Consider the following 57,671-nt stretch of genomic DNA (forward strand, 5'->3'; position numbering starts at 1 on the left):
ACCGCCGGGACCGGCGCCGGACGGGCGGCCGCCGCCGCCAGGGACCGCTGGGCCTCCGTCACCCGCCGCAGCTCCCGCAGCCTCGCCTCGGCCATCAGCCGCCACACCGCCCGCGCCACCGCCGTGAACGGCGTCCCCGGCCCGACCTCCACCAGCGGAAGCCCCTGCCGGGCGCACGCCTCGACGAGCCCCTCAGGGACGGTGTCGTAGACCGGGGTCACCCCGAAGGCGAGCGCGGCGGCCCCCGCCGCCACCACCCGCTCCACATAGCGCGCCGGATCGGCGAGCTGCACCCCCGCCGTCATCAGCAGCTCCCCGCCGAGCAGGTACGGGTACGGGTCGGCCATCTCCGAGGTGTGCACCCAGTGCAGGGGTACGTCCCCGGGCCCGGCGAGCAGCCGCAAGCCCAGCTCCGGCCGGGCGAGCAGCGCGGCGAGCGGCACCGGCGGCGTCGGAGGAAGGGGAGGGGAAGGGGACGGGGGAGGAGGGGGAGAGGGAGGGGTGGGGGCGGAGGTGGGGGGAGGGGAGTCGGGTTCCGGAACGTTCGCGGTCATGGTCTCTTCGTACACCCGAAGCCCGCTGTATGGAGGAATCATCCACTTCACCGTGCCTCCCCGGGCGTCCTACGGTCGAGCCGGACCCACGACAGCCCAGGAGGACCCGGCCATGAGCAGCGACCAGCAGACCCCGCGCGGCCCGATCGACTCGTCCCGCGTCCCGCGTTACGCCGGGCCCGCGACCTTCGCCCGGCTCCCCCGGCTCGACGAGGTCGGCGCCACCGACATCGCCGTGGTCGGCGTCCCCTTCGACACCGGCGTCTCCTACCGCCCCGGCGCCCGCTTCGGCGGCAACGCGATCCGCGAGGCCTCCCGGCTGCTCCGCCCGTACAACCCCGCGCAGGACGCCTCCCCGTTCGCCCTCGCCCAGGTCGCGGACGCCGGGGACATCGCCGCCAACCCCTTCGACATCAACGAGGCCGTCGACACCATCGAGGCGGCCGCCGACGACCTGCTCGCGGGCGGCGCCCGGCTGATGACCCTGGGCGGCGACCACACCATCGCCCTGCCGCTGCTCCGCTCGGTCGCGAAGAAGCACGGCCCGGTGGCCCTGCTCCACTTCGACGCCCACCTCGACACCTGGGACACGTACTTCGGCGCCGAGTACACCCACGGCACCCCGTTCCGCCGGGCCGTCGAGGAAGGCATCCTCGACACCGAGGCCCTCTCCCACGTCGGCACCCGGGGCCCGCTCTACGGCAAGCAGGACCTCACCGACGACGAGAAGATGGGCTTCGGCATCGTCACCTCCGCCGACGTCTACCGCCGGGGCGCCGACGAGGTCGCCGACCAGCTGCGGCAGCGCATCGGCGACCGCCCGCTGTACATCTCCATCGACATCGACTGCCTGGACCCGGCCCACGCCCCCGGCACGGGCACCCCCGAGGCCGGCGGCATGACCTCCCGCGAACTCCTGGAGATCCTCCGCGGCCTCTCCTCCTGCAACCTGGTCTCCGCCGACGTCGTCGAGGTCGCCCCCGCCTACGACCACGCCGAGATCACCGCGGTCGCGGCCTCGCACACGGCGTACGAACTGACGACGATCATGTCCCGGCAGATCGCGGCGGGGCGCGCGGCGGAGCGCGCGGAGGGGTAGGGGGGTAGGGGGAGGGGGTAGGCGGTAGGGGGCCTGGCTGGGCCCCGCCCCGTCCGTTGCCTCCTCGGCTGCGGTACGAGGTGTGGTGCCGGGGGCCAGGGGCCGGGGCCGGGGGCCGGGGCCGGGGCGAGGCCGAGGGCGGTACAGCGGAGCCGCCGGGTGCGGATCGCCCGTGGCGGGCCCGTCCGGGGACAATCGACCGGGGCACGACCACGCCGGACCCGATCCGGACCCGATCCGGACCCGATCCGGACCCGATCCGGACCCGATCCGGACCCGATCCGGACCCGATCCGGACCCGATCCGGACCCGATTCGGTCCGGACCGAGTGCGGACCTGACCCGGACGGGATCCGGACGGGGATCCGGATTGGCCTGGGCTCGGTCCGGACCAGTCCGGTCCGAGTCCGGACCAGTCCGGTCCGAGTCCGGACCAGTCCGGTCCGAGTCCGGACCAGTCCGGTCCGAGTCCGGACCAGTCCGGTCCGAGTCCGGACCAGTCCGGTCCGAGTCCGGACCAGTCCGGTCCGAGTCCGGACCAGTCCGGTCCGAGTCCGGACCAGTCCGGTCCGAGTCCGGACCAGTCCGGTCCGAGTCCGGACCAGTCCGGATCGGGCCAGGACCAGGTCCGCATCCGGTCCGGACCGGTCTGCACCCCGTCCGGATCGGGCCAGGATCGGGCCCGGGTCCGTATCCGGTCCGGGGCACCCCACGTCCAGCCCGGTCCAGCCCGGTCCAGCCCGGTCCAGCCCGGTCCAGCCCGGTCCAGCCCGGTCCAGCCCGGACCGGTCCGGTCCAGCCCGGTCCAGCCCGGTCCAGCCCGGTCCAGCCCGGACCGGTCCGGAATCCGGATCCCGTCCGGACCGCACTCCGGACCGTCACCGCCCCGCCCGCCCCCGCTCACCCCGCCGACCGCCCCGAGGGACCCCCATGACCCACGACCACGACCTGGTTCTGCGCCCCACCGATGCTCAGATCGAGGCGGCGTTGAATCCGCCCGCCGGGCGGACCGGTGGGGATCTCGTCGTCGAGACGCTCTCCGGGCTCGGTGCCACGACCGTCTTCGGGCTGCCCGGTCAGCACGCCCTCGGCATGTTCGACGCGCTCCGCCGTTCCTCCCTCCGGTACGTCGGGCTGCGCGCCGAGAACAACGCCGGTTTCGCCGCCGACGCCTACGGGCGGATCACCGGCGAGGCCGCCCCGCTGCTGCTCTCCACCGGGCCCGGCGCCCTGATGTCGCTCGCCGCGCTCCAGGAGGCCGCCGCCGCCTCCGCGCCCGTGCTCGCCATCGGCAGCCAGGTCCCGGCCGCCGGGCTCGGCGGCGGACGCCACGGCTACCTCCACGAGCTGCGCGACCAGCAGGCCTCGTTCCGGGACGTGGTCAAGTCCGTCCACACCGTCCGTACGCAGTCCCAGATCCCCTCGGCCCTCGCGGCGGCCTGGGAATCGGCGCTCACCGCCCCGCACGGCCCGGTGTGGATCGAGATACCGCAGGACGTCCTCCTCGCGCCGACCGCGCTGCCCGTGGTCACGGCGATGGACGCGGGCCCCGAGGACCTCGCCCCGCGCCCCGAGCTGACCGCGCTCGCCGCGCATCTCCTGGCGACGGCCGAGCGCCCGGTGATCGTCGCGGGCGGCGGCGTCGTCCGCTCGGACGCCTCCGGCAAGCTCCGCGCGCTCGCGGAACGCCTCGACGCACCCGTGGTCACCACCTTCGGCGGCAAGGGCGCCTTCCCCTGGGAGCACCCGCTCTCGCTGCGGTCCTGGCTGGAGGACCGGCACACCACCGACTTCCTGGAGGACGCCGACGTCCTCCTCGTCGTCGGCTCGGGCCTCGGCGAGCTGTCCTCGAACTACCACACCTTCGCCCCGCGCGGCCGGATCGTGCAGATCGAGGCCGACGCGGGAAAGCTGGAGTCCAACCACCCGGCGCTCGGCATCCACGCCGATGCCCGCCTCGCCCTCCAGGCGCTCCTGGAGACCGTCCCCGAGCGGCGCGACCCGACCGCGCCCGAGCGGGTCGCCGCCGTCCTCGCCAAGGTCGGGGAGCGGATCGAGGCGCAGGGCCTCGGTCTGGAGGAGGGGCTGGTCGCGGCCGTCCGGGAGGCGCTGCCCGACCGGGCGCCGAGCTTCTGGGACATGACGATCCTGGCGTACTGGGCCTGGTCGGCCTTCGACGCCCGGCACCCGAACACCATGCACTCCGCGCAGGGCGCGGGCGGTCTGGGCTACGCCTTCCCCGCCGCCCTCGGCGCGGCCGTCGCCGAGGGCGGCCCGGTCCTCGCGGTCTCCGGCGACGGCGGCGCGATGTACTCGATCGCGGAGCTGGCCACGGCCCGGCAGTACGACCTCGACGTGACCTGGCTGATCGTCGACGACGGCGGCTACGGCATCCTGCGCGAGTACATGACGGACGCGTTCGGCGAGGCCACCGGCACCGAGCTGGCCCGCCCGGACTTCGTCGCCCTGGCGGAGTCGTTCGGCGTCCCGGGCGTCCTGACGAGCCCCGAGACCCTCGCCGCCGACCTCGCGAAGTCCCTCGCCGCCCCCGGCCCCTCGGTCGTCGTCCTCCCGGCCCGGCTGCGGATGTTCGCCCCGACCCACCTGTGAGGCCCACCCACCTGTGAGGCCCACCCGCCGGTGAGGCCCGCCCACCTGTGAGGCCCACCCCCCCGGTGAGGCCCACCCGCCCCCCCCGAAGCCCGTCCGTCCGGAAACGTCCGCGTCCCCGCCCCTCCCGTCCCACCCTCCCGAATTGTTTCAGCGGGATGAAATCGCACGTCGGGGGTGTTGGGGGTGGCGGTAGCGCAGGACGGACGGGAGGCCTTCGTGGCGACGGTCGGGGAGAAACAACAGGGCTGGGCGCGCAGGCTGGCCGGATACGCCTGGCGTTACAGGACCAATGTGGTGCTCGCGCTCGGGTCCTCGCTGCTCGGCATGGCCGTGCTGGCGCTGGTCCCGCTGATCACCAAGGTGATCATCGACGATGTCATCGGGGCGAAGAGCCGGGGGCTCGGCTTCTGGACCGGGCTGCTGCTCGTCGCAGCCGTCCTCGTCTACGCCACCACCTACGTCCGCCGCTACTACGGCGGACGGCTCGCGCTCGACGTACAGCACGATCTGCGTACCGACATGTACGCGACCATCACCCGGCTCGACGGGCGCCGGCAGGACGAGCTGTCCACCGGGCAGGTCGTGGGCCGGGCCACCAGTGACCTCCAGCTGATCCAGGGCCTGCTCTTCATGCTCCCGATGACCATCGGGAACATACTGCTCTTCCTCATATCCCTGGCCGTGATGGCCTGGCTCTCCCCGCCGCTGACCCTCGTGGCCCTCGCCGTCGCCCCCGCCCTGTGGTGGATCGCCCGGCGCAGCCGCTCCCGGCTCCACCCGGCCACCTGGTTCGCCCAGCAGCAGGCGGCGATCGTCGCCGGGGTCGTCGACGGCGCCGTGACCGGCGTCCGGGTCGTCAAGGGCTTCGGCCAGGAGGACCAGGAGACCGGCAAGATACGCGAGGCCGGACGGAAGCTCTTCGCGGGACGGCTCCGTACGATCCGGCTGAACGCCCGCTACACCCCCGCCCTCCAGGCGGTCCCCGCCCTCGGCCAGGTCGCCGTCCTCGCCCTCGGCGGCTGGCTCGCCTACCGGGGCCAGATCACCCTCGGCACCTTCGTGGCCTTCTCCGCCTATCTGGCCTCCCTCGTCGGCCCGGTCCGGATGCTCGCCATGGTCCTCACCGTCGGCCAGCAGGCCCGTGCGGGCGTCGAGCGGGTCCTCGACCTGATCGACACCGAGCCGGTCATCCAGGACGGCACCAGGGAACTGCCGTCGGACGCGCCCGCCACCGTCGAGTTCGACGACGTGAGCTTCGCCTACCGGGACGGCCACCCCGTCCTCGACGGCTTCTCCCTGGAGATCAGGCCCGGCGAGACCGTCGCCGTCGTCGGCGCCTCCGGCTCCGGCAAGTCCACCGTCTCCCTCCTCCTGCCCCGTTTCTACGACGTCTCCCGGGGCGCCGTCCTCGTCGGCGGCCACGACGTCCGGACGCTCACCCTCGACTCGCTGCGCGCCGCGATCGGCATGGTCCCCGAGGACTCCTTCCTCTTCTCCGACACCGTCCGCGCCAACATCGCCTACGGCCTCCCGGACGCCACCGGGGAGCAGATCGAGGCCGCCGCCCGCGCCGCCCAGGCGGACCGTTTCATCGCCGAACTGCCCGAGGGGTACGACACCAAGGTGGGCGAGCACGGGCTCACCCTCTCCGGCGGCCAGCGCCAGCGCGTCGCGCTCGCCCGCGCGATCCTCACCGACCCCCGGCTCCTCCTCCTGGACGACGCGACCTCCGCCGTCGACGCCAAGGTCGAGCACGAGATCCACGAGGCCCTGAAGTCGGTCATGGCGGGCCGGACGACCCTCCTGATCGCCCACCGCCGCTCCACCCTCGGCCTCGCCGACCGGATCGCCGTCCTGGAGGACGGCAGGCTCGCCGACATCGGCACCCACGCCGAGCTGGAGGCCCGCTCCCCGCTCTTCCGCCGTCTCCTCACCGACCCCGACGAGCTGGGCGGCGTCTCGCCCGGCCACCCCGTCCCCGTGGAGGTCCCCGAGGACCACACCCTGCGGGCCGAGCTGGACGCCGAGTTCGACGCCGAGCGGGGCATCACCCCCACCCTGTGGGTACGGGAGGAGACGCCCGAGCGGGAGGACAGCGCCCCCGGGGCCACCCCCGAGCTGCTCGCCGCCGTGGCCGCCCTGCCGCCCGCCGACGACGTCCCCGACGTCGACGAGGCCCGCGCGGTCGCCCCCGAGGAGTCGTACGGGCTGCGCAGGCTGCTCCGGGGCTTCGGCCTTCCGCTCCTGATCAGCCTGGGTCTGGTCGCCGTCGACGCGGGCGCCGGGCTGCTGCTGCCGATCCTGATCCGGCACGGCATCGACCAGGGCGTGAACCAGCTCGCCATCGGGGCCGTCTGGGCGGCCTCCGCGCTCGCCCTGGTGACCGTGTTCGTGCAGTGGGTGGCGCAGACGGCGGAGACCCGGATGACCGGCCGCACCGGCGAGCGGGTCCTCTACTCGCTGCGGCTGAAGATCTTCGCCCAGCTCCAGCGGCTGGGGCTCGACTACTACGAGCGCGAGCTGACCGGCCGGATCATGACCCGGATGACCACGGACGTGGACGCCCTGTCGTCGTTCCTCCAGACGGGTCTGGTCACCGCCTTCGTCTCCGTGGTGACCTTCTTCGGGATCATGGCGGCGCTGCTCGTCCTCGACCTCCAGCTGGCCCTGGTGGTCTTCCTGACCCTGCCGGTCCTGGCGATCGCCACGTACTACTTCCGCCGCTCCAGCGTGAAGGCGTACGAGCTGGCGCGCGAGCGGATCAGCGTGGTCAACGCCGACCTCCAGGAGTCCGTCTCGGGGCTGCGGATCGTGCAGGCGTTCCGCCGCGAGGCCGACGGCGCGGCCCGGTTCGCCGAGCGCAGCGACTCCTACCGCGAGGCCCGGGTGCGGGGCCAGTGGCTGATCTCGGTGTACTTCCCGTTCGTCACCCTGCTCTCCTCGGTGGCCGCCGCCGCCGTCATGATCGTCGGCGCGCACCGGATCGAGGGCGGCACGCTCACCACCGGCGCGCTCGTCGCCTACCTCCTCTACATCGATCTGTTCTTCGCCCCGGTGCAGCAGCTCTCGCAGGTCTTCGACGGCTACCAGCAGGCCGCCGTCTCGCTGAAGCGGATGCAGGAACTGCTCCAGGAGCCGACGTCGACCGAGGTCGCCGACGCCCCGCTGCCGGTGCCCGCGCTGCGCGGCGAGATCGCCTTCGAGAACGTCTCCTTCGCCTATCAGGGTGAGGACGGCGCCGCGAAGAAGGAGACCGCGCTGACCGGCATCGACCTGCGCATCCCGGCCGGGCAGACCGTCGCCTTCGTCGGCGAGACCGGCGCGGGCAAGTCGACCCTGGTCAAGCTGGTCGCCCGGTTCTACGACCCGACGGGCGGCCGGGTCACCGCCGACGGCATCGACCTGCGGGACCTCGACCTCACGGCGTACCGGCACCGGCTCGGCGTCGTCCCGCAGGAGGCGTACCTCTTCGCCGGGACGATCCGCGACGCCATCGCGTACGGGCGTCCCGGGGCGAGCGACGCCGAGGTGGAGGCGGCGGCCCGCGCGGTCGGCGCCCACGACATGATCGCCACGCTCGACGGCGGCTATCTGCACCAGGTCGCCGAGCGGGGCCGCGACCTCTCCGCCGGGCAGCGCCAGCTCGTCGCCCTGGCCCGCGCCGAGCTGGTCGACCCCGACGTGCTCCTGCTCGACGAGGCCACGGCCGCGCTCGACCTGGCCACCGAGGCGCAGGTCAACCTGGCCACCGACCGGCTCGCGGGCCGCCGCACCACCCTGGTCGTGGCCCACCGGCTGACCACCGCAGCCCGCGCCGACCGGGTGGTCGTGATGGACCACGGCCGGGTGGTGGAGGACGGCAGCCACGAGGAACTCCTGGCCCTGGACGGGCAGTACGCGACGCTGTGGCGGACCTTCGTGGGGGAGGCGGAGCCGGAGCGGGTGTGAGCCGGGGCGCGGGGCGGGACCGGTAACCCTTGGGGCCCCTGCTCCCCCCCTGCTCCCCCCGCCAGGCCCCCGCCGGGCCCCCGCTCCCCAGGGCGGCGCACGCCCCGGCGGGTTGCCGAGGCGGCCGGGCGGACCTTCGGGCGCGGCGTCCGAGGTGACCTGGGCCGGCCGGTGCCAGGTGCTGCGGAGGCAACCGTTCCGGGGCGCGATGCGTCGTACGCCTGTACGGTCCATCATCCGGGGAGGGATCACATGCCCAGCCATCCGGCACCGCCCGGCCGCACGGTGGCGCGGGTCCTGCTGCCCGTGCTCGCCGCCGCCCTGCTGCTCGCCCTGCCCTTTCCCGGTCCCCTTCCCGGCGCCGGGACCGCCGAGGCCGCCTCCGTCTGCCAGGGGCGCCCGACCAGGACCATCGCCTTCGCCACCGGCGAGCTGCGGATCTACCGCAGCCGCCACTACGCCTGCGCCGTCACCGTCGCCAAACGCCCGGGGACCCGCCGCCCGATGACCGTCTCGCTCCAGCCGCGCGGCGGCCGGGCCGCCGTCCGGGCCGGCCGGTTCGACCGGCAGAGCGGGCCCGTGACCGTGCACTCCCTCAACCGCTGCGTCCGCGCCACCGGTTCGGTCGCCGGGCGGGGCACGGCCACCGGCTGGATCCTGTGCTGATCCACAGGAAAGTCACCGGGGCAAGGACCGACAGGGTCTGGCGAGCCGTCCACCGCCCCCGCTAGGTTCACGGCACCGTTGTGAACCAAGGGGAGGACGAATGCGCAAGTCGCTCGGATGGATGCTGTCGCTCTCGGTGCTCATAGGCACCGTCGGCACGGCCGGGGTGGCCACCGCCGCGGACCCGGACACCGGCAGCAAGGCCGTCGCGGACTCGCAGAGCACGGACATCAAGGACCGCATCCTGGCGATCCCCGGGATGAGCCTCATCGAGGAGAAGCCGGTCGCCGGCTACCGCTTCCTCGTCCTCAACTACAAGCAGCCGATCGACCACAAGCGCCCCTGGGCCGGGACGTTCGACCAGCGGATCTCCATCCTCCACAAGGGCACCGACCGCCCCACGGTCTTCCGCACCAGCGGCTACTCGCTGAGCACCACCCCCAGCCGCGCCGAACCGACCCGGATCGTCGACGGCAACCAGGTCTCCATGGAGTACCGCTACTTCACCCCCTCCCGCCCGCAGCCCGCCGACTGGTCGAAGCTCGACATCTGGCAGGCGGCCAGCGACCAGCACCGGATCTACACCGCGCTGAAGAAGATCTACGGCGAGAAGTGGCTCTCCACCGGCGCCTCCAAGGGCGGCATGACCGCCACCTACTTCGAGCGTTTCTACCCGCAGGACATGGACGGCGTCGTCGCCTACGTGGCCCCCAACGACGTGGTGAACAACGAGGACTCGGCGTACGACCGCTTCTTCGAGACCGTCGGCACCAAGCAGTGCCGCGACCGCCTGAACAACATGCAGCGCGAGGCGCTCGTCCGGCGCGGACCGCTGGAGGCCAAGTACAAGGCGTGGGCCGAGTCGGAGGGCGCCACCTTCCGCACGATCGGCTCGCTCGACAAGGCCTACGAGGCCGTCGTCCTCGACTTCGTGTGGGGCTTCTGGCAGTACTACGGCCAGGACGTCTGCGACCAGATCCCGGACGCGAAGACCGCGAGCGACGACACCGTCTACGAGACCATCGACGCCTACTCCGGCTGGTCCGCCTACACCGACCAGGGCCTTGAGCCGTACACCCCCTACTACTACCAGGCGGCCACCCAGCTCGGCTCGCCCTCCATCAAGCAGCCGCACCTCAAGGGCCTCAGCCGCTACGGCTACCAGCCCGCCCGCAACTTCGTGCCGCGCGAGATCCCGATGAAGTTCCAGCCGCAGGCCATGCGCGACGTCGACAAGTGGGTCCGCAACAACGCGGACCGGATGCTCTTCGTCTACGGCGGCAACGACCCCTGGGGCTCGGAGCAGTTCCACCTGGGCAAGGGCGCCCGCGACAGCTACGTGTACGTGGCCCCGGGCGCCAACCACGGCGCCAACGTGGACGGTCTCGTCCCCGCCGAGCGCGCGAACGCCACCGCCCGCATCCTCGCCTGGGCCGGAGTCCCCGCCCCGGCCGTCGCAGCCGCGAAGCCCCTCGCGCGCTTCGACGCCCGCATCGACCAGCTGGTCGACGAGGACACCACCCGCGAGCACGGCCTGCGGCCGTAGCGCTCCGGCGAGCGGAGCCGTAGGGCTCCGGTGAGACGAGGGCGGGGGCGCGTCCGGCGGGACGCGCCCCCGCCCTCCCCTTCGTCAGCGGTACGAGAGCCCGTACCCGACCGGGAACAGCACCCGGCCCGGGTCCTCGGCGCTCTGCACCGGCACCGGCAGCCTGCCCCGGGGCCGCGCCCGCCCGGCCAGCACCCGCACGGCGGCCCGGAGTTCGACATCGGTCCAGGAGTACGCGGCGAGGGTCGCCCGCTGGCCGGTCAGCTGCGCCACGTCGTACGGATTGCGGATCGCGATCGTCACCACCGGCACCCCGGTCGCCACGAGCCGCGCCACCAGGGTCCGCTGGCCGCTGCTCGCGGTGACGTTGTACGTGCCGACCAGCACCACGTCCTTCCCGGCCGCCGCCGCCACCGCCTCCTCGATCCGCGCGGCCGTCGGAGCGGTCCCCGTGGAGAGCGCCGTCGCGGTGAACCCCAGCTCCCGCAGGGCCGTCGCGAGCGTCGTCGTGGGCGGGCCCGTGGTCCCCGAGGGCGAGGCCGGATCGGCGCCCACGACCAGGACCGAACCGTGCCGCGCCGGGCTCAGCGGCAGGAACCCGCCCTCGTTGCGGAGCAGGGTCGTCGTCGCCTCCGCGATCCGGTCGGCCCGTGCCAGATGGCCGGGGCTCCCCACCACCCGCCGCACGCCCGCCAGGCTCGCGTACGGATCGCGGAAGAGGCCCAGCTTGGCCTTCAGACGCAGGATGCGAAGGATCGATTCATCAAGCCTGGCCTCCGTCAGCTCGCCGTCCCGGACCGCCTTCAGGACCGCGTTCCAGGCCACCTCCAGCTTCGGCGGGTTCAGCAGCTGGTCCACGCCCGCCTTCAGGGCGAGCACCGGGACGCGCTCGTCGCCGTACTTGGTCCGGACCCCCTCCATGCCGAGCGAGTCGGTCACCACCACCCCGTCGTAGCCCAGGCGTTCGCGCAGCACACCGGTGAGGATGGGCCGGGAGAGCGTCGCCGGGTCCTCGCTCGGGTCGAGCGCCGGGACCACCAGATGTGCCGTCATGATCGAGTCGATCCCGGCGGCGATCGCGGCCCGGAACGGCGGGGCGTCGAGCGCCTCCCACTGCTCCCGGCTGTGGGTGATGACCGGCAGCCCGTAGTGGCTGTCCACGGCCGTGTCGCCGTGCCCGGGGAAGTGCTTGGAGGTCGCCGCCACCCCGGCCCGCTGATACCCCTCGACCTGCGCGGCGACCATCCCGGACACCGCAGCCGGATCGGAGCCGAAGGAGCGGACGCCGATGACCGGATTGGCCGGGTTGACGTTCACGTCGGCGACCGGGGCGTAGTTCTGCCGGATGCCCATCGCCGCCAGCTCGGCGCCCGCGATCCGCGCCGCGCCCCGGGCCGCCGCCTGCGAACCCCCGGCGCCCAGGGCCATCGCCCCGGGCAGCAGGGTCGCGGGCTTGCCCACCCGGCAGACGATGCCGTGCTCCTGATCGGTCGAGACGAGGACCGGGACCGGGGTGCCCTGGGCGAGCGCCGCCCGCTGGATGCCGTTGGACAGCTCGGCGATCTGCTCCGGGTCGCGGGTGTTGTGGGCCCAGGTGAAGTAGATGACACCGCCCACGTGGTAGCGCTCGACGGCCTCGGCGGCGGTCCGGACGCCGATCTCCTGGAGGTTGGCGTCGACGTCCGCCTGGTCGGGCGCGGTCGCCGAGTGGCCGTACACCCGGGTGACGAAGAGCTGGCCGACCTTCTCGGCCAGGGACATCCGGCCGATGATCCGCCGAAGCCGCCGGTCGTCGGGCCGTTCCGGCCCGGCGTGGGCGGGGGTGCTCACCCCGGTGACGGCGGCCGCCACGGCGGCGGCGGTCACCGTGAGGAGAGTGCGTCGGGAGGGGGCGGGGGCGCGGTGGTGCACAGGTGCTCCTTCCGGCCGTACGGGTTGAAGGAAACTTCCAGAACGTCACGGATAGCCGGAAAGTTACTGCCGGGTCAAGGCTCCGCGCGGAAAACCGGCGCGCAGAGCCCGACTTATTTACTGTGAGACTCATAGGCCACCGCTGACGGCCCCGCCCCCGCGAGCCCGCCCGCACGGCGGCTCAGACCGATGCCGCGATCTCCGGCCAGAGTTCCTGGAGGGTGCGGACCGTCTCGCGGATCGCCGGGCGGCGGGCCGCGCCCGTCCGCCACATGGCGTGCAGCAGGCGCTTCGGCATCGGGTCGAGCCGGATCGGCGCCACCTCGGGCGGCAGCGCCCCGCGCCCCAGCCGGGGGACCAGGGCGATGCCCAGACCGACCGCCACCAGCGCCACCTGCGTGTGGTTCTCCGCCGCCTGATGGGCGATCAGCGGCTCGTAGCCGGTCGCCCGCAGGGTCCGTACGAGCCAGTCGTGGCAGACGGAGCCCGGCGGCTGCGAGATCCACCGCTCGCCCGCGAGATCCTCCCGGCGCACCGACTCCCGGGCCGCCAGCGGATGGTCCCGGGGGACGAGGATGTCGCAGAGGTCGGCGCCGACGACCACCTGCTCGACCCCCGGCGGCGCGGGCAGCGGCGCGATGTCCCAGTCGTGCGCCACGGCCAGGTCGATCACGCCCCGGGCCACCAGGTCGACCGACAGATGCGTGTCCACCTCGGAGAGCCGCACGTCCAGGTCGGGGTGGAGCCGGGTCAGCTCCGCGAGCGCCCGGGGCATCAGACCGCGCGCCGCGCTCGGGAAGCAGCCGATGGCGAGCCGCCCGGAGGGCTTGCCGCGCCGCTCTTCGAGCCGTACCTCCGCCTCCTCCATCAGGGCGAGGAGGCGGCTGGTGGTGGCGGCCAGCTGATGGGCCTCGTCGGTGAGCCGGATGCCCCGGCCCTGCCGTTCGAGCAGGGTCGTGCCGGTCTCCCGTTCCAGCTTGGTGATCTGCTGGGAGATCGCGGACGGGGTGTATCCGAGGGCCTCGGCGGCGCCGCCCACCGTCTTGTGGACGGAGACGGCGTGCAGGGCCCGAAGACGGCCGATGTCCAGCACGGTGACCACCTCGGGGGCTACGGGGGAGGGCGGAGCAGCGGATGAAGTGCTGCTACATCCAACCATGTAGAGATCCGTGCTGGTGCTACACGGTCGCCCCGGGGATCCTCTGACCATGCGCCCCGCACACATCGCCCTGGCAGCGCTGGTAGCCGCTGTCTGGGGAGTCAATTTCGTCGTCATCGAGATCGGCCTCGGCCACTTCCCGCCGTTGCTCTTCTCCGCCCTCCGGTTCCTCGCCGCCGCCTTGCCCGCCGTCTTCCTCGTCGGCCGGCCCAAGGTGGCCTGGAAGTGGATCGTGGGGGTCGGCCTCGCCCTGGGCGTGGCCAAGTTCAGCCTGCTCTTCACCGGCATGGACCTGGGAGCCCCGGCCGGGCTCTCCTCGCTGATCCTCCAGATCCAGGCGGTCTTCACGGCCCTGTTCGCCTTCGTGGCGCTCGGGGAGCGGCCGGGCCGGGTCAAGCTGGCCGGCATGGCGATCGCGCTCGTCGGCATCGCGGTGGCGGCGTTCGACGAGGGCACCTCGGGTCCCCTGGTCGGCTTCGTCCTGGTGATCGCCGCGGCGGTCTGCTGGGGCGTCTCCAACGTCCTGACCCGCAAGGCGTCCCCGCCCGACGCGCTCAACTTCATGGTCTGGGTCAGCACCGTGCCCATCCTGCCGCTGCTGGCCCTCTCGCTCCTCCTCGAAGGCCCCGAGCGGGACCTCGCCGCGCTGCGCGGCCTCGACTGGGCCGGGCTCGGCGTCATCGTCTACGTCGCCTGGGTGACCACGATCTTCGGCTTCGGCGCGTGGGGCTGGCTCCTGCGCCGCTACCCGGCGTCCTCCGTGGCGCCGTTCTCGCTCCTCGTCCCGGTCTTCGGGATGTCGTCGGCGGCGCTGTTCCTGGGGGAGGGGGTCAGCGGACTGCGCTGGTGCGCGGCGGCGCTGCTCGTCGGCGGCGTGGCGCTGACCTCGCTGTGGCGGGGATCGCCGCCGCCCGCCCCGCCGTCACCCGCGCCGGTGGAACGGGTGACGGACGCCCCGGACCCGCTGGTCGGCGGCGGGGTGACCCGGGGGTGACACCCGGGGCACCCCCGGGCCGTGCCCGTCCCGGAAGCCCCCGGGACGGGCACGACCCGCACGGCTTACGCGACCCGCACGGCTTACGCGGCCCACATGGCGCACACGGCCCACGCGGCGCACACGGCCCCCGCCGCCCGCGCGGCCTAGTGGCCGCCGAACGGCTCCTTGCTCAGCAGGTAGCCCGCGTGCAGCCGGTTGCGGGCGCCGATGCTTTTCATGATGTGGGAGATGTGCCGCTGGCAATTCCGCAGCGATATTCCCACGACCTGGGCAATTCTCTTGTCCGACTCCCCCTGGGTGAGCAACGAGATGATCGCGTGCTGGATCTCGGACGTGGCCGCCGCCCGGTCGGACTTGCGCTCCTCCGGCGAAAGGTCGGAAGCCGTCGTCCAGACCCGGTCGAAGGCTTCCGCCACAAAGGCGACGACCTGCGGTTCCCTGACGATCACTGCTCCCTTCGAGTCGCCGAGGAGCGGCAGTATGCCGATCTTCCGGTCGAATATGATGCAGCGCGGAAATCCGCCTGCGAGGGTGCGGACCTGGGCGCCGAGGGGGGTCACCAGGTCCACGTAGGAAAGGGTCGCGGGGCTGAAGCGGGCGGTGTGCTGATAAAGCGTCCGCATGCGCACCCCCCGGTCGAGCAGTCTGACCGTACGGTCCATGCTGTCGGCCAGAACCTCCTCCAGGCGGGCGCCGCCCGGCTGGGAGGAGAGCGCCTCCTCGCCGCACTCGTCGGCGAAGCCGGTGATCAGTCGGCGCACATCGGCCAACTCGTGGACGATCTCCAGCGAGCAGTGGGCGTGCCGGGAAGGGGTTGCCAGCTCCAACTGGTCCAGGTTGCTGCGGAGTTCGTCGGCCAGTGCCTGGGTGCGGTTCAGCTCGCGCTGGAGTGGGTTGAGGACCTTCACACGGGCGAAGTCCACCGGATGTGGAATCAGTGACTCTGATTCCTCGTCCTCGTCGGCGCATCCGCCCCCGATGCTCAGAAGGCCGAATTCCCGCAGGTCGCGGACGGCTTCCCCGGCTTCCTCAAGGTCCATGCCGAGAGCTTCGGCCGCGCCTTCGACCGTACACTTGGGCGTTTCCGTGACGAACCGGTACAGACGGTTCGCCGATTCATGAAGCGATGGAAGGGCAATCGCACCGCTTCTGCCGGTTTCAATCAATGTATCCCCCTGTCATGTTTCCGCCAGGGACAACATGATCCCAGGGGGGACTGGTCTAGAAACGGCTTTCCGCCAGAGGATGAGCAAAGCGCTGACGACCTCAACGCTCATCGAAAGGTAGGGTTTTCCATGGCACGTGCAGCGAGAAACCTTCTCGCCATCACGGCTTCTGCGACTCTGTCCTTCCTTCTCGTCCAGGGAACCGGCACTCAGGAAGAGAGCGCATTCCTCGCCGGATCCAGCCAGAGTAAAGTGATCAACGACCTCGGGTGGGGATGACCATGCCTCGTAGCAAGTCGTACAACACGTACTCCAGCCTCCAGCGTCCCGAGTTCCGCCGGCGCGTGGACGAGCTGCTTCTGAAGTTCGAACGGGACTTCTACGAGAAGAGCAAGGGCGCCGAGGGCATGCTCGACGCGAACAAGTTCGACCTGGACCTCTACAAGCGCCACAACGTGGAGACCATGATCCGGATCGGTCTCAAGCGCGCCGTGGACCCGCTGGTCGCCAACTACTGGGCCACCCGCGACCCGCAGCTCTCCAAGGAGTGGGGTCTGTACGGCGCCGAGGAGGGCCGTCACGACCGCATGTTCGCCGGTGACCTGCACAAGGTCGGCATGACGGACGAGGAGATCTACGCGATCCGTCCGACCTTCGCCACCGAGCTGCTCAACGGCTACTTCTACTACACGCTCGCCACCGAGGGCCCCCTCGCCTCGATGATCAGCGGCTTCTACCTCGAGTACATCGCGGGCAAGACCCAGCCCGACTGGCTCGACATCATGGAGCAGCACGTCGGCGCCAACAACACCAAGGGTGCCCGCGCCCACCTCGCGCTCGACGAGGACGACGACCACGTCGACATGGTCTGGAACATGATCATGCGCGTGATCAAGGACGAGGACGACGAGGAGCGCTTCGTCGAGCACCTCACCAAGATCAACTCCCTCTTCGTCTCGTACTTCGTCGAGGTCTACGCCTCCACGGTGCTCGGCGCCGGTGGCGACCCCTCCCTCCTGACGCAGGCGTCTCCCGCCGCGGCGGTGCAGACCAACCTTCAGTCCCGGGTCGCCGCGGTCTGACGTTCCGGGTCCGCGGCTCCGGGGAGCGACGACGCCCCGGACCGCGCCGGGGACCCGACCGGCACCCGAACACCCCCCCCTGGCGACACCGGACACCGCGTACCCAGGCCCCCGCCCCACACCGCCCCACGCGGTGCCGGGCGGTGCGGGCGGCGGTGTCCGGTGTCCCTGCGGGCTGCCCACCGTCCGGCAAACCCACAGGAAGACCCATGCGATACGAATGGCCGCGCGAACTGTCCGAGAAGGACATGCGCGAAATGATCGAGCTGATGGACGCCGTCGCGGTCAAGGAACAGACCCTCGGCTTCTACGAGCCCGTCGGTCTGGAGAAGGGCCTGCCGCTGATGCGGACCTTCGACGCCGACCTGCGCAAGGGCGCCATCGACCTCCTCGCGGTCCGCGACGAGCAGGACGACCGGATCGTCGGCATGGTGACCCTCGCCCGCGCCCCGCTGCCCGCCCGCCGCCACATCGTCGACATGAAGCGGTGCGTCATCGCCCCCGACCGCCGGGGCGAGTTCCTCCTCGAAGGCTGGGCCGAAGCCCTGCACAAGGCGCGCGACATGGGCTGCGAGGTCATCACCCTCGAAGTCCGCAGCGACGGCCCCGTCGGTCTCTGGGAGCGGCTCGGCTTCCGCGAGTACGGGCGGCTGCCCGACTACGCCCGGGTCGACGGGCGCGAGGCCGTCACCGGCCACTACCTCTGCGCGCGGATCGCCGACGTCCTGGCCCACTTCGAGGCCACCGGATCCTGGCTGCACGAGCCCCAGGCGAGCGTCCTCGCGGGCTGACCCTGTCCCGGGCCCCACCTGGACCAGCCTCCCCACCCGTACGACCGCCCCACCCGCCCCACCCGAACCACTCCCCCCACCAGCCCCCACCCGCACCGCCAGCACCATCCCCCCACCCGTACCACCCGCATCGGAAGCCGCACCCGCACCACCGCTTCCGTACCGCGCCATCGCACCGGTCGCACCGGGCCCATCGGTCCCACCGGCCCGGCCGGTTCTCGCGGGCGCGTACGTTCCCACCTCCTCCCGGACCCGCGCGTTCCTCGCGGGGCGGTCCGGCGTGCCCGCACGGTCCGGCGCGCCGCCACCGCACGTCCCGGAGCGTCCTCCCGCCGGCGCGCCCATCCTCGCGCCAGGCGTCCACCTTCCGCACGGCCACACCGAAGGGCACACCCATGTCCAAGATCGCCGTCCTCACCAACGACCTCCAGTACGAGCTGGTGGAGAAGAACCCCGAGCGCGTCGCCGCGGTCGCCGCCGCCACCCCGCACTTCACCGGCTTCCTCGACGAGATCCGCCGCCGCGGCCACCACGTCTTCCACCTCCAGCTCGTCAACGACCCCGACGACCCGAACGCCGAGCGCTACGACGGTCACCTCCCGGTCCAGCGCGGCACCCGCGGCGCCGAGATCATCGAGGAGTTCGTGGCCGACGAGGACATCGTCATGGAGAAGAGCAAGGACTCCGGCTTCTACGAGACGGACCTCCACGAGCGCCTCCAGGCCCTCGGCGTCGACACCGTCCTCATCACCGGCATGCAGACCCAGATCTGCGTCCAGACCACCGCCGCCGACGCCTTCTTCCGCGGCTACAACATCTGGGTCCCCGCCGACTGCGTCGTCTCCGCCCGCCAGGACGACAAGGACCGGGCCCTGGAGTGGCTGGACGGCTACTGCGCCACCGTCTCCGACTCCGCCGAGGTCATCAGCGTCCTCGACGCCGAGGGCACCCTGCCCCGCAAGGACATCAAGACCCCGTGACCGTCCCCGCCCCGAGGAAGGAGCGGTCATGACCGCGAGCACCACCGCACAGAGCGACGAGATCCTGCTTGACCACGGCACCGGGGCGAAGCTGAGCCAGGACCTGGTGCAGCTGATCGCCGAGACCCTCGGCGACGTCTACGTGGGCATCATGGAGGACAGCGCGATCCTCCCGGTCGAGACCGGACGCATCGCCATGACGACGGACTCCTTCGTCGTCGACCCGCCGTTCTTCGGCAACGGCGACATCGGCAAGATCGCCGTCTGCGGCACCGTCAACGACCTCGCCGTCGCCGGTTCCCGCCCCAAGTACCTCACCCTCGGCATGATCCTGGAGACGGGCCTGCCCATCGAGCGCCTCAAGCAGGTGCTCGTGTCGATCCGCGAGACCGCCCGCGAGGCCGGTGTGCAGATCGTCGGCGGCGACACCAAGGTGGTCCGCAAGGGCGAGGCCGACCAGATCTACCTGAACACCGCGGGTGTCGGCGTCTTCGAACGCGAACCGCTCTCCATGGCCGACGTGCGCCCCGGCGACAAGGTCATCCTCAGCGGCCCGATCGGCAACCACACCGTCCACCTGCTCTCCATCCGCGAGGGCCTCGGCTTCGAGCAGCGCGTCGACAGCGACTGCGCCCCGCTGAACAACCTCATCGACGGGGTCCTCAGCAGGGTGCCGGCCGGCGCCGTCCGCTCGATGCGCGACGTCACCCGCGGCGGACTCACCGCCGTACTCCACGAGTACGCCGGAAAGCTCGGCCGCACCATCCGGGTCGACACCCCCAGCCTGCCGATCCAGCACGAGACCGCCATGGCGGCCGACATGCTCGGCATCAACCCGCTGCACTGCGCCAACGAGGGCTGCCTCGCCGTCTTCGTGGACCCCGCCGCCGAGGCGGACGTCCTCGCGGCGCTGCGCTCGCTCCCGTACGGCGAACACGCCGTGACCGTCGGCGAGATCTCGGAGGACACCGAGACCCTGGTGCTCCTGCGGGACGCCGACGGCCGGGAGACGCAGCTGGAAGAACTCCTCGGGGCCGAACTGCCCCGGCTCTGCTGAGGACCCGACCCAGGAAGCGAGGGGATCACCATGAGCACCGTGACGTCTCCGCCGGACACCGCGAGCACCACACCCGACACCGAAGAGTGGCGGCTGCGGGTCACCGGGGTGGTACAGGGCGTCGGCTACCGGCCGTTCGTCTACAAGCTGGCCCATGAACTGGGCCTCTCCGGCTGGGTCCGCAACGACCCCGAGGGAGTCCTCGTGGAGGCGTCCGGACCGGACGCCGTCCTGGCCGAGTTCGCCGCCGGTCTCACCGACCGCGCGCCCGAACTCGCCCGCGTCGACGGTGTCGTGGTGACCCGGGGGCTCCCCGCGGGCAGTGTGCCCGCGGGCCCCTTCACCATCGTCCACAGCGAACACACCGGAGCCCGCACCGCCCTCCTCCCCGCCGACACCCACGTCTGCGGCGACTGCCAGGGCGAGCTGCGCGACCCCAGGGACCGGCGCTACCGCTACCCCTTCATCAACTGCACCAACTGCGGGCCCCGTTACTCCCTCATCCAGGACCTGCCCTACGACCGGCCGGCCACCACCATGTCCTCCTTCACCATGTGCCCGGCCTGCCAGGCCGAGTACGAGGACCCGCTGGACCGGCGCTACCACGCCCAGCCCAACGCCTGCCCCGACTGCGGGCCCCGGCTGCTCCTCACCGACCGGGAAGGCCGCACCAGCGAGGGCGACGCCGCCCTGCGCGCCGCCGCCCGGGTCCTCGCCGACGGCGGGATCGCCGCCGTCAAGAGCGTCGGCGGCTTCCACCTCGCCGTGGACGCCACCAGGCCGGAGGCCGTGGCCCTGCTGCGCCGCCGCAAGCGCCGCGACTCCAAGCCCTTCGCCGTCATGGTCCGCGACCTGGCCACCGCCCAGCGCCTCGCCGTCCTCTCCGAGGACGAGATCGACGTCCTGCGCTCCCCTGCCCGCCCCATCCTGCTCGCCCGCAAGCAGCCGGACGCCCTTCCCGAGTCGGTCGCCCCCCGCAATCCCAACCTCGGGATCATGCTGCCCTCGGCCCCCCACCACCATCTGCTGCTGGACGAACCGGGCCTGGAAGCACTGGTGATGACCAGCGGCAACATCTCCGGCTACCCCATCGCGTACCGCAACGAGGAAGCCCTCGAACAGCTCTTCGAGATCGCGGACGTCATCCTCTACCACGACCGCGACATCGAGATCCGCGTCGACGACTCCGTCGTCCGGCTCTCCGTCCACGACGCCCTCGACGCGCCCCTGCTCCAGTTCATCCGCCGGGCCCGCGGCTACGCCCCCTACCCGGTCGACGTGGGCCGCGAGGTGGCGCCCGCCGTCGCCCTCGGCGCCGAACTGAAGACCACCGTCGCCCTCTCGCACGGCAGCAAGGTCTTCCTCAGCCAGCACATCGGCGACCTCAAGAACGACGAGACCTTCGCCTCGCACCGGCGCACCGCCCGCCACCTCGCCCGGCTCTACGACCTCAGGCCGGGCCTGACCGCGCACGACCTGCACCCGCAGTTCCGCTCCACCCGGGCGGCGCTCGACGAGGACGGCGACGGCACCGGAGCGCCCAGGACCGTCGTCGAGGTGCAGCACCACCACGCCCACATGGCCTCCTGCATGGCGGAGAACCACGTCACCGGCACCACCCTCGGCGTGATCTTCGACGGCTTCGGCTACGGCGAGGACGGCACCGTCTGGGGCGGCGAGTTCCTGCTCGGCGACTACGCCGCCTTCCGGCGCGTCGGACGCCTGCGCCGGCTCCCCCTCATCGGCGGCGACCAGGCCGTCCGCGAACCCGTCCGCACCGGCTACGCCCTCGCCCTCGACGCCTTCGACGGCGACCGGGAACGGGCCGTGGCCGCCTTCCCCGCCCTCGCCGAACTCGACGAGCAGCAGCGGCACGTCTACGCCACCATGGCCGCCCGGGGCGTCAACTCCCCGGCCACCTCCAGCATGGGACGCCTCTTCGACGGCGCCGCCGCGCTCGCCGGGATCTGCTCCCGCGCCGAGTACGAGGCCCAGGGCCCCATCGAACTGGAGGGGCTGCTCGGCCGCGACCCCGCCCCCGAGGACGCGTACCGCTTCGACGTCCGGACGCCCGAGGGCGACACGGGCACGGACGGCGAGGACGGCCCGGTCGAGGTCGACCCCCGGCCCGTGATCCGGGCCATGGCCGACGACCTCGCCGCGGGGCTGCCCGCCGACCGGATCAGCCGCCGCTTCCACACCGCCGTCGTGGAGATGGTCCGCGACCGCTGCCGGGCCTTCCGCGAGGAGACCGGAGTGAACCAGGTGGTGCTCTCCGGCGGTGTGTTCCTCAACGAGTTCCTGCTGCTCAACTGTCTGACCGGGCTGACCGCCGACGGTTTCGACACCTACGTCCACCGACAGGTCCCGACCAACGACGGAGGCATCGCCCTCGGTCAGGTCATGGTCGCGGACGCCCGTACATCCCCTGGGAAGTGATGACGTGACCAGCCGCACGACCGCCCCCACACCGGACGAGATCTACGAATTCGTCCGGGCCCGGGAATCCGGCGCCCGGACCTATGCCACTGCTTTCGGCCAAGTCCTCCAGGAAGGACACGGCGCCCGCGTCCGCGACGCCCACGGCACCGAGTACATCGACTGCCTGGCCGCCGCGGGCACCCTCGCCCTCGGCCACAACCACCCCCACGTGCTGCGCAGGGTGCGCGAGTACCTGGAATCGGGCCAGGTCCAGCAGGCTCTGGACCTCACCACCCCCGCCAAGTACGCCTTCCTCTCGGCGCTCTACGAGCAGCTGCCCGGCACCATGGCGGACACCTTCCGCACCCAGTTCTGCGGACCCGCGGGAGCCGACGCCACCGAGGCGGCCATCAAGCTCTTCAAGACCGCCACGGGCCGCCGCACCGTCCTCGCCTTCCACGGCGCCTACCACGGCATGACGGCCGGCTCCCTCGCCCTCACCGGCAACCTGGGCGCCAAGGAATCCGTGCCCTCCCTCATGCCCGACGTGCACCACCTGCCCTACCCCTACGACTACCGCTGCCCCTTCGGGCTCGGCGGCGACCAGGGCGTCCGGGTCGGCCTCACCTACATCGAGCGGCTGCTCACCGACCCCGAGAGCGGCATCACCAAGCCCGCCGCCGTCTTCGTGGAGGCCGTCCAGGGCGAGGGCGGCGTGATCCCCGCCCCCGTCGAGTGGCTGCGCGGACTGCGGGAGATCACCGCCCGGCTCGACATCCCCCTCGTCCTCGACGAGATCCAGGCGGGCTGGGGCCGCACCGGCACCATGTGGGCCTTCGAGGAGTCCGGCATCGAACCCGACGCCGTCCTCGTCTCCAAGGCCGTCGGCGGCGGCTTCCCGCTCGCCCTGATGCTCTACCACGGCCGGTACGACACCTGGCGGCCCGGCGCCCACGCGGGCACCTTCCGGGGCAACCAGATCGCCCTCGTCTCGGGCGCCGCCGCCCTTGAGGTCTTGGCCGAAGAAGGACTCGTCCAACAGGCCGCCGTCAAGGGAGAGTTGCTCGGTGGCCTGCTGCGGCGCCTCGCCCTGACCCGTCCGGAGATCGGCGACATCCGCGGCAGGGGCCTGATGTGGGGCATCGAACTCGTCGACCCGGACGCCGAGGCCGACGCCCTCGGGGCCCGGCCCGCCGACGGAGACCGCGCTCGTCGCGTCAAGAAGGCATGCCTGGATCACGGACTGCTCCTGGAGAGCGGCGGTCGGCACGGTGCCGTGCTCCGGCTCCTTCCGCCCCTCACCATCACGGAGGAAGAGATCCACGAAGTGGTCGGCGCACTGGAGAAGGCCCTCATCGACTGCGCCTGAGGGCCCGCCCCCGGGGCGGCACACCACGCGAACAACGCGACGAGTGAAGGAACGAAGCACATGACGACGGCAACCGGTGCCGGGCAGTGGCGGGTCGACTTCGACGCCGAGGTGGTCTTCAGCAACGGCGGCTCCCTGCGGACCGAGGGCTTCCGGCTCGACATCCCCGGCGACCGCATCGACGACGGCGACCTCGGCGAACTCCTCGTACGCCACCTGGGGCTTCTGATGGTCGGCGGTACGGTCATCACCCGCAAGGAGCTGATCCGGGAGCCGCACAAGGGCTCCCGGAACACCGGCGCGGACGGCGAGCCGCCCGCCCGCCGCACGGTCGACCTGACCGGCCCCGGCACCCGTGTCGACCGGCCCGCCGGGGCGCCGGACGGCATCGGGGGCCTGGTCGACCTGCCCGTCGCCCTGGTCCGCCTGGCGGGCACCGCGGAGCCCGTCGCGGACCGGCTCGCGCTCGCCCCCTTCGAACCGGCCGGACACGCCGTCGTCGTCCACACCGGCCGCCCCGACGGCCCCTACCTCACCCCGGACGCCGTCGCCCTCCTCGCCGAGCGCGGCGCCGTCCTCGTCGCCACCGACAGCACCGAACGCGACGGCGCCACCGCCAAGGCCCTCGCCGAGGCCGGAATCCCCGCCGTCACCGGACTGACCGGCCTTGCGGACCTCCCGGCCGTCGGCGCCCGCCTGCACACGGTCCCGCACCCGGCGGGACACGGGGACGGCACCGGCGCCCGGGTCTACGGGGTGGCCGAATGAGCACCCCCGGCATACCCACCGAGGCCGCGCCCGAGGCCGGGACCGGGTCACCCGCCGCGCCCGAAGCCGGGACCGGGGCCGGGTCGCCCGCCCCGGCCGAGGACGCGGCCCCGGCCCGCAGACCCCGGCGCGAACTGCTCGCCGCCAGCGTCGGATCGGTCGTGGAGGCGTACGACTGGACGATCTACGGCATCCTCGCGCCCTACTTCGCCGAGCAGCTGTTCCCCGGCTCCTCGCCCACCGCCCGGCTGATCGCCGCCTACCTCGGCTTCGCCCTCGGCTTCCTGGTGCGGCCCCTGGGCAGCGTCGTCATCGGGCGGCTCACCGACACCCGGGGACGCCGCTTCGGCCTCACCCTCACCGTCGGCCTCATCGCGGCCGGTTCGCTGCTCCTGGCGGTCATTCCCGGCCACGCGTCGATCGGACTCGCGGCCCCGATCCTCGTGGTGGCCGCCCGTCTGGTGCAGGGCCTGTCCGTCGGCGCCGAGAACCCGAGCGCCGCCGCGTACGTCACCGAGACCGCCCCCGGCCGCAGCCGGTACTTCTACAGCGCGGTCTCCTACGGCGGCGTGGTCCTCGGCAGCGCCCTGTCCTTCCTCGTCCTCGCCGTCCTGCTCGGCGTCTTCGGCGAGACCGGCGTCGAGGACGGCGCCTGGCGGCTCGCCTTCGTCTTCGGCGCCCTGCTCGGCCTGACGGCCCTGTGGATCCGGCGCGGCGCCGCCGAGAGCGAGGTCTTCGCCAAGGACGCCCGCGAGCGCGGCGGAGCGAGCCCCTGGCCGGTCCTGCGGGCCTCCCTCCGGCCGCTGCTCGTGGTGTTCGCGATCACCTCGGGCGCCACCACCGTCTTCTACTTCCTCACGGTCGACTTCCCCGCCTACGCCGCGGACGCGGGCGCCGCCACCAAGGAGGAGGCCTCCGGGGCCCTGCTCCTCGGCATGGTGGCGCTGCTCGCCGGAATGCTCGCGGCGGGCAGGGCGGCCGACCGGTTCGGCGCCCTGAAGGTGCTGCGGATCGGCTTCGCCGGGCTCGCGCTCGGCTCCGTACCGCTGCTCGCCGGGATGGTCGCGGGCCGGGTGCCCGTACCGCTCGTCACGGTGGTGCTGCTCCTCCTGCTCGCCCTGCCCCTCTCCGTCAGCAACGTCTTCGCGGGGCAGCTCTTCCCGCCCGCCGTCCGCGCGGTCGCCGTCGGCCTGCCGGGCGCCCTCGCGATCAGCCTCTTCGGCGGCACCTTCCCGGCCCTCGCCGAGTGGCTGCGCTCCACGGGCCACGGCGGCTGGGTGCCGTGGTGGCCGGCGGTCACCTGCGCCGTGGCGCTGCTCGCCTCCTGGGGCGTACGCGAACACCCCCTTCCCGACACCCCCGTCTCCGAGTGAGGACGCCATGGACTCCCTGACCGCAGTGCTCGACGCCCTGGAACCGCTGTTCCCCGCCCTGGAGGCCGACTACAAGGACCTGCACGCCCATCCCGAGCTGGCCTTCCAGGAGAAGCGGACGGCGGCGCTCGTCGCGGAGCGGCTCGCCGCGCAGGGCGGCTGGGAGATCACCAGCGGCGTGGGCCGCACCGGAGTCGTCGCGGTCCTGCGCAACGGCGAGGGCCCCGTGGTCATGCTCCGCGCCGACATGGACGCGCTGCCGGTGAAGGAGGCCACCGGCCTTCCGTACGCGAGCACGGTGACCGCCACCGACGACACCGGCGCCGAGGTGCCGGTCATGCACGCCTGCGGCCACGATCTGCACGTGGCCGCCCTGCTCGGGTCGTGCGCGGTGCTCGCGGCCCGCACCGGGCACTGGAAGGGCACGGTCGTGGCCGTCTTCCAGCCCGGCGAGGAGAGCGGCTACGGCGCCCGCTCGATGGTCGACGACGGCCTGTTCGAGCGCTTCCCGAAGCCGGACGTCATCCTCGGCCAGCACGTGGGCCCCGGCCCCGTCGGGCTCATCGCCACCTGCCCCGGCACCGTCATGGGCGCCACCGACTCGATCACGGTGAAGCTCTTCGGGCGCGGCGGGCACGGCTCCAAGCCGGAGGCGGCCGTCGACCCGGTCCTGATGGCGGCCTCCCTGGTGCTGCGGCTCCAGTCGATCGTCTCGCGCGAGACGGCCGCCCAGGAGCCGGTGGTGGTCACCGTCGGCAAGCTCCAGGCGGGCACGACGGCGGCGGTCATCCCGGACACGGCCGAACTCGGCATCAACGTCCGCACCAGCTCGGCCCCCGTGCGCGAGAAGGTCCTCGCCGCCATCGAGCGCCTGGCCAAGGCCGAGTCGGACGCGGCGGGCGCCACCGCCGAGCCGGAGATCACCCCGGTCTACCACCTGCCGATGACGGTCAACGACACGGCGGCGGCCGAGCGGGTCGCCGACGCGCACCGCGCGGCCTTCGGCGCCGGAGCCGTCATGACCATGGGCCCGACGACGGCCAGCGAGGACTTCGGCATCCTGGCGACGGCGGCGCAGGTGCCGTCCGTGTACTGGTTCTGGGGCGGTCTCGACCCGGAGGAGTTCACCGCCGCGTTCGCCGCCGGGCGTCTCGACGACCTCCCGCAGAACCACGCGCCCACCTTCGCCCCGCAGGCGGGCCCCGCCCTGGACGTCGGCGTCCGCTCGATCGTGGCCGCCGCCCTGTCCTGGCTCTCGGACACCCCGGCGGAGACCGAGGCATGAACGGAACCCGCCCCCATGTGACCGTCCTGCACCGCTGGCGGGACACCCACGCGCTCTACGCCGACTACGTCGACCACGATGCCCACCGGGTCACCTACCTCAGCACCGACCTCGGCCGGGCCTCCGTCCCCGCCGCCGCCGAGGCCGTCGTCACGGTCGCCGCCACCGACGACCTGCCCGTCGTCCGGGCGGCCCTCGCCGACCTGGTCGAGCGGTACGGCCCGCCGCAGGCGCTGCTCGCCCTCAACGAGGGCGATCTCGACACGGCGGCCCTCCTCCGCGAGGAGTTCGGCATCGCCGGACAGACCTCCGACGAGCTGGCGGTCTTCCGCGACAAGCTCCTGATGTGCACCACGGTGGCCGCCGGGGGCATCCCGGTGCCCGCGCTCGCCCACGTCCCCGACCTCGACGCCGTACGGGAGTTCGGGCGCACGCACGGCTGGCCGCTGGTCTGCAAGCCGCACCGGGGCACCGCCAGCAGGGGAGTGGTCCGGCTCGACGGGGAAGCCGACCTGGACGCGCACCCGGACCTCGCCGCCGACCTCGCGGCCGAACCGTTCCTCGCCCAGACGTACGTGGACGCCCCGATCCTGCACATCGACGGACTGTGGGAGGGCGACCGGCTCGGCAGCTGGACGGCCTCCCGCTACGTCGGCGGCACCTGCGCCGACTTCACCCAGGGCAACTGGCTGGGCTCCGTCGAGGAGGACGACCCGGAGCTGCTCGCGGCCGTGGAGCCGTTCGCCGCCGCCGTCGGGGCCGTCCTCGGCGGCGGCCGCCCGTGGGTCTTCCACCTGGAGGCCTTCGTCACCCGGGCCCCCGGCGCCGACGGCGGCCCCGCCCTGGTCTTCCTGGAGTGCGGGGCCCGGGTCGGCGGCGGCGAGATCCCGTTCACCTGGCGGGACGTCCACGACGCCGACCTGATGGCCGCCGCCGCCGACCTCCAGCTCGGCCGGGCGCCGGTCCTGCCCGCCCTGAAGACCGGCGAGGTCGGCGGCTATCTGCTCCTTCCGCTGCCGATCCCGGCGCCCTGTCTCGTCGAACGCGCCGACTGGACCGCGCCGCCGCCCGAGGAGCGCAAGCCGTACGCGGTGCTGCACGTCCCCGTCGGCCGGCGGGTGCCCCCGATCAGCGGATACGAGCACGTCGGCACCCGCTTCCGGTTCCGCGGCCCGTCCACCGCCGCCGTCGAGGAGGCCATCGAGACCTCCGCCAACGGCTTCCGGCTCACCTGCACCCCGCTGGACGCATGACCGACCGGCGCCCCGGGCCACCACCCGCACGACCCGCACCACCGGGGCCCTGGGCACCACCCGTAACGGCCGCCCCGGGACCGCCACCCGCACCACCCGCACCACCGGGGCCCTCGGCACCACCCGTACCGCCTGCCACCACCAGGCCCCACGCACCGCACCGCATCGGAAAGGAACACACACCGTGTCCGTCATGACCAACGAACGCCCGCGCGTCATCCTGGTCGGCAGCCGCATCCGTCAGTACCGGGAGTACGCGCTCGCCTCCCTGGCCGCGCGGTACGAGGTCACCCTGATCGCCCCCGAGGCACCCACCTGGCAGGCGAAGTACGTCGACACCCACCGGATCGCCGACACCTCGGACGCGCACAAGCTGTTCCCCTCCGTCGCCGACCTGCGCGGCGAGGTCTCCGAAGCCGCCATCGTCACCTGGGACGAATGGTCGCTCGCCGCCGTCTCCTCGGTCGCCGCCCGCCTCGGCCTGCGCGCCATGGACCCGGCCGCCGCCAAGATCTGCCGCGACAAGTACGCCACCCGCCAGGCCCTGGAAGCCGCGGGCATGGCCGCCGTCCGGCACGCCCCCGCCGGCAGCGAGGACGAGGCCGTCGCCGTCGCCGAGGCCATCGGCTTCCCCGTCGTCGTCAAGCCCCGCACCCTCGGCGGCAGCTTCGGCGTCATGGTCGCCCGCGACGCCGACGGACTGCGCCAGGCCTACCGGCTCGCCGCCGCCAGCCGCCTCCAGGGCGCCGGGACCGCCGACACCGTCCTCGTCGAGGAGTACGTCGAAGGCCCCGAACTCAGCGTCGACAGCACCGTCGTGGACGGCGTCGTCACCCCCGTCTGCATCGCCCGCAAGCGCCTCGGCCCCCAGCCGTACTTCGAGGAGGTCGGCCACCTCGTCACCGCCTGGCGCGACGAGCCCTGGGCCGAGGCCGTCGTCGAACTCGTCCGCGACTCCCACCGGGCCGTCGGCGTCGACTACGGCGTCACCCACACCGAGCTGCGCGTCAGCGCCGAGGGCCCCCGCCTGATCGAGCTGAACGGACGCCTCGGCGGCGACCTCATCCCGCACGTCCACCAGCTCGCCACCGGCATCGACCTGGCCGTCGCCGCCGCCGAGATCGCCTTCGAACGCACCCCGGACCTCACCCCCACCCGCGCGCTCAGCGCCGAGATCCGCTTCCTCTACCCCGCGTACGACGGCACGATCGACCGGGTCGTCCTCCCCGAGCCCGCCGAGGTCGAAGGACTCGCCGAGGCCGTCGCCCTGGTCGAGCCCGGCGACGAACTCCAGCTCCCGCCGCGCGGCCTCACCCCCCGCTCCGCCGCCCTCATCGCCGTCGGCGAGAACCCCGTCGAGACCCGCCGCGCCCTGGACCGGGCCGAGGGCCTCTCCCGTACCGAGGTCACCGGGGTCAGCACCCACAAGCTCGGCGCCCGCGTCGAGAACGCCGTCACCCGCCGCTTCTTCGACCACGAGCGCACCGCCGCCCGCATGACCGTCTCCGGCGTCCGGGGCGTCGAGTGGTTCCGCTACGGCGCGGGCGGCGGCGAGGGCCTCAACCGGCCCGTCTTCCTCAGCGCCGAGGACGTCTCCGGCCTCGAACACGACCTCAACGGACTCTTCGAACTTCTCAAGTCCGTCCCCGCCCGCCTCTTCGGCGGCGACCTGCGCGCCTTCGCCAAGGCCGTCGGCATGAGCGACACCCAGGCCGACCTCGTCCTGCGCGGCGCCGTCGACGAGATCCCGCCGCTCTCCCGCGCCGACCTCTACCGCGAGACCGGCGGCTTCCGCCTCATGGAGCTGAACACCGGCACCTCGCTCGGCGGCTGGCAGATGGGCGAGTTCGCCCGCGCCCTGATCAAGGACGAGGAGTTCGCCGCCTTCGCCGCCGCAGAGAACCTCGTCTACCCCGACCCGCTGGCCCGCATCACCGACGTGCTGCGCCGCCAGGCCCCGTCCCTCGCCGGGATCGAGCGCCCGCTCCTCGCCATCACCGACTGGCCCGACGGCTTCGAGAAGTCCAAGTGCTGGATGGAGTTCGTCGTCCCCGCCTTCAAGGACCTCGGCTTCGACCCGGTCGTCTGCCACCTCGGCGACTTCACCTACGAGGACGGCAAGGTCGTTTACGACGGGAGGCGCGTCGACGTCGTCTACCGCCTCTTCCTGCCCGGCGAGATGCCCGACGAGCCCCGCACCTACGACCTCGTCAACCCGCTCCTCGACGCCGCCGAGGCCGGACAGGTCGAGATGTTCGCCTCCCTCGACTGCGAGCTGTACGGCAACAAGGGCAGCCTCGCCATGCTCAGCGACGAGCGCAACCGCGCCGCCCTCACCGAGGAGGAGCGCGCCCTCGTCGACCGCATCCTGCCCTGGACCCGCTTCGTCCGCGACGAGAAGGTCACCTTCGAGGGCGAGAAGATCGACCTCCTGCCGTACGCCGTCGCCAACAAGGACCTCCTCGTCCTCAAGCCGACCCTGCTCTACGGCGGCGTCGGCGTCACCCCCGGCTGGACCACCGACCAGAAGGAGTGGGTGGAGAAGCTCCACCAGGCCGTCGGCGGCCCCTTCGTCCTCCAGCGCCGCCTGCTCCCCACCACCGAGCGGTTCCTCTCCGACGACGGCGTCACCACCGAGGACATGGCCGTCGCCTACGGCACCCTCATGGTCGACGGAAAGTACGCGGGCACCCTCGCCCGGGGCGTCACCGACCCCGCCGTCGGCATCGTCAGCATGCTGCGCGGCGCCCAGATCGGCTGTGCCTTCCACGTGGCCGACCCGGCCTCCGACGAGGGGGCCGCGTGACCGGGTCCACCGACTCGCACAGCTCGGCGGAACCGGCCGACCCCACCGGGTCGGCCGGCCCGGCGACCCCCGGCGACGGCGCACCCGCCGCCGCCGGGGGGCGCGAGCGCGGCGCGCTCTGGCGCGACGCGGAGTTCATGAAGTTCTGGACGGGCGAGGGCATCTCCCAGATCGGCGCCCAGGTCACCACCCTGGCCCTGCCGCTGACCGCCGTCCTCACCCTGGACGCGTCCTCCTCCCAGGTCGGCCTGGTGAACGCCGCCTCCTACGCCCCGTTCCTGCTCGTCACCCTGCTCGTCGGGGTCTGGGTCGACCGGGTCCGCCGCCGCCCCCTGATGATCGCGGCCAACGTGGGACGCGCCCTGCTCGTCACGGCCGTCCCGCTGCTCGCCGCCACCGATCTGCTGCGCATCGAGTTCGTCTACGTGGCGGCGCTCCTCATCGGGTCGCTCACCGTCGTCTTCGACGTCGCCTACCAGTCGTACCTGCCGACCCTCATCGGCAAGGAACACCTGGTCGAGGGCAACAGCAAGCTCCAGGGCACCAGTTCCCTCGCGCAGATCGGCGGACCCGGCCTCGCCGGTCTGCTCATCGGCTGGGTCACGGCGCCCTACGCGCTGCTCATCAACGGCGCCTCGTACCTGGTCTCGGTGGTCACCCTGCTCGCCGTCCGCAGGCCCGAACCGCCGCCGCTCGTCCCCGAGACCCGCACCGGCCTGTGGAAGAGCGTCGGCGACGGCGTCCGCATCATCTGGGACAGCGCCCATCTGCGCGCCTGCGCCCTCCAGTCGGGGCTCTACAACTTCTGCTGGATGTCGCTCCAGACCGTCTTCGTGCTCTACGCGGCCCGCCGTCTGGACCTCTCCCCGGGGACCATCGGCCTGCTCCTCGGCACCGGCGCGGTCGGCTCCCTCGGCGGCTCCCTGGTGGCCCGTACCCTCAAACGGGTGATGGGCCTCGGACCCGCGATCCTGGCGGCGCTCGTCCTCTGCTGCGCCGCCCCGGTGATCATCCCGCTGGCCCCGGCGAACGACGGGATCCTCACCCTGGGCCTCTTCGTCGCCACCTTCGCGCTGATCGGCGCGGGCGGCACGATGGCCAACATCCACATCATCAGCCTGCGCCAGTCGATCACCCCGGACGAACTGCTCGGCCGGATGAACGCGGGCTACCGCTTCATCTCCTGGGGGATGCTCCCGCTCGGCGCCCTCGTCGGCGGCTGGCTCGGCGACCTGATCGGACTGCGCGAAACCCTCTTCGCGACCGCCGGAGCCTTCCTCTCGGCGGTCCTCGTGGTGCTGCTCTCCCCGGTCTGGCGCCTGAAGGACTTCCCGGCGCAGATCGGCACCGGCCCCGAGGCGCCGGAGAAGACGGCGGTGACGTCATGAGGGACGGCCCGGCACGGATCGGCACCGGCCCCGAGGCGCCGGAGAAGACGGCGGTGACCCCATGACCGGGGACGACTTCACCGGGCTCCTCGCCCGGCGCACCGCCTGGGGCAGGTCGGACGCCATCGACCGCATCCTGTCGGCGGCCAACGCGCCGGGCGTCCTGTCGATGGCCGGGGGCATCCCGGCGCCCGACAGTTTCCCCGTCGCCCGGATCGCGGAGGTGACCGACCGGGTTCTCACCCGTACGGCCGCCGCCGCCCTCCAGTACGCCCCGACGGCGGGCGTCCCCGCCATGCGCGAGGCGGTGGCCCGGCGCGCGGGCGAGACCGGCGCCCCGGTCGCCGCCGAGCGGGCGATGGTCACCGGAGGCAGCCAGCAGGGCCTGGACCTGGTCGCCAGGACCCTCCTCGACGAGGGCGACCTGGTGGCCCTGGACGACCCCAGCTACCTGGGCGCCGTGCAGTCCTTCCGGGGCGCCGGGGCCCGCCTCCTGCCGCTGCCCACGGACCGCGACGGGATGCGGGTGGACGTCCTGGCGGAGCGGCTCGCGGCCGGCGCGCGCCCCAAACTGGTCTACGTCGTCCCGCACTTCCACAACCCCACCGGCGGCGTCCTCACCGAGGGGCGCCGCAGGGAACTGGCCGCGCTCGCCGACCGGTACGGCTTCCTGATCGTCGAGGACGACCCGTACGGCGACCTGGCCTTCGAAGGCGACCGGTCGCCGTCCACCGACGTGTACGGTGACCGCGTGATCCGGCTCATGAGCCTGTCGAAGACCCTGTGCCCCGGGTTCCGGGTGGCCGGACTGACCGCGCCGGCCGGGCTGATCGGCGAGCTGGTGGCGGCCAAGCAGAGCAGCGACCTCCAGACGAACACCTTCGGGCAGTACGTCCTCGCCGACCTCCTCGGCGACCCCGCCTTCCTCCCCGCCCACCTCGCCCGGCTGCGCACCCTGTACGGGGCCAAGGCGCGGGCGACGGCGGCGCTGCTGCGCGAGCGGCTGCCGTGGCTCGTCTTCGACGACCCGCGCGGCGGCCTGTTCTTCTGGTGCTCCGTCGACGACCCCCGGGTCACCTCGGACCTGCTGTACGAACAGGCCCTGGCCCAGGGACTCGCGCTCGTCCCCGGCGCGCCGTTCTGCATAGAACAGGACGGCTCCCGGCTGCTGCGGCTCTCCTTCGCCACCCTCGACGAGGAGCAGCGGCGGGAAGGCGTCTCCCGCCTCGCGACGGCCTTCGACAAGGCGCGGGCCGCCGCGCACTGACACCGAACCCCCTTGCGGTGCGCGCCGAACCACCCTCCCGGCGCACACCGGCACCGCCCTTCCGACGACACGCAACGAAGGAGCACGGTCATGACGGCACGCACACACCCCCCGGTGTCCGCCGACTCTCTGGTGGCCCGGCTTTTCCAGGTGGTCGACTCCCGCTCGTGGGACGAGCTGGGCGAGGTCTTCGCCGAGGACGCGGTCTACGAGCGCCCCGGCTACCCGGCCCTCGAAGGTCTGGCCAGGATCCGCCACTTCTACGAGCACGAGCGGATCATCGCCTCCGGCGCCCATGAGGTCGACCAGGTCACCGGCGGTCTCGCGGCGGCGGCCTGCTGGGGCCGCTTCCGGGGCGCGAGCCGCGACGGCACGGCCCTGGACGAGGGCTTCGCCGACACGTACCTGGTCCGGGACGGCAAGATCGAGTACCGCAGGACGTACTTCTACCGGGCGGCGATCTGAGCCGGACGGCCGAGTGTGCGACGGGTCCCGCAGATTGACGAAGCGTCGACGCGCGGGGCCCGCGTACTAGGGTCCCGGTCATGGACCAGGTTCCCGTCGACCGCGCCCCCGCCCCCGGCGTCGTCCTGCTCAGCGGCATCCCGGGCAGCGGCAAGTCGACCGTCGCGGCGGCGCTCGCCGCCCGGTTCGCGGCGGCGGCGCACATCGAGGTCGACGGGCTCCAGTCGCTGATCGTGAGCGGCGGCCGGTGGCCGACCCCGGAAGGCGACCCGGAGGCGGACCGGCAGATCTTCCTCCGCGCCCGCAACGCCTGTCTGCTCGCCGACAGTTTCGCGGCGGCGGGCTTCCTGCCGGTGATCGACGACGTGGTGGTCCGCCGCAGCCACCTCGATTTCTACCGCGCCTCGCTGCGGACCGCCGCCCTGCACCCGGTCTTCCTGGTCCCGGGCCCGGCGAAGGCCAGGGAACGCAACGACGCCCGCCACAAGCGCCTGACGACCGACTGGTCGTTCCTGCACGAGGCGATGCTGGCCGAACTTCCGGACGTGGGCGTCCGCGTCGACAGCGCGGAGCTGACGGTGGAGGAGACGGTGGACGCGGTCCTCGCGGCGGCGGGGCTGAGCGGGGCGGGCTTGTAGGAGGCCGTGGCGGGGCTGGGCGGGGCGGGTTGGTGGGAGGCCGTGGCGGGGCTGAGCGGGTCGGGCTTGTAGGAGGCCGTGGCAGGGCTGAGCTGGTCGGGCCGGTGGGAGGCCGTGGCGGGCCTGCGCGGGACGGGCCGGTAGGAGGTCGTGACGGGGCGGCCCGGCGAGCGGGCCGCCGCCTCTACCTCCGGCGCGCCACCCCCGTGGACCCCCGCACCACCAACTCCGCCGGGACCGTCTCGACTTCTCCCGAAGGCGTCGGCTCCGTCTCCGTGGCGAGCCGGCCCGCCCGTACCCCCGTCTCGTGCAGCGGGAGGCGTACGGTCGTCAGGGCCGGGACGGTGTCCTGGGCCAGCGGCAGATCGTCGAAGCCCGCCACGGACACATCGCCGGGGATGTCGAGACCGCGCTCCCTGAGGGCCGCGCAGACGCCGAGGGCCACCGTGTCGTTGGAGGCGATGATCGCCGTCAACTCCGGGTCACGGGCGAGGAGTTCGGCCGTCGCGGCCTGACCGGAGGCCCGCTCGTAGGGGCCGTGGACGGTCGGCCCCTCCGGGACGCCCGCCGCCGCGAGCGCCTCCCGGTGCCCTTCGAGGCGGTGCCGGGTGGTCGTGCGGTCGACCGGCCCCGCCGCGTATCCGATGCGCCGGTGGCCGAGGGCGAGCAGATGCTCCGTGAGGCGGCGGGCGCCGGTCCGGTTGTCGAAGACGAGCGCGGCGGCGGGCACGTCGCCGGGCGCGGGCGGCCGTCCGCACAGCACGACCCGGGTCCCGGCCTCCGCGAGCCGGGCGAGCTTCGCGGTGGTGGCCGCCAGATGGGCGGGGTCCTCCAGGGAGCCGCCCATGAGGATGACGGCGGCGGCCCGCTGCCGCTGGAGCAGGGTGAGATAGGTCAGTTCGCGCTCGGGGGCGCCCCCGGTGTTGCAGACGACGGCGAGCTTCTCGCCCCCGCCGCGCCCGGTCGCGGTCTCCCCGATGGCGCTCTGCGCGGCACTGGCCATGATCCCGAAGAAGGGGTCGGCGATGTCGTTGACGAGGACGCCGACGAGGTCGGAGGTGGCGGCGGCCAGGGAGCTGGCGGGGCCGTTGAGGACGTAGTCGAGTTCGTCGACGGCCCGCAGGACCCGCTCGCGGGTGGAGGCGGCGACCGGGTAGTTGCCGTTGAGGACGCGGGAGACGGTGGCGGGGGAGACCCGGGCGCGGGCGGCCACGTCCGCCAGGGTGACGGTCATCGTGTGCGTACCTCCGGGGGGCCTTGTCGACGGCGATGTCGGCAGGCTAGCGTCACTCCCTGTAGAAAGCGCTTTCTATCGAGGCGCGGAGCACCGGGAGAGGAACCTTTCGTGACACGCAGGACCGTCCGTATCGCCATGAACGGCGTCACCGGCCGCATGGGATACCGTCAGCACCTCGTCCGCTCGATCCTCGCCCTGCGCGAACAGGGCGGCCTGGACCTCGGCAACGGCGAGACCCTCTGGCCCGAGCCCGTCCTCGTCGGCCGCCGCGAGCCCGCCCTGCGCGCCCTCGCCGAGCGCCACGGCCTCACCGAGTGGTCCACCGACCTCGACGCCGTCCTCGCGGACGACAGCATCGACATCTACTTCGACGCCCAGGTCACCTCCGCCCGCGCCGAGGCGCTCACCAAGGCGATCGAGGCCGGGAAGCACATCTACACGGAGAAGCCCACCGCCGCCGACCTCGCGGGCGCCCTCGACCTCGCCCGCCTCGCCGACGCCAAGGGCATCCGGCACGGCGTCGTCCAGGACAAGCTGTTCCTGCCGGGGCTGCTCAAGCTCAAGCGCCTGATCGACGGCGGTTTCTTCGGCGAGATCCTCTCCGTACGCGGAGAGTTCGGCTACTGGGTCTTCGAGGGCGACTGGCAGGAGGCCCAGCGCCCCAGCTGGAACTACCGCTCGGAGGACGGCGGCGGCATCGTCGTGGACATGTTCCCCCACTGGGAGTACGTGCTCCACGAGCTGTTCGGCCGGGTCACCACCGTCAGCGCCCACGTCGCCACCCACGTCCCGCGCCGCTGGGACGAGCAGGGCGAGCCGTACGAGGCCACCGCCGACGACTCCGCGTACGGCGTCTTCGAGCTGGAGGGCGGCGCCGTCGCCCAGATCAACTCCTCCTGGAGCGTCCGCGTCAACCGCGACGAACTGGTCGAGTTCCAGGTCGACGGCACCCACGGCTCCGCCGTCGCCGGACTGCGCGGCTGCCGCGTCCAGCACCGCTCGGCCACCCCCAAGCCGGTCTGGAACCCGGACATCCCGGTCACCGAGCCCTTCCGCGACCAGTGGCAGGAAGTCCCGGACAACGCCGAGTTCGACAACGGCTTCAAGGCCCAGTGGGAGCTGTTCCTGCGCCACGTCACCCTCGGCGAGCCCTACCACTGGGACCTCCTCGCGGGCGCCCGGGGCGTCCAGCTCGCCGAGCTGGGCCTCCGGTCCGCCGCCGAGGGCCGCCGCCTGGACGTCCCCGAGGTGACCCTGTGACGATCCGCCTCCCCGGACCCGACGGACTGCGGACGTACGAGCCCCGCACCGAGCCCCGCGCGCTCGCCGCCACCGGCCCGCTGACCTCCCGTACGGTCTTCTCCGCCGCCCACGTCGTCGCCGACCCGTACGCCGACACCACCCCCGACGGCCCCGCCGCCGTCGACTGGGACGCCACCCTCGCCTTCCGCCGGCACCTCTGGTCCCATGGCCTCGGGGTCGCCGAGGCCATGGACACCGCCCAGCGCGGCATGGGCCTGGACTGGGCGGGCGCCGCCGAACTGATCCGCCGCTCGTCCGCCGAGGCGAAGGCCGTCGGCGGCCGGATCGCCTGCGGCGTCGGCACCGACCAGCTCACCGGCCCGGCGGACCTGGCGACGGTGCGCGCCGCGTACGAGGAGCAGCTTTCCCTCGTCGAGGAGAGCGGCTCCCAGGCCATCCTGATGGCCTCCCGCGCGCTCGCCGCCACCGCCACCGGCGCGGAGGACTACCTCGACGTCTACGGGCACCTGCTGCGCCAGGCGAGCGAGCCGGTCGTCCTGCACTGGCTCGGCCCGATGTTCGACCCGGCCCTCGACGGCTACTGGGGATCGGCCGACCTGGACACGGCGACCGAGACCTTCCTCGACGTCATCGCCGCCCACCCCGACAAGGTCGACGGCATCAAGGTCTCCCTGCTCGACGCCGGGCGCGAGGTCGCCCTGCGCCGCCGCCTCCCGGCGGGCGTCCGCTGCTACACGGGCGACGACTTCCACTACCCCGAGCTGATCGCGGGCGACGAGCAGGGCTTCAGCCACGCGCTGCTCGGCATCTTCGACCCGCTGGGCCCGCTGGCGGCGGAGGCCGTGCGGACCCTGGACACCGGCGACACGGCGGGCTTCCGGGCCCTGCTGGACCCCACGGTGGAGCTGTCCCGGCACCTCTTCCAGGCCCCCACCCGCTTCTACAAGACGGGCGTGGTGTTCCTCGCCTGGCTGGCCGGCCACCAGGACCACTTCACGATGGTCGGCGGCCTCCAGTCCGCCCGCTCCCTGCCGCACCTGGCCCGCGCCTACGAACTCGCCGACGGCCTCGGCCTGTTCCCGGACCCGGCCCTCGCGGAGTCCCGGATGCGGTCCCTGCTCACCGTCCACGGAGTCCCGCGATGAACCTCGACCGCCTCTCCGTCAACCAGATGACGGTCAAGCAGCTCTCCCTGCCCGACCTGGTGGCCCACTGCGTCCGCCTCGGCATCGGCCATGTGGGCCTGTGGCGCGAGCCGGTCGCGGAGTACGGCGTCCAGGCGGCGGCCGACCTGGTGCGGGAGGCGGGCCTCACCGTCACCACGCTGTGCCGGGGCGGCTTCTTCACCTCGGACGGCTGGCTCGACGAGAACCGCGCGGCGATCGACGAGGCCGTGACCCTCGGCACCGACACCCTGGTCCTGGTCTCCGGCGGCCTCACCCCCGCCTGCCCGGACCTGCCCTCGGCCCGCGCCCGCATCACCGAGGCCATCGGCACCCTCGCCCCCTACGCGGGGGAGCGCGGCGTCCGCCTCGCGGTGGAGCCCCTCCACCCGATGTACGCCGCCGACCGCTGCGCCGTCTCCACCCTGGACCAGGCCCTGGAGATCGCGGAGCACTTCCCCGCCGAGCAGGTGGGCGTGGTCGTCGACACGTACCACCTGTGGTGGGACGACCGGGCCCCGGCGGCGGTGGAACGCGCGGGCGCGACGGGCCGCCTCCACTCCTTCCAGCTGGCCGACTGGACGACCCCCCTCCCGGCGGGCGTCCTCAACGGCCGGGGCCAGCTCGGCGACGGCAGCATCGACCTGCGCGCCTGGTCCGACCTCGCGGAACGCGCGGGCTGGACGGGCCCGGTGGAGGTCGAACTCTTCAACGACACCCTGTGGGCGAGGGACGGGGTGGAGGTCCTGGAGGAGACGCTGGGACGGTTCCTGGCGATCTGAGGACCGGGGACCGGCCAGAGGGGACCGGGACGGCCAGAGAGGGCCGGGACCGAGACCGGGCGCCGGGGGGGGGTCGGGGGACGGAGGCGAGGGTCCGGGAACGGGCGGCCCCGCCCCCGCTGTCCGTCCCCTTCGCTACCGTCACCCCCATGTCCAATGAAGGTCGTGGTCCCGGGCCGGTCGTGGTGGAAGGGGTGCTCGAACGCATCACCTACGCCAACGAGGAGAGCGGGTACACGGTGGCCCGGGTCGACACCGGGCGGGGTGCCGGGGAACTGCTCACCGTGGTCGGGGCGCTGCTGGGGGCGCAGCCGGGGGAGTCGCTGCGGATGGAGGGGCGCTGGGGGTCCCATCCGCAGTACGGGCGCCAGTTCACCGTGGACGACTACACGACGCTGCTGCCCGCCACCATCCAGGGCATCCGCCGTTATCTCGGTTCCGGTCTGGTCAAGGGCATCGGGCCGGTCTTCGCCGACCGGATCACCCGGCACTTCGGGCTCGACACCCTCGACATCCTCGAAGAGTCCCCGGCGCGTCTGATCGAGGTCCCCGGGCTCGGTCCCAAGCGGACCGGGAACATCACCGCCGCCTGGGTCGAACAGAAGGCGATCAAGGAGGTCATGGTCTTCCTCCAGGGCGTCGGCGTGTCGACGTCGATCGCCGTGCGGATCTACAAGAAGTACGAGGACGCCTCCATCTCGGTGGTGCGCAACCGGCCCTACCGGCTCGCCGCCGACGTCTGGGGCATCGGCTTCCTCACCGCGGACAAGATCGCCCAGTCCGTCGGCATCCCCCACGACAGCCCTGAACGGGTGAAGGCCGGACTCCAGTACGCCTTGTCGCAGTCCAGCGACCAGGGCCACTGCTTCCTTCCCGAGGAGCGGCTGATCGCCGATGCCGTGAAACTCCTCCAGGTCGACACCGGTCTGGTCATCGACTGTCTGGCCGAACTGGCGGCGGACCCCGAGGGGGTCGTACGGGAGACGGTGCCGGGCCCGGAGGGGACGCCCGTCACCGCCGTCTACCTGATCCCCTTCCACCGGGCCGAACTGTCCCTCGCCGGGCAGTTGCGGCGGCTGCTGCGGGCCGAGGAGGACCGGCTGCCGGGCTTTCGTGACGTGGCCTGGGACAAGGCCCTCGGCTGGCTCGCCGACCGCACCGGGGCCTCCCTCGCGCCCGAACAGGAGGAGGCCGTACGGCTCGCCCTTACCCGCAAGGTGGCCGTGCTCACCGGCGGGCCGGGCTGCGGCAAGTCCTTCACCGTCCGCTCCGTCGTGGAGCTGGCCCGCGCCCGCAAGGCCAAGGTCGTGCTCGCCGCGCCCACCGGCCGGGCGGCGAAGCGGCTCGCCGAGCTGACCGGCGCGGAGGCGTCCACCGTGCACCGGCTCCTGGAGCTGAAGCCGGGCGGCGACGCGGCCTACGACCGGGACCGGCCGCTCGACGCGGATCTGATCGTGGTCGACGAAGCCTCCATGCTGGACCTGCTCCTCGCGAACAAGCTGGTGAAGGCGGTGGCACCGGGTGCCCATCTGCTCCTCGTGGGGGACGTGGACCAGCTGCCCTCGGTCGGCGCGGGCGAGGTCCTCGGCGATCTGCTGGCCCCGGGGAGCCCCGTACCGGCGGTGCGGCTGACCCGGATCTTCCGGCAGGCGCAGGAGTCCGGGGTGGTGGTCAACGCGCACCGGATCAACGAGGGCAGAGCGCCGCAGACCACCGGTCTGCCGGACTTCTTCCTCTTCGCAGAAGAGGAGACCGAGGACGCCGCCCGGGTCGCCGTGGAGGTCGCGGCCCGCCGAATTCCGGCCAAGTTCGGTCTCGACCCGCGCCGGGACGTGCAGGTCCTGGCCCCCATGCACCGGGGTCCGGCGGGCGCGGGCGCGCTCAACGGGCTGCTCCAGCAGGCGATCACCCCGGCGCGCCCCGATCTGCCGGAGAAGCGGTTCGGCGGCCGGGTCTTCCGGGTCGGCGACAAGGTCACCCAGATCCGGAACAACTATGAGAAGGGGGAGAACGGGATCTTCAACGGTACGGTCGGCGTCGTCACGGCCCTGGACGCCGAGGAACAGCGCCTGACCGTGCGGACGGACGAGGACGAGGAGGTGCCGTACAACTTCGACGAGCTGGACGAACTCGCCCACGCGTACGCGGTCACCATCCACCGTTCGCAGGGCAGCGAGTATCCGGCGGTGGTGATCCCGGTCACGACGAGTGCCTGGATGATGCTTCAGCGGAACCTGCTCTACACCGCCGTGACCCGCGCCAGGAAGCTCGTCGTCCTCGTCGGCTCCCGCCGGGCGATCGCCCAGGCGGTCCGCACGGTCTCGGCGGGTCGGCGCTTTACCGCACTGGCCCATCGGCTCACAGGTGCCACCGTGGTGTGAAAGATCACGGGGTACTTCCGGAACCGGGGCGAAGGGGGCAGGATATGAAGGTTGGCGGCACTGAGTGCCGCCAATTGGCCCAATGGTCGACCCCGAGTGCACTCTGCTGCGCCAAATGGGGGATGGTAGAGACAGTCAGGGCACCTCGAAGAAGAGGCACTACGTCGGTGAGGGATGACGTGAGCGACAACTCTGTAGTACTGCGGTACGCGGACGGTGAATACACCTACCCGGTGGTCGAGAGCACCGTCGGCGACAAGGGCTTCGACATCGGGAAACTCCGAGCCCAGACCGGTCTGGTCACCCTGGACAGCGGATACGGCAACACCGCCGCCTATAAATCCGCGATCACCTATCTCGACGGTGAGCAGGGGATCCTCCGGTACCGCGGTTACCCGATCGAGCAGCTGGCCGAGCGCTCCACCTTCCTTGAGGTGGCGTACCTGCTGATCAACGGCGAGCTGCCCAAGGTCGACGAGCTGTCGACCTTCAAGAACGAGATCACGCAGCACACGCTGGTCCACGAGGACGTCAAGAACTTCTTCCGCGGCTTCCCCCGTGACGCGCACCCGATGGCCATGCTGTCCTCGGTGGTCTCGGCGCTGTCCACGTTCTACCAGGACAGCCACAACCCGTTCGACGAGGAGCAGCGTCACCTCTCCACGATCCGGCTGCTGGCGAAGCTGCCGACGATCGCGGCGTACGCGTACAAGAAGTCGATCGGCCACCCGTTCGTCTACCCGCGTAACGACCTCGGGTACGTCGAGAACTTCCTCCGCATGACCTTCTCGGTCCCGGCGCAGGAGTACGACCTCGACCCGGTCGTCGTCGCCGCGCTCGACAAGCTGCTGATCCTCCACGCGGACCACGAGCAGAACTGCTCGACCTCCACCGTGCGTCTGGTCGGCTCCTCGCAGGCGAACATGTTCGCCTCGATCTCCGCCGGCATCTCCGCCCTCTGGGGTCCGCTGCACGGCGGCGCCAACCAGTCGGTCCTGGAGATGCTCGAAGGCATCAAGGCCAACGGCGGCGACGTCGACTCCTTCATCCGCAAGGTGAAGAACAAGGAGGACGGCGTCCGCCTGATGGGCTTCGGCCACCGGGTGTACAAGTCCTTCGACCCGCGCGCCAAGATCATCAAGGCGGCGGCGCACGATGTCCTCTCGGCCCTCGGCAAGTCCGACGAGCTGCTGGACATCGCGCTCAAGCTGGAGGAGCACGCGCTCTCGGACGATTACTTCGTCTCGCGCAACCTCTACCCGAACGTGGACTTCTACACGGGTCTGATCTACCGCGCGATGGGCTTCCCCACGGAGATGTTCACCGTGCTGTTCGCGCTGGGCCGGCTGCCGGGCTGGATCGCCCAGTGGCACGAGATGATCAAGGAGCCGGGTTCCCGCATCGGCCGCCCGCGCCAGATCTACACGGGTGAGGTCCTCCGCGACTTCGTCCCGGTCGAGGCTCGCTGAGCCCCGTCCGCGACCCAGGCGCCCCCGGCTTCCGGCCGGGGGCGCCTTCGCGTGTGCGGGCGTCCGCGCGCGTGCTCGTGGGCGCTTCCCGTAAGGGGCGCTTCCCGCGGAAAGGGAGAAGCGCCCCGCCGTCGATCCCCCCACGGGTCGACGAGCGGGGCGCTTCCCATGTCCCGGAGCGGATTCCCCCCACGGGATCCGGGCCGGGCGTCTGTGGTGTGAGCAGAGGCTACGCGAGCCAGACCTCACGCGGTCTGCCGGGGTACGTACGGGAGGGCCGCTCAAAGCTCCCCGGTGCACGTGCCCCGGCCAAACAGCTTGCCAAAAGGGACGTCCCCCAAGACATCCCAGTGAACGTCCCCCAAGACGTTCGTCTGGCATCGCCCACTTAGACTCGCGAACAGCCCAGATGGTTACCCCCCAATATCTGTGATCTAGATCTCCTTGTGAAGGTCCTGTGCATCACGCGTAGGTGAAATCACGTGAAGCGCCGCAGCCGCAGGCTGTTGGATACGACGAAGACGGACGAAAAGGCCATCGCCAGGCCCGCGATCATCGGGTTGAGCAGCCCGGCGGCGGCCAGTGGCAGCGCCGCCACGTTGTAGCCGAAGGCCCAGCCGAGATTTCCCTTGATGGTGGCGAGGGTCCGGCGGGAGAGCCGGATCGCGTCGGCCGCGACCCGTAGGTCGCCCCGGACGAGGGTCAGATCGCTCGCCTCGATCGCCGCGTCCGTGCCCGTCCCCATCGCCAGACCCAGATCGGCGGTGGCGAGGGCGGCGGCGTCGTTGACCCCGTCGCCCACCATGGCGACCGTCCGGCCCTCCGCCCGCAGCCGCCGGATCACCTCCGCCTTCTCCTCGGGCAGCACCTCCGCGATCACCTCCTCGATCCCGACCTCGGCGGCCACCGCCTCGGCCACCGCCCGGTGGTCGCCGGTCAGCAGCACCGGGCGCAGCCCGAGGGCGCGCAGCCGGGCGACGGCCTCGGCGCTGGTCTCCTTGACGGTGTCGGCGACGGTGAGGGTGCCCCGGGCGAGCCCGTCCCAGGCGACGTGGACGGTGCCGGGACCGGCCTCCGCCGGGACGGCGACACCCTCGGCGGCGAGCAGGGCGGCGCGCCCGACGAGGACCGCGTGACCGTCGACGGAGCCGCGTACGCCGAGCCCGGGGACGTTCTCGAAGGTCTCGGGCTCCGGGAGCGCCCCGAGGCGCTCTGCGGCCCCGGCGGCGACCGCACGGGCCACCGGGTGCTCCGAGGCGTGTTCGAGGGCCCCGGCGAGCCGGAGCAGGGTCTCCTCGCCGGTGCCGGTGCCGGTGCCGGTGCCGGTGCCGGTGCCGGTGCCTGTGCCTGTGCCCGCGCCTGTGCTCGCGTCTGCGTCTGCGTACACCGTCACGTCCGTCAGGGACATCCGGCCGGTGGTGACGGTGCCGGTCTTGTCGAGGACGACGGTGTCGATCCGGCGGGTGGACTCCAGGACCTCGGGGCCCTTGATGAGGATGCCGAGCTGTGCGCCCCGGCCGGTGCCCACGAGGAGGGCGGTGGGGGTGGCGAGGCCCAGGGCGCAGGGGCAGGCGATGATCAGTACGGCGACGGCGGCGGTGAAGGCGGCCGTGGGGTCGTCGGTGGCGAGCAGCCGGCCCACCAGGGTGCCGAGGGCCAGGAGCAGGACGACGGGGACGAAGACGGCGGAGATCCGGTCGGCGAGCCGCTGCACCTCGGCCTTGCCGCTCTGGGCGTCCGCGACGAGCTTCGCCATCCGGGCGAGCCGGGTGTCCGCGCCGACACGGGTGGCGCGGACGACGAGCCGCCCGGAGACGTTGACGCAGCCGCCGGTGACGGGGTCGCCCTCGGTGACGTCGAGCGGCAGGGACTCGCCGGTGAGCAGGGAGGCGTCGACGGCGGAGGAGCCCTCGACGACGGCGCCGTCGGTGGCGATCTTCTCGCCGGGGCGTACGACGAACAGCTCGCCGGTCGTCAGCGCGGCGACCGGCACCCGTACCTCCGTGCCGCCGCGCAGGACGGCCACGTCCTTGGCGCCCAGCTCCATCAGGGCCCGCAGCGCCGCCCCGGCCTTCCGCTTGGCGCGGGCCTCCAGAAAGCGGCCGAGCAGGATGAAGGTGACGACCCCGGCGGCGACCTCCAGATAGATCGAGGAGGTGCCGGCGGAGCGGTCGACGGCGAGGTCGAAGCCGTGCCGCATGCCGGGCGTGCCCGCGTCGCCGAGGAAGAGGGCCCAGAGGGACCAGCCGAAGGCGGCGAGGGTGCCGACCGAGACGAGGGTGTCCATGGTGGCGGCGCCGTGCCGCAGATTGGTCCAGGCGGCCCGGTGGAAGGGGAGCCCGCCCCAGACGACGACGGGCGCGGCGAGGGTGAGCGAGAGCCACTGCCAGTTCTCGAACTGGAGCGAGGGGACCATGGCCAGGAGCACGACGGGGGCGGCGAGCAGCGCGGAGACGACGAGCCGCTGCCGAAGGGCGACGAGACGCGGGTCGGGGGGCTCGGAGGCGGGCGGGTCCAGGGTGCCGGGCGCGGGCAGGGGGCCGGGTGGGCGCGGGGCCGGGTGCTCGGGCGCGCGTCCGGTGGCCTCTCCCGCGCCCGCCGGGGTGCCCGTCGCGAGGTCTGCCGCGAGGTCTGCCGCGAGGCCCGTCGTGGGGTTCGTTGTGGGGTCCGTCGTGACGTTCCCGGGCGTCGGGTGATCCGGTGCCGGGGGTACGGGGTCCGGGGCGCCCGGCACCGGTGCCTCCAGGGCCGGTGGGTGGGGCTCCTCGGCGGTGTAGCCGGTCTTCACGACGGTGGCGATCAGGTCGCCGACCCCGATGTCGGGCGTGTGCTCGATGCGGGCCTTCTCGGTGGCGTAGTTGACCGTGGCGGCCACCCCGTCCATCCGGTTGAGCTTCTTCTCGACGCGGGCGGCGCAGGAGGCGCAGGTCATGCCTCCGATCGTCAGCTCGGTGATCGTGGGCGTCATGAGCGGTTCCCAACAGGAGCAGGGCCGTACCCGGTAACGGTACGACCCTGCGGGGGACTGCGGCGGAGAGGTGGTCAGACCAGCTCGTATCCGGCCTCGTCGACGGCGGCGCGGACGGCCTCCTCGTCGAGCGGGGCGGCGGAGACGACGGTCACCTGACCGGTGGCGGCGACGGCGGCGGCGGAGGAGACGCCGGGGAGCGCGGAGATCTCCTCGTTGACGGCGCCTTCGCAGTGGCCGCAGGTCATGCCCTTGACCTGGTAGACGGTGGTGGTGCTGCCGGGCTTCGTCTCTGCGGTCATGGCGCGCTCCTCGTGGGGTCGGGTCCGTATGACTCCACACTATACCCCTAGGGGGTATGAATTCCAGGGGAGGGTGCGCCGAGGGGCCGCCGGGCGCGCCGGGGTGGGGTCGATGGGGCGGGGTGGGGTCGGCCGGGTGCGCCGGGTGCGCCGGGTGTGCCGGGCGGCCCTGGGCGGGGAGCCCGTGTCGCCCGACCGGGTCAGGGTGCGGACGCGGGCTCGACCACCGGGGCCAGATAGCGCTGGAGGACCTTCTTCAGTTCGGCGACCGCCGCGTCCCGCTCCGGCCCCTCGGGGGCGGCGAGGATGAGCACCAGGCCGCCCTTGACCACGGAGAAGGCCATCGCGGCGATCCGCTCCCGCTCCGCCTCGGGCAGCTCGGGCGCCTTGCCCGCGACGAATTCGCGGACCCGGGTGAGCAGGGTGTTGTGCAGCTCGTCGTGCTCCTCGGCGATCCGTCCGGGCACCTCGGAGCCGTGCATCAGGGCGAGCAGCGCCGGGTTGGCGCAGTTGAACTCGATCATGGGGTCGAGTACCGCGTCGATCAGCTCGGGCAGCGGCAGGCCGAGGTTCTCCGGGGTGAAGGCCAGTCCGTGGGCCTCGCGCATCTGGTGCATCAGGCGCCCGCCCAGCTCGATCGCGATCGCTTCCTTGTTCGGGAAGTACTGGTAGAGCGTGCCGGGGGAGACGCTGGCCTCGCGGGCGATCGCGTTGGTGCTGGCCGCCGTGTAGCCGCTGGAGCAGAAGACCTGGGCGGCGGCCTGGAGCAGCTGTGCGATGCGGCGCTCGCCACGGGCCTGGCGACGGCGCGGCTTCGCCTCCGCCGGGCTGTCGCCGGACGGGTCCTCGGGCAGGTCCTCGGACATGACTGTCCCCAGCTTTCCTCAACGCGATTGACAAACGCGAGTGATCACTCGCATTCTTGTGGAACGCGAGCGGTCGCTCGTGTTTGCCATTCTATGGCAATGGGTGACCCATGTGGCCTGCCGGGAAGCGAGCACATGGGTCAGGTGAAGGGGACACCTCGTCATGGCCGAAGTCAAGAAAACAACGCCCGGGGAAGGGCCGCCGAGGGGTCCGGGCGCCGGGGGATGGACGCGGTTCGTCACCGCGCGCCCCCGCCTGACGCTCCTGGTGGCGCTCGTCCTGACCGCCCTCGCGGTCTTCGCGGGCAGCGGGGTCGCCGACCGCATGGGCAGCGGGGGCTGGGAGGACCCGGCGGCCGAGTCGACCTACGCGACCGGGGTCCTGGAGAAGGAGTTCCCCGGCTCGCGGCCCAATCTGCTGCTCCTCGTCGACGCCGGAGCGGCGGGCGTCGACGATCCGGCGGCCGCCGCCGAAGCCCGCGCGCTCGCGGCGGGGCTCGCCGCCGAGGAGGACGTCGAAGGCGTCGGCTCCTACTGGTCCACCGGCTCGCCCGCCCTCCGCTCCGAGGACGGCCGCAAGGCGGTGATCGCCGCCCGGATCACCGGCGAGGAGAAGCCCTCCGCCGTCCTGGACCGGATCGCCCCCTCCTACCGGGGCGCGCACGGCCCGCTGGAGGTCTCCCTCGGCGGCGAGCTGGCGGTCCGCCACGAGATGCAGACGACGATCATGGAGGACCTGCTGAGGGCGGAGCTGATCGCCCTGCCCATCACCCTCGTCCTGCTCGTCATGGTCTTCGGCAGCGCCGTCGCCGCCCTCCTTCCGCTCGGCGTCGGCATCGTCGCCATCCTCGGCACCAACGCCGTCCTGCGGGGCATCACCGAGTTCGCCGACGTCTCCGTCTTCGCGCAGAACCTGACGACCGCCCTCGGGCTCGGACTCGCCATCGACTACGCCCTGTTCATCGTCCGCCGCTACCGCGAGGAACTCGCCGCCGGAGCCGACACCGCCACCGCCGTCCGCACCACCCTGCGCACCGCCGGCCGGACCGTGCTGTTCTCCGCCCTGACCGTCGCCGCCTCGCTCTCCGCCATGCTGGTCTTCCCGCAGTACTTCCTGCGCTCCTTCGCGTACGCCGGAATCGCGGTCGTCCTGCTCGCGGCGGTCGCCGCGCTCGCCCTGCTCCCCGCGGCCCTGGTGCTGCTCGGCGACCGGGTGAACGCGCTGGACCTGAGGCGTCTCCTCCGGCGCCGCCGCGCCACCGGCGCCGAGGGGCCCGCCGAAGGGACGGGCTGGGCGCGCGCCGCCGGGCTCGTGATGCGCAGGGCGCCGGTCTTCGCCGTCCTCACCACCGTCGGGCTCGTCCTGCTCGGACTGCCCTTCCTCGGCGTCAGGTTCGGCACGGCGGACGACCGCCAGCTCCCCGCCACCGCCTCCTCCCGGATCGTCCAGGAAGAACTGCGGCAGAGCTTCCCCGGCAGCCCCGGCGGCGGCCTCACCGTCCTCGCCGAGGGCCCCGCCACCCCCGCGCAGTACGCCGAGTACCGCGAGCGGATCACCGCCCTCGACGGCATCGCGCGCGCCGAGGGGCCGGTGACCGGGGGACCGGGCCACGCCTACTTCACCGTCGTGCCCGAAGGGGAGAGCACCGGGACGGGGGCCCAGCGGACCGTGGGCGAGCTGCGCGCCGTGCCCGCCCCGTTCGCGACCTCGGTGACCGGACCGGCCGCCACCCTCGTCGACGCCAAGGACTCCCTCGGCGAGCGGCTGCCCTGGGCCGGGGGCATCATCGTGGTCGTCACCCTGCTGCTCGTCTTCCTGCTCACCGGCAGCGTCGTCGTCCCGCTCCAGGCCGTCGTCCTCAACGCGCTCAGCCTCACCGCGATGTTCGGCGCCGTCGTCTGGGTCTTCCAGGACGGACACCTCTCCGGACTCCTCGGCTTCACCGCCACCGGGGACATCGAGACGACCCTGCCCGTCCTGATGTTCTGCGTGGCCTTCGGACTCTCCATGGACTACGGGGTGTTCCTGCTCTCCCGGGTCAAGGAGGAGTACGACGCGACCGGCGACCACGAGCACTCCGTCCGCTTCGGACTGAGCCGAACCGGCGGACTCATCACCGCCGCCGCCGTCATCCTCGCCGTCGTCATGGCCGCGATCGGCGCCTCCCGGGTCACCAACACCAAGATGCTCGGCCTCGGCGTGGCCCTCGCGGTCGTCATGGACGCCATGGTGGTCCGCAGCCTCCTCGTCCCCTCCGTCATGAAGCTCACCGGCCGCCTCACCTGGTGGGCCCCAGGCCCGCTGCGCCGCTTCCACGACCGCTTCGGCATCAGCGAGTCGGACCCGTACAACCCTCCGCCGACTCCGGTTGTCATACAGGTGTCCGGGAAGGAACGGGAGTCCGTTTCCTCGCCTCAATGATCTGTGAAATCGGGGGAGTCCATGACACGCAGGACATCGAGTCTGGCGCTGGCGACGGTCCTCGTCGCGACTCTGGCACCCGTGGCGGCCGGAGGGACCGCCGTCGCCGCGTCCGCCTCTTCGACGGCCCCTGGGGCGGGCCCTGGGGCGGCCCTCTCGACGGCCCCTGGGACGACCGCCGAGGCGACCGCCGTCGAGCCCGGCCGGATCGTCCAGGAGGACCCCCCGCTCAGGGTCATAGCCTCCCCCGAGGCCGGGTCGGCGACCCTTCGCTTCCGGGCCACCGTGCCCGCCGGAGTCACCGGCCCGCTGAAGACCCGCATCACCCTGCCGATCACCAACTGGCCGCCCGCGGGCTGGACCGACTACCGTGTGGCGGCCCTGATCACCTCCGCCTGCTCCGTCGCCGGCACCCGGCTCGCGCCCTGCTCCTGGGCCGGGACCACCCTGAGCGAGGAGGAGGAAGGCCCGGCCCGGGTGGTGCTCGACCTGCCCGCCACGGAAGCCGAGCCCCTCATCAGCTATCTCGTCGACCTCGAACTGCACCACAGCCTCGACTGGCTCGGCAACCTCGACGCCCCCGTCGAACTGCGGTCCGCCGACGGGACGGTCGTCTCCCGGGGCACGGTGCGGCTGGAGGTCGTCGGCGACTCCCCGTCCCCGTTCACCCTGGGCGCGGTCTACGGCCGGGACAAGGAGGGCGTCCTCTGGCGCTACGAGGCCAAGGGCCTGGAGGACAGGAAGCTGACGCCCCGCACCCGCGTCGGCGGCGGCTGGAACGTCTACGAGCGGGTCGTCCCGCTGACCCGGATGGACGCGCGCAACATGGGGGAGCTGGTCGCCCAGGACAAGCAGGGCCACCTCTGGTACTACCGGGGCACCGCGTACCCGGGTGCCCCGTTCAAGCCCCGTGTCCCGCTTGGCGACGCCGCGAGCACCGAGTGGAAGCAGTACACGGCCCTCGCCGCCAACGGGCGGGGCGGACTCGTCGCCCGCGACCGCGACGGCGTCCTGTGGAACTACGAGAAGAGCAGCCAGAGAGACGAGCGCCTCAAGCCCCGCGTCCGCGTCGGCGGCGGCTGGAACGCGTACGACCTGATCACCGGCTACGCCGACGGACTGGTCGCCCGCGACCGTGACGGCGTGCTCTGGAAGTACAACGCGACCACCGCTTACCCCGCCCCGTACCGGCCCTTCGACGCCCGCTGGCGGGTCGGCGGCGGCTGGAAGGTCTACAACGCGGTGGCGGGCACCAAGGAACTCGGCCGCTGGAGCCGCACCGACCTCCTCGCCCGCGAGACCAACGGCGACCTCTGGGCGTACGACTCGGCGCCTTCGGGCTTCGGCTACGCCACCACCTCGATCCGCCGCCGGATCGGCTGGGGCTGGAACATCTACGACCTCGTGATCTGACCCGCGCATCCACGAACGGCCCGGCCTGCGGGGCCACCGGATCGCGAACGGCCCCGCCCGCGAGCCCACCGGCCCGCGAACGGCCCCGCCCGTGGGCCCACCAGCCCGACAACCCGACAACCCGTGCCCCGGAGTGTCCGGGGCGCGGTCAGGCTCCCCAGGGGGACCCATGGGAAACACCCGCGCCTTACTCGTCACGGCGGGCGTCCTGCTCGCCGCTCTGATTCCCCTGGGTCCGGGAGGGACGGCACTCGCCGACCCCCTCCCGGCCGCCGGGCCCGCCCGCGCGGCCGCCGAGGGGAAGACGGCCGCCGTCGAGCCGGGGAGGATCGTGCAGGAGGGCGGTCCGCTGGCCGTCCCCGCCGGGGAGGAAGGGCCGGTCACCACCCGGCTCACCGTCCATCTGCCGCCCGGCACCACCGGACGGCTGCGCCCGCGGAGCCTCGGCTTCCGGGGCCCGTTCCGGGAAGAACAAGGGCGCCCCGCCCAGCTGTTCACCTCCACCTGCGCCGTGAACGGCGGCCCGTTCGAGACCTGCGAATGGCAGTCGCCCGACCCCGACGTCATCGAGGAGACCTGGCTCACCCTCTATCTGCCCGACATCCAGGTGCCCCAGGGCGCCTCGACCGTCACCTACGACATCACCGTCGACGTGCCCAGTAACGCCCTCTGGCTCGGCCGCCTGGCCGGCATCCTCGAACTCGGGGACGGGAGCGGCCTCGTGGCCACCGGAGAGGTCGTCTTCCAACTGCTCCCCGGCACCCCCGAGGCCTCCGACCGGGCCATGCTGCACGCCCGCGACCGCGACGGCGTGCTCTGGCAGTACGAGGCCACCGGACTGGCCCGCCCCCTCCTCAAGCCCCGCACCCGCGTCGGCGGCGGCTGGAACGTCTACACCGCCCTCGCCAAGCCGGGCGGCGGCAACGCCGACGCCTTCGGCCGGATGGTGGCCCGGGACCGCGCCGGGATCCTCTGGATCTACGAAGGCACCCTTCACCCGTCCCGCCCGTTCGCCCCCCGGGAGCGGGTCGGCGGTGGCTGGAACGTCTACACGAGCATCGTGGGACTCGCCAACGGCGGTCTGGTGGCCCGGGACCGCGCCGGAGTCCTCTGGTACTACGAGGGCAACGGACCGTCCAGACCCGCCTTCTCGCCCCGGGTGCGGGTCGGCGGCGGCTGGAACGTCTACACGGGCATCACCTCCTACGGCTCCGGTCTCGTGGCCCGCACCGCCGACGGCAGGCAGTGGCGCTACGAGCGGACGGAGGGCGTCAGACCGCCCGTGCCCTTCACTCCCCGGCGCCTGGTCGGCGGCGGCTGGAACGACTTCACCCTCCTGGCCGGTACCGGGACGGTCGGCCAGGAAGGCCCCTCGCTGGCCGCCCGCGCCAAGGACGGCGCCCTGTGGATGTACGGCGCGGCCCGCTGGGGCGACCACCTCCAGTACACGGAGCCCGCCCACCCGCGCCGGGTGGGCGGCGGATGGAACGTCTACGACCTGATCCTCTGACCTCCGGACCCGCCGGTCAGGCGCGGCGGTTGCGGTTGCGGTTGCCGGGGCGCTCGGCGACCCAGGTGCGGATCGTGTCCGCGTACCAGTAGGGCTTGCCCGACTCGACATGGTCGGGGGCCGGAAGCAGCCCGTGCTTCCGATAGGAGCGGACCGTGTCCGGCTGCACCCGGATGTGCGCGGCGATGTCCTTGTACGACCAGAGCCTCTTATCCGTCATGTCCGGTACCTCCCTGCGCGCCGGACCGCGCAGCGGGGGCGGGGGTGCCGTTTCGGGCGCTGCGGGCGGGCGTCGGCGATCACTGTGCCTGTGCCCCCTGCAACGGTTCCTCCGACAGGCGGGGAGCGGCTGTCGAGCGTCTGTGACGGAAGGGCCACGCTATGGAGACATGTGTGACGAAGGAGGGACGAGCGTGACGGAAGCGGGGCGCGGGGACCCCGGTGTGTCCCCGCGCCCCAAGACCGCCGGGGCGGTAGGGGCGCGGCTGACGAAGGGTCACACGCCGCGGGGGGATGCGTCCTTCGTCAGACCCCGCAGGAGCGGAGGAAACGGCGGGTGCGCAGGGCGATCGGGTAGGGGGCGTCCGGCTCGCACGGGTACATGTCCTGCTCGACGATCGCGAACAGGTCGGCGTCCAGGGCGGACGCGGCGGCGAGCACCGGCTCCAGGGCGGGCACCCCGGACGGCGGCTCGCACATCACGCCCCGGGCCACCGCGGGACCGAACGGCAGTCCCTCCGCCACCACGTCGGCCAGGACCCGGGGGTCGACCTGCTTGAGGTGCAGATAGCCGATCCGCTCGCCGTAGGTCTCGATGAGCTTGACGCTGTCCCCGCCCGCGTAGGCGTAGTGCCCGGTGTCCAGGCAGAGCGCCACCGCCTCCGGATCGGTGGCGTCGAGGAAACGCGTCACGCTCTCCTCGCCGTCCAGATGCGTGTCGGCGTGCGGATGGACGACGATCCGCAGCCCGTACCGCTCGCGCACCTCCCGGCCCAGACGCTCGGTCAGCCGCGTCAGGTCCCGCCACTGCTCCCCGGTGAGCGTCCGGTCCTCCAGGACCTCGCCGGTGCGGTCGTCCCGCCAGAACGCCGGGATCACCACCAGATGACCGGCGCCGACGGCCTGGGCGAGGGCCGCGTTCTCGGCGACGTGCGCCCAGGTCCGCTCCCAGACGCCGGGCCCCCGGTGGAGCCCGGTGAAGACCGTCCCCGCCGAGACCCGGAGGCCGCGCCGGGCGGTCTCCTCGCCGAGCACGGCCGGATCGGTCGGCAGATAGCCGTACGGGCCCAGCTCGATCCACCCGTACCCGGCCCCCGACACCTCGTCGAGGAAACGCTGCCAGGGAACCTGACGGGGATCGTCGGGGAACCACACCCCCCAGGAATCGGGGGCCGACCCGATCCGGATGCGGGAGGGCGGGCGGGCCGCGGACGGGGACGGGGACGGGGAGGACGGGGAGGACGGGGAGGACGGGGAGGACGGGGAGGACGGGGAGGACGGGGAGGGGGACGGCGAGGACGACGTCTGTGGGGACGGCTTCGTCATGTCCGCCACCTTGACCGGGGCCGTCGGTACCGTCAAGGAGGCGACCCGGTCCGGTCACGTCGTCCGAATGTCCGGACATATCGTTGACAGGCCTCCCGGCGGACGGCTAGACCTGGGGACCGGAAGCCGGACGCGAGAGGTGGCGCGGGTGGAGTCGGAGCCGTACGACCTGATCACCATGGGCCGACTCGGCGTGGACCTCTATCCGCTCCAGAGCGGGGTCGGGCTCGACCGGGCCGAGACCTTCGCCAAGTTCCTCGGCGGTTCCCCGGCCAACGTGGCCGTCGCCGCCGCCCGGCTCGGGCGCCGCACCGCCCTCGTCTCCCGCACCGGCGCCGATCCCTTCGGCCGCTATCTCCGCCGTGAGCTGCGGACCTTCGGGGTGGACGCCCGCTGGGTGACCGAGGTCGAGGAGTACCCGACGCCCGTCACCTTCTGCGAACTCTTCCCGCCCGACGACTTCCCGCTCCACTTCTACCGACGGCCCAAGGCACCGGACCTGGAGATCCACCCGGACGCGCTCGACCTCGACGCGATCCGGGCCGCCCGGGTCTTCTGGGCCACCGGCACCGGACTGTGCGCCGAGCCGAGCAGGACCGCGACCCTGACGGCGCTGCGGGCCCGGTCCGGCCGGGAGACGACGGTCCTCGACCTGGACTGGCGGCCGATGTTCTGGCCGGACCCGGCGCGGGCCCGGCCGTACTACGCCGAGGCGCTGCGGTACGCCACCGTCGCCGTCGGCAACCTCGACGAGTGCGAGGTCGCCACCGGGGAGCGCGACCCGCTGGCCGCCGCCCGCGCGCTGTTCGACGCCGGGGGAGGGGCGCTCCGGCTCGCCGTCGTCAAACAGGGCCCGGCGGGCGTCCTCGCGCTCGCCGCCGACGGCACGTCCGCCGAGGTGCCGCCGCTGCCGGTGGAGGTCGTCAACGGGCTCGGCGCGGGCGACGCGTTCGGCGGGGCGCTGGTCCACGGACTGCTCGCCGGGCTCGGCCTGGAGACCCTTCTGCGCCGGGCGGGCGCCGCCGGGTCGATCGTCGCGGGCAGGCTCGCCTGCTCGTCCGCCATGCCGTACGCCGCCGAGATCGACGAGGCGCTGACGAAGGGCACGGGCACGCTCCTGCCGACGACCGCGTCGCCCACCCCGGGGGAGGGGCCGGGACCGGTGGAGGACCCGGGTTCGGGTCCGGTGCCGGTGGAGGGTCCGGGTTCGGGGGCGGGTCAGGGCCTGGCGTCGGGGTCGGGTCAGGGTCCCGGATCGGGGGCGGCTCCGGGTTCCGGGCCGGTGTCGGTCCCGGAAAGGGGGTAGGGATCCGCACATGAGCACAGCCCCGCAGGCCTCCCGCCCCCCGGACTCCTCCCGCCCCCCGGACCCCCCTCGCATCCCGGACACCTCCGCCGCACCCCGCACCCTCCATCTGCCCGCAGGCTCCGCCGCCCGGGGGCCGTACCGGGTCGACATCGACCCCGAGCGGGCCGGATGGACGCATTCCGCGCTCCGGGTGCTCACCCTGGGACCCGGCGGGATCCACTCCTTCCGGAGCGAGGATCTCGAATGGGTCGTGCTTCCCCTCTCCGGTGCCTGTAGCGTGCGCGTCGACGGAGAGAAACTCGAACTCCAGGGCCGCGCGAGCGTGTTCGACGGGGTGACCGACTTCGCCTATGTACCGCGCGACGCCCACGCCCAGATCGCCTCCGGCGCGGGGGGCCGCTTCGCTTTGGCAGGAGCGAAGTGCGAGCGACGACTCCCCGCCCGCTACGGCCCCGCGCCGGAGGTCCCCGTCGAGACCCGGGGCAGCGGCGACCGGACCCGCCGGGTGCGGAACTTCGCCGCGGCCGACGCCTTCCCCTGCGACCGGCTCATCGCCGTCGAGGTCGTCACCCCCGGCGGCAACTGGTCCTCCTATCCACCGCACAAGCACGACGAGCACCACCCCGGCGCCGAGACCGTCCTGGAGGAGATCTACTACTACGAGATCCAGGGCCCGCACGGCCTCGCCTACCAGCGGATCTCGCCCTCCCGGCCCGGCGGCGCCGACCTCCTCGCCGAACTCGGCGACGGCGACGCGGTCCTCGTCCCCGACGGCTGGCACGGCCCCTCCATCGCCCAGCCGGGCCACGACCTCTACTACCTCAACGTCATGGCGGGTCCCGGACCCGAGCGCGCGTGGCACATCCGCTTCCACCCGGACCACCCGGAGGGGTACGCATGAGCATCCGGCTGACCGTCGCCCAGGCGCTGATCCGCTTCCTCGCCGCCCAGCACACCGAACGCGACGGCGTACGGCAGCGCCTGATCACCGCCACCTGGGGCATCTTCGGCCACGGAAACGTCGCCGGAATCGGCCAGGCCCTCGTGGAGGACCCCGGCCTCATGCCCTTCCACCAGGGCCGCAACGAGCAGGCCATGGTGCACGCCGCCGTCGGCTACGCCCGCCAGTCCAACCGGCTCTCCGCGCACGCCGTCACCACCTCCATCGGCCCCGGCGCCACCAACCTCGTCACCGGCGCCGCCCTCGCCACCGTCAACCACCTCCCGGTGCTGCTGCTGCCCGGCGACACCTTCGCCGGACGCCCCGCCGATCCGGTCCTCCAGCAGCTCGAAGTCCCTTACGCGGGAGACGTGTCGGTCAACGACTGCCTCCGTCCCGTCTCGAAGTACTTCGACCGGATCGGACGCCCCGAAGCCCTCGTCCCGGCCGCGCTCGCCGCCGTCCGGGTCCTCGCCGACCCCGTGGAGACCGGCGCGGTCACCCTCGCGCTGCCGCAGGACGTGCAGGCGGAGGCGTACGACTGGCCGGAGGAGTTCTTCGCCGAGCGGGTCTGGCGGATCCGCCGGCCCCGACCCGACGCAGCCGAACTCGACGCCGCCGTACGGGCCGTGCGGGACGCCCGGCGGCCCCTGGTCATCGCGGGCGGCGGGGTCAAGCACAGCCGCGCCGAGGAGGCGCTGCGCGTCCTCGTCGAGCGGGCCGACCTGCCCGTGGCCACCACCCAGGCGGGCAAGGGCGTCCTGCCGTACGACCACCCGAGCGATGTCGGCGGCATCGGCCACACCGGCACCTCCACCGCCAACGCCCTCGCCCGCACCAGCGATCTGGTCATCGGCGTCGGCACCCGCTACACCGACTTCACCACCGCCTCCGGCACGCTCTTCCGCGAGGGCACCCGCTTCCTCAACCTCAACATCGCGGGCTTCGACGCCCACAAACTCGGCGCGGCGCAGCTCGTCGCCGACGCCCGCGAAGGCCTCACCGCCCTCACCGACGCACTCGGCGACCACCGCCAGGACCTCGTCCAGTGGACCTTCTCCAAGCGGCACTGGCAGGAATACGTCGACACCGTCTACGCAGTCCCCGACGAGACCGCCCGCCCCACCCAGGCCCAGGTCCTCGGCGTACTCGACACCCTGGTCGACGCGGACGACATCCTGGTCAACGCCGCCGGCTCGCTCCCCGGCGACCTCCACCGGCTGTGGCGGACCCGCTCGCCCGACCAGTACCACGTCGAGTACGGCTACTCCTGCATGGGCTACGAGATCCCCGCCGCCCTCGGCGTCCTGCTCGCCGCCCCCCACCGGCCCGTCTGGGCCCTCGTCGGCGACGGTACGTATCTGATGAACCCCACCGAGATCGTCACCGCCGTCCAGGAACGGCTGCCCCTGCGGCTGATCGTCCTCCAGAACCACGGCTACGCCTCCATCGGCGGCCTCTCCGAGGCGGTCGGCGCCGAGCGGTACGGCACCGACTACC

The 57,671-nt window shown here is 72.8% G+C and carries 42 protein-coding genes (1 of these 42 running past the window's edge); 32 read left to right on the forward strand and 10 right to left on the reverse strand.

Annotated features, from left to right (window positions below):
- On the reverse strand, nucleotides 1-554 hold a 554-nt coding region (locus tag BU197_RS15565; RefSeq protein ID WP_188268886.1), incomplete at its 3' end, for a PucR family transcriptional regulator ligand-binding domain-containing protein.
- Between the two features lie 112 nt (nucleotides 555-666).
- Here BU197_RS15565 and speB point away from each other — a divergent pair.
- The 5 genes from speB to BU197_RS15590 all read left to right on the forward strand — a co-directional run bounded on the left by speB (nucleotide 667) and on the right by BU197_RS15590 (nucleotide 10,425).
- The gene (gene speB / locus BU197_RS15570) at nucleotides 667-1,653 is read left to right on the forward strand and encodes an agmatinase (RefSeq protein ID WP_188268887.1); all 987 of its coding nucleotides are present in this window, start codon (nucleotides 667-669) and stop codon (nucleotides 1,651-1,653) included.
- A 929-nt stretch (nucleotides 1,654-2,582) separates the two neighbouring features.
- Nucleotides 2,583-4,262, forward strand: a complete 1,680-nt coding sequence (locus BU197_RS15575) for a thiamine pyrophosphate-binding protein (protein WP_188268888.1) — start codon at nucleotides 2,583-2,585, stop codon at nucleotides 4,260-4,262.
- A 219-nt stretch (nucleotides 4,263-4,481) separates the two neighbouring features.
- The gene (locus BU197_RS15580) at nucleotides 4,482-8,213 is read left to right on the forward strand and encodes an ABC transporter ATP-binding protein (protein ID WP_188268939.1); all 3,732 of its coding nucleotides are present in this window, start codon (nucleotides 4,482-4,484) and stop codon (nucleotides 8,211-8,213) included.
- Between the two features lie 252 nt (nucleotides 8,214-8,465).
- On the forward strand, nucleotides 8,466-8,879 hold the full coding sequence (locus tag BU197_RS15585; protein WP_188268889.1) for a hypothetical protein: 414 nt from the start codon (nucleotides 8,466-8,468) through the stop codon (nucleotides 8,877-8,879).
- Nucleotides 8,880-8,979: 100 nt separating this feature from the next.
- On the forward strand, nucleotides 8,980-10,425 hold the full coding sequence (locus BU197_RS15590; protein ID WP_188268890.1) for a S28 family serine protease: 1,446 nt from the start codon (nucleotides 8,980-8,982) through the stop codon (nucleotides 10,423-10,425).
- 84 nt (nucleotides 10,426-10,509) lie between these two features.
- On the opposite strand, the gene BU197_RS15595 is transcribed toward BU197_RS15590, so the two are convergent.
- Nucleotides 10,510-12,336: a glycoside hydrolase family 3 protein gene (locus BU197_RS15595; RefSeq protein WP_188268891.1), complete on the reverse strand. Its 1,827-nt coding sequence runs from the start codon at nucleotides 12,334-12,336 to the stop codon at nucleotides 10,510-10,512.
- Between the two features lie 181 nt (nucleotides 12,337-12,517).
- Complete coding sequence (locus tag BU197_RS15600; RefSeq protein WP_188268892.1) at nucleotides 12,518-13,429, reverse strand: LysR family transcriptional regulator; 912 nt, start codon at nucleotides 13,427-13,429, stop codon at nucleotides 12,518-12,520.
- 115 nt (nucleotides 13,430-13,544) lie between these two features.
- Here BU197_RS15600 and BU197_RS15605 point away from each other — a divergent pair, with 115 nt between their 5' ends.
- Nucleotides 13,545-14,489, forward strand: coding sequence for an EamA family transporter (locus BU197_RS15605; protein ID WP_188268893.1), 945 nt, complete (start codon nucleotides 13,545-13,547; stop codon nucleotides 14,487-14,489).
- A 146-nt stretch (nucleotides 14,490-14,635) separates the two neighbouring features.
- On the opposite strand, the gene BU197_RS15610 is transcribed toward BU197_RS15605, so the two are convergent.
- Nucleotides 14,636-15,532 (reverse strand): LuxR C-terminal-related transcriptional regulator, encoded by an 897-nt coding sequence (locus tag BU197_RS15610; RefSeq protein WP_188268894.1) that lies wholly within the window; start codon nucleotides 15,530-15,532, stop codon nucleotides 14,636-14,638.
- 407 nt (nucleotides 15,533-15,939) lie between these two features.
- Here BU197_RS15610 and BU197_RS15615 point away from each other — a divergent pair, with 407 nt between their 5' ends.
- From BU197_RS15615 to BU197_RS15685, 15 genes are all read left to right on the forward strand, one after another.
- Complete coding sequence (locus BU197_RS15615; RefSeq protein WP_188268895.1) at nucleotides 15,940-16,740, forward strand: hypothetical protein; 801 nt, start codon at nucleotides 15,940-15,942, stop codon at nucleotides 16,738-16,740.
- A 209-nt stretch (nucleotides 16,741-16,949) separates the two neighbouring features.
- On the forward strand, nucleotides 16,950-17,531 hold the full coding sequence (locus BU197_RS15620) for a GNAT family N-acetyltransferase (protein ID WP_188268896.1): 582 nt from the start codon (nucleotides 16,950-16,952) through the stop codon (nucleotides 17,529-17,531).
- 395 nt (nucleotides 17,532-17,926) lie between these two features.
- Nucleotides 17,927-18,511 (forward strand): isochorismatase family cysteine hydrolase, encoded by a 585-nt coding sequence (locus tag BU197_RS15625; protein WP_188268897.1) that lies wholly within the window; start codon nucleotides 17,927-17,929, stop codon nucleotides 18,509-18,511.
- A 28-nt stretch (nucleotides 18,512-18,539) separates the two neighbouring features.
- Nucleotides 18,540-19,568: a hydrogenase expression/formation protein HypE gene (hypE, locus tag BU197_RS15630; RefSeq protein WP_188268898.1), complete on the forward strand. Its 1,029-nt coding sequence runs from the start codon at nucleotides 18,540-18,542 to the stop codon at nucleotides 19,566-19,568.
- A 30-nt stretch (nucleotides 19,569-19,598) separates the two neighbouring features.
- Nucleotides 19,599-22,007 carry a carbamoyltransferase HypF gene (hypF, locus tag BU197_RS15635; protein ID WP_188268899.1) on the forward strand — a complete coding sequence of 803 codons (2,409 nt, stop codon included), beginning with the start codon at nucleotides 19,599-19,601 and terminating at the stop codon, nucleotides 22,005-22,007.
- Nucleotides 22,008-22,011: 4 nt separating this feature from the next.
- Nucleotides 22,012-23,358, forward strand: coding sequence for a diaminobutyrate--2-oxoglutarate transaminase family protein (locus BU197_RS15640; protein ID WP_317452304.1), 1,347 nt, complete (start codon nucleotides 22,012-22,014; stop codon nucleotides 23,356-23,358).
- Between the two features lie 60 nt (nucleotides 23,359-23,418).
- A complete protein-coding gene (locus BU197_RS15645; RefSeq protein WP_188268900.1) occupies nucleotides 23,419-24,126 on the forward strand; it encodes a cyclase family protein in 708 nt (235 codons plus the stop codon).
- Nucleotides 24,123-25,499: an MFS transporter gene (locus BU197_RS15650; protein WP_188268901.1), complete on the forward strand. Its 1,377-nt coding sequence runs from the start codon at nucleotides 24,123-24,125 to the stop codon at nucleotides 25,497-25,499. The genes BU197_RS15645 and BU197_RS15650 overlap by 4 nt, the downstream gene beginning before the upstream one ends.
- A gap of 7 nt (nucleotides 25,500-25,506) precedes the next feature.
- Entirely contained in the window at nucleotides 25,507-26,784 is a 1,278-nt protein-coding gene (locus tag BU197_RS15655) for an amidohydrolase (RefSeq protein WP_188268902.1), read from the forward strand.
- Nucleotides 26,781-28,037 carry an acetyl-CoA carboxylase biotin carboxylase subunit family protein gene (locus tag BU197_RS15660; RefSeq protein WP_188268903.1) on the forward strand — a complete coding sequence of 419 codons (1,257 nt, stop codon included), beginning with the start codon at nucleotides 26,781-26,783 and terminating at the stop codon, nucleotides 28,035-28,037. The genes BU197_RS15655 and BU197_RS15660 overlap by 4 nt, the downstream gene beginning before the upstream one ends.
- 193 nt (nucleotides 28,038-28,230) lie before the next feature.
- Nucleotides 28,231-30,843, forward strand: coding sequence for an ATP-grasp domain-containing protein (locus BU197_RS15665; RefSeq protein ID WP_188268904.1), 2,613 nt, complete (start codon nucleotides 28,231-28,233; stop codon nucleotides 30,841-30,843).
- A complete protein-coding gene (locus BU197_RS15670; protein WP_188268905.1) occupies nucleotides 30,840-32,231 on the forward strand; it encodes an MFS transporter in 1,392 nt (463 codons plus the stop codon). Before BU197_RS15665 ends, BU197_RS15670 begins: the two co-directional genes overlap by 4 nt.
- A gap of 61 nt (nucleotides 32,232-32,292) precedes the next feature.
- Nucleotides 32,293-33,498, forward strand: a complete 1,206-nt coding sequence (locus tag BU197_RS15675; RefSeq protein WP_188268906.1) for a PLP-dependent aminotransferase family protein — start codon at nucleotides 32,293-32,295, stop codon at nucleotides 33,496-33,498.
- Nucleotides 33,499-33,588: 90 nt separating this feature from the next.
- Nucleotides 33,589-33,963 (forward strand): nuclear transport factor 2 family protein, encoded by a 375-nt coding sequence (locus BU197_RS15680; protein ID WP_188268907.1) that lies wholly within the window; start codon nucleotides 33,589-33,591, stop codon nucleotides 33,961-33,963.
- An 80-nt stretch (nucleotides 33,964-34,043) separates the two neighbouring features.
- Nucleotides 34,044-34,601 carry an AAA family ATPase gene (locus BU197_RS15685; RefSeq protein ID WP_188268908.1) on the forward strand — a complete coding sequence of 186 codons (558 nt, stop codon included), beginning with the start codon at nucleotides 34,044-34,046 and terminating at the stop codon, nucleotides 34,599-34,601.
- 184 nt (nucleotides 34,602-34,785) lie between these two features.
- Here the strand turns inward: BU197_RS15685 and BU197_RS15690 are convergent, their stop codons facing one another.
- Nucleotides 34,786-35,835 (reverse strand): LacI family DNA-binding transcriptional regulator, encoded by a 1,050-nt coding sequence (locus BU197_RS15690; protein WP_188268909.1) that lies wholly within the window; start codon nucleotides 35,833-35,835, stop codon nucleotides 34,786-34,788.
- 111 nt (nucleotides 35,836-35,946) lie between these two features.
- On the opposite strand from BU197_RS15690, the gene BU197_RS15695 reads away from it, so the two are divergent.
- The 5 genes from BU197_RS15695 (at nucleotide 35,947) to BU197_RS15715 (ending at nucleotide 42,896) form a co-directional block, all read left to right on the forward strand.
- On the forward strand, nucleotides 35,947-37,098 hold the full coding sequence (locus tag BU197_RS15695; RefSeq protein ID WP_188268910.1) for a Gfo/Idh/MocA family protein: 1,152 nt from the start codon (nucleotides 35,947-35,949) through the stop codon (nucleotides 37,096-37,098).
- The gene (locus BU197_RS15700; protein WP_188268911.1) at nucleotides 37,095-38,246 is read left to right on the forward strand and encodes a dihydrodipicolinate synthase family protein; all 1,152 of its coding nucleotides are present in this window, start codon (nucleotides 37,095-37,097) and stop codon (nucleotides 38,244-38,246) included. The genes BU197_RS15695 and BU197_RS15700 overlap by 4 nt, the downstream gene beginning before the upstream one ends.
- Entirely contained in the window at nucleotides 38,243-39,046 is an 804-nt protein-coding gene (locus BU197_RS15705) for a sugar phosphate isomerase/epimerase family protein (RefSeq protein WP_188268912.1), read from the forward strand. The genes BU197_RS15700 and BU197_RS15705 overlap by 4 nt, the downstream gene beginning before the upstream one ends.
- Before the next feature lie 149 nt (nucleotides 39,047-39,195).
- A complete protein-coding gene (locus BU197_RS15710) occupies nucleotides 39,196-41,427 on the forward strand; it encodes an ATP-dependent RecD-like DNA helicase (RefSeq protein WP_188268913.1) in 2,232 nt (743 codons plus the stop codon).
- Nucleotides 41,428-41,606: 179 nt separating this feature from the next.
- On the forward strand, nucleotides 41,607-42,896 hold the full coding sequence (locus tag BU197_RS15715) for a citrate synthase (RefSeq protein WP_188268914.1): 1,290 nt from the start codon (nucleotides 41,607-41,609) through the stop codon (nucleotides 42,894-42,896).
- Between the two features lie 478 nt (nucleotides 42,897-43,374).
- Here the strand turns inward: BU197_RS15715 and BU197_RS15720 are convergent, their stop codons facing one another.
- The 3 genes from BU197_RS15720 to BU197_RS15730 all read right to left on the reverse strand — a co-directional run bounded on the left by BU197_RS15720 (nucleotide 43,375) and on the right by BU197_RS15730 (nucleotide 47,032).
- Nucleotides 43,375-45,864 (reverse strand): heavy metal translocating P-type ATPase, encoded by a 2,490-nt coding sequence (locus tag BU197_RS15720; protein ID WP_188268915.1) that lies wholly within the window; start codon nucleotides 45,862-45,864, stop codon nucleotides 43,375-43,377.
- Nucleotides 45,865-45,938: 74 nt separating this feature from the next.
- On the reverse strand, nucleotides 45,939-46,166 hold the full coding sequence (locus BU197_RS15725; RefSeq protein WP_188268916.1) for a heavy-metal-associated domain-containing protein: 228 nt from the start codon (nucleotides 46,164-46,166) through the stop codon (nucleotides 45,939-45,941).
- 200 nt (nucleotides 46,167-46,366) lie between these two features.
- Nucleotides 46,367-47,032 (reverse strand): TetR/AcrR family transcriptional regulator, encoded by a 666-nt coding sequence (locus BU197_RS15730; protein WP_188268917.1) that lies wholly within the window; start codon nucleotides 47,030-47,032, stop codon nucleotides 46,367-46,369.
- Nucleotides 47,033-47,195: 163 nt separating this feature from the next.
- On the opposite strand from BU197_RS15730, the gene BU197_RS15735 reads away from it, so the two are divergent.
- The 3 genes from BU197_RS15735 to BU197_RS15745 all read left to right on the forward strand — a co-directional run bounded on the left by BU197_RS15735 (nucleotide 47,196) and on the right by BU197_RS15745 (nucleotide 52,377).
- Nucleotides 47,196-49,454 carry an MMPL family transporter gene (locus tag BU197_RS15735; RefSeq protein WP_188268918.1) on the forward strand — a complete coding sequence of 753 codons (2,259 nt, stop codon included), beginning with the start codon at nucleotides 47,196-47,198 and terminating at the stop codon, nucleotides 49,452-49,454.
- A gap of 21 nt (nucleotides 49,455-49,475) precedes the next feature.
- Nucleotides 49,476-50,867 carry a tachylectin-related carbohydrate-binding protein gene (locus BU197_RS15740; RefSeq protein WP_188268919.1) on the forward strand — a complete coding sequence of 464 codons (1,392 nt, stop codon included), beginning with the start codon at nucleotides 49,476-49,478 and terminating at the stop codon, nucleotides 50,865-50,867.
- 169 nt (nucleotides 50,868-51,036) lie between these two features.
- Complete coding sequence (locus BU197_RS15745; RefSeq protein WP_188268920.1) at nucleotides 51,037-52,377, forward strand: hypothetical protein; 1,341 nt, start codon at nucleotides 51,037-51,039, stop codon at nucleotides 52,375-52,377.
- Between the two features lie 16 nt (nucleotides 52,378-52,393).
- On the opposite strand, the gene BU197_RS15750 is transcribed toward BU197_RS15745, so the two are convergent.
- Entirely contained in the window at nucleotides 52,394-52,597 is a 204-nt protein-coding gene (locus BU197_RS15750; protein WP_188268921.1) for a helix-turn-helix transcriptional regulator, read from the reverse strand.
- Nucleotides 52,598-52,902: 305 nt separating this feature from the next.
- Nucleotides 52,903-53,751 carry a sugar phosphate isomerase/epimerase family protein gene (locus BU197_RS15755; protein WP_411158491.1) on the reverse strand — a complete coding sequence of 283 codons (849 nt, stop codon included), beginning with the start codon at nucleotides 53,749-53,751 and terminating at the stop codon, nucleotides 52,903-52,905.
- Nucleotides 53,752-54,070: 319 nt separating this feature from the next.
- On the opposite strand from BU197_RS15755, the gene iolC reads away from it, so the two are divergent.
- The 3 genes in view from iolC to iolD are tightly spaced (at most 10 nt apart) and all read left to right on the forward strand, a layout consistent with a single transcriptional unit that may run on beyond the window.
- On the forward strand, nucleotides 54,071-55,228 hold the full coding sequence (iolC, locus tag BU197_RS15760; RefSeq protein WP_317452303.1) for a 5-dehydro-2-deoxygluconokinase: 1,158 nt from the start codon (nucleotides 54,071-54,073) through the stop codon (nucleotides 55,226-55,228).
- Between the two features lie 10 nt (nucleotides 55,229-55,238).
- Nucleotides 55,239-56,132, forward strand: a complete 894-nt coding sequence (iolB, locus tag BU197_RS15765; RefSeq protein WP_188268922.1) for a 5-deoxy-glucuronate isomerase — start codon at nucleotides 55,239-55,241, stop codon at nucleotides 56,130-56,132.
- A protein-coding gene (gene iolD / locus BU197_RS15770; protein ID WP_188268923.1) for a 3D-(3,5/4)-trihydroxycyclohexane-1,2-dione acylhydrolase (decyclizing) crosses the window boundary here: on the forward strand, nucleotides 56,129-57,671 show its 5' portion. Its footprint extends 317 nt past the window's final position; only the first 1,543 of its 1,860 coding nucleotides appear in the window; it begins with the start codon at nucleotides 56,129-56,131; its stop codon lies off the right edge, out of view. The genes iolB and iolD overlap by 4 nt, the downstream gene beginning before the upstream one ends.

This window comes from Streptomyces sp. CBMA291 (assembly GCF_014596525.1).
Lineage (GTDB): Bacteria > Actinomycetota > Actinomycetes > Streptomycetales > Streptomycetaceae > Streptomyces.

What these genes read in the sequence shown, in the direction of transcription:
- speB (WP_188268887.1), top strand. Translation starts at nt 667, where the DNA reads ATGAGCAGCGACCAGCAGACCCCGCGCGGCCCGATCGACTCGTCCCGC.
- BU197_RS15575 (WP_188268888.1), top strand. Translation starts at nt 2,583, where the DNA reads ATGACCCACGACCACGACCTGGTTCTGCGCCCCACCGATGCTCAGATC.
- BU197_RS15585 (WP_188268889.1), top strand. Translation starts at nt 8,466, where the DNA reads ATGCCCAGCCATCCGGCACCGCCCGGCCGCACGGTGGCGCGGGTCCTG.
- BU197_RS15590 (WP_188268890.1), top strand. Translation starts at nt 8,980, where the DNA reads ATGCGCAAGTCGCTCGGATGGATGCTGTCGCTCTCGGTGCTCATAGGC.
- BU197_RS15605 (WP_188268893.1), top strand. Translation starts at nt 13,545, where the DNA reads ATGCGCCCCGCACACATCGCCCTGGCAGCGCTGGTAGCCGCTGTCTGG.
- BU197_RS15610 (WP_188268894.1), bottom strand. Translation starts at nt 15,532, where the DNA reads ATGGACCTTGAGGAAGCCGGGGAAGCCGTCCGCGACCTGCGGGAATTC.
- BU197_RS15615 (WP_188268895.1), top strand. Translation starts at nt 15,940, where the DNA reads ATGCCTCGTAGCAAGTCGTACAACACGTACTCCAGCCTCCAGCGTCCC.
- BU197_RS15620 (WP_188268896.1), top strand. Translation starts at nt 16,950, where the DNA reads ATGCGATACGAATGGCCGCGCGAACTGTCCGAGAAGGACATGCGCGAA.
- BU197_RS15625 (WP_188268897.1), top strand. Translation starts at nt 17,927, where the DNA reads ATGTCCAAGATCGCCGTCCTCACCAACGACCTCCAGTACGAGCTGGTG.
- hypE (WP_188268898.1), top strand. Translation starts at nt 18,540, where the DNA reads ATGACCGCGAGCACCACCGCACAGAGCGACGAGATCCTGCTTGACCAC.
- hypF (WP_188268899.1), top strand. Translation starts at nt 19,599, where the DNA reads ATGAGCACCGTGACGTCTCCGCCGGACACCGCGAGCACCACACCCGAC.
- BU197_RS15645 (WP_188268900.1), top strand. Translation starts at nt 23,419, where the DNA reads ATGACGACGGCAACCGGTGCCGGGCAGTGGCGGGTCGACTTCGACGCC.
- BU197_RS15650 (WP_188268901.1), top strand. Translation starts at nt 24,123, where the DNA reads ATGAGCACCCCCGGCATACCCACCGAGGCCGCGCCCGAGGCCGGGACC.
- BU197_RS15655 (WP_188268902.1), top strand. Translation starts at nt 25,507, where the DNA reads ATGGACTCCCTGACCGCAGTGCTCGACGCCCTGGAACCGCTGTTCCCC.
- BU197_RS15660 (WP_188268903.1), top strand. Translation starts at nt 26,781, where the DNA reads ATGAACGGAACCCGCCCCCATGTGACCGTCCTGCACCGCTGGCGGGAC.
- BU197_RS15665 (WP_188268904.1), top strand. Translation starts at nt 28,231, where the DNA reads ATGACCAACGAACGCCCGCGCGTCATCCTGGTCGGCAGCCGCATCCGT.
- BU197_RS15675 (WP_188268906.1), top strand. Translation starts at nt 32,293, where the DNA reads ATGACCGGGGACGACTTCACCGGGCTCCTCGCCCGGCGCACCGCCTGG.
- BU197_RS15680 (WP_188268907.1), top strand. Translation starts at nt 33,589, where the DNA reads ATGACGGCACGCACACACCCCCCGGTGTCCGCCGACTCTCTGGTGGCC.
- BU197_RS15685 (WP_188268908.1), top strand. Translation starts at nt 34,044, where the DNA reads ATGGACCAGGTTCCCGTCGACCGCGCCCCCGCCCCCGGCGTCGTCCTG.
- BU197_RS15690 (WP_188268909.1), bottom strand. Translation starts at nt 35,835, where the DNA reads ATGACCGTCACCCTGGCGGACGTGGCCGCCCGCGCCCGGGTCTCCCCC.
- BU197_RS15705 (WP_188268912.1), top strand. Translation starts at nt 38,243, where the DNA reads ATGAACCTCGACCGCCTCTCCGTCAACCAGATGACGGTCAAGCAGCTC.
- BU197_RS15710 (WP_188268913.1), top strand. Translation starts at nt 39,196, where the DNA reads ATGTCCAATGAAGGTCGTGGTCCCGGGCCGGTCGTGGTGGAAGGGGTG.
- BU197_RS15720 (WP_188268915.1), bottom strand. Translation starts at nt 45,864, where the DNA reads ATGACGCCCACGATCACCGAGCTGACGATCGGAGGCATGACCTGCGCC.
- BU197_RS15725 (WP_188268916.1), bottom strand. Translation starts at nt 46,166, where the DNA reads ATGACCGCAGAGACGAAGCCCGGCAGCACCACCACCGTCTACCAGGTC.
- BU197_RS15730 (WP_188268917.1), bottom strand. Translation starts at nt 47,032, where the DNA reads ATGTCCGAGGACCTGCCCGAGGACCCGTCCGGCGACAGCCCGGCGGAG.
- BU197_RS15735 (WP_188268918.1), top strand. Translation starts at nt 47,196, where the DNA reads ATGGCCGAAGTCAAGAAAACAACGCCCGGGGAAGGGCCGCCGAGGGGT.
- BU197_RS15740 (WP_188268919.1), top strand. Translation starts at nt 49,476, where the DNA reads ATGACACGCAGGACATCGAGTCTGGCGCTGGCGACGGTCCTCGTCGCG.
- BU197_RS15745 (WP_188268920.1), top strand. Translation starts at nt 51,037, where the DNA reads ATGGGAAACACCCGCGCCTTACTCGTCACGGCGGGCGTCCTGCTCGCC.
- BU197_RS15750 (WP_188268921.1), bottom strand. Translation starts at nt 52,597, where the DNA reads ATGACGGATAAGAGGCTCTGGTCGTACAAGGACATCGCCGCGCACATC.
- iolB (WP_188268922.1), top strand. Translation starts at nt 55,239, where the DNA reads ATGAGCACAGCCCCGCAGGCCTCCCGCCCCCCGGACTCCTCCCGCCCC.